Annotated in this window: 54 protein-coding genes and 4 pseudogenes (2 of these 58 cut by a window edge); 27 read left to right on the forward strand and 31 right to left on the reverse strand. The window is 67.2% G+C overall.

The annotated features are described in order from the left end of the window. Window positions 1–28: the final stretch of a mandelate racemase/muconate lactonizing enzyme family protein gene (locus DID98_RS12855; protein WP_124570819.1), read on the forward strand. The gene continues 1,190 nt to the left of window position 1, outside the view; only the last 28 of its 1,218 coding nucleotides appear in the window; the start codon falls outside the window, past its left edge; the stop codon is at window positions 26–28. Between the two features lie 15 nt (window positions 29–43). Further along, on the forward strand, window positions 44–1,711 hold the full coding sequence (locus DID98_RS12860; RefSeq protein WP_124570820.1) for a GMC family oxidoreductase: 1,668 nt from the start codon (window positions 44–46) through the stop codon (window positions 1,709–1,711). Window positions 1,712–1,835: 124 nt separating this feature from the next. Here the strand turns inward: DID98_RS12860 and DID98_RS12865 are convergent, their stop codons facing one another. Together DID98_RS12865 and DID98_RS12870 are read right to left on the reverse strand one after the other, a co-directional pair. Next, window positions 1,836–2,135: a barstar family protein gene (locus DID98_RS12865; RefSeq protein ID WP_124487042.1), complete on the reverse strand. Its 300-nt coding sequence runs from the start codon at window positions 2,133–2,135 to the stop codon at window positions 1,836–1,838. A gap of 149 nt (window positions 2,136–2,284) precedes the next feature. Continuing rightward, on the reverse strand, window positions 2,285–3,184 hold the full coding sequence (locus tag DID98_RS12870; RefSeq protein ID WP_124520853.1) for a LysR family transcriptional regulator: 900 nt from the start codon (window positions 3,182–3,184) through the stop codon (window positions 2,285–2,287). Between the two features lie 120 nt (window positions 3,185–3,304). Between DID98_RS12870 and DID98_RS12875 the strand changes: the two genes are divergently transcribed. After that, complete coding sequence (locus DID98_RS12875) at window positions 3,305–4,336, forward strand: NAD(P)H-quinone oxidoreductase (protein WP_124520855.1); 1,032 nt, start codon at window positions 3,305–3,307, stop codon at window positions 4,334–4,336. A 14-nt stretch (window positions 4,337–4,350) separates the two neighbouring features. Here the strand turns inward: DID98_RS12875 and DID98_RS12880 are convergent, their stop codons facing one another. The 3 genes from DID98_RS12880 to DID98_RS12890 all read right to left on the reverse strand — a co-directional run bounded on the left by DID98_RS12880 (window position 4,351) and on the right by DID98_RS12890 (window position 7,260). After that, window positions 4,351–5,172 (reverse strand): glycine betaine/L-proline ABC transporter ATP-binding protein, encoded by an 822-nt coding sequence (locus tag DID98_RS12880; RefSeq protein ID WP_124487045.1) that lies wholly within the window; start codon window positions 5,170–5,172, stop codon window positions 4,351–4,353. 14 nt (window positions 5,173–5,186) lie between these two features. Further along, a complete protein-coding gene (locus tag DID98_RS12885; RefSeq protein ID WP_124520857.1) occupies window positions 5,187–6,152 on the reverse strand; it encodes a proline/glycine betaine ABC transporter permease in 966 nt (321 codons plus the stop codon). 70 nt (window positions 6,153–6,222) lie between these two features. Then, complete coding sequence (locus DID98_RS12890) at window positions 6,223–7,260, reverse strand: ABC transporter substrate-binding protein (protein WP_124487046.1); 1,038 nt, start codon at window positions 7,258–7,260, stop codon at window positions 6,223–6,225. A gap of 573 nt (window positions 7,261–7,833) precedes the next feature. Between DID98_RS12890 and DID98_RS12895 the strand changes: the two genes are divergently transcribed. Both DID98_RS12895 and DID98_RS12900 read left to right on the forward strand, forming a co-directional pair. Further along, a complete protein-coding gene (locus tag DID98_RS12895) occupies window positions 7,834–8,985 on the forward strand; it encodes a porin (protein ID WP_124570821.1) in 1,152 nt (383 codons plus the stop codon). An 885-nt stretch (window positions 8,986–9,870) separates the two neighbouring features. Continuing rightward, entirely contained in the window at window positions 9,871–11,247 is a 1,377-nt protein-coding gene (locus DID98_RS12900; RefSeq protein WP_124570822.1) for an acetate kinase, read from the forward strand. A 96-nt stretch (window positions 11,248–11,343) separates the two neighbouring features. Here DID98_RS12900 and DID98_RS12905 read toward each other — a convergent pair whose 3' ends face one another. The 8 genes and pseudogenes from DID98_RS12905 to DID98_RS12940 all read right to left on the reverse strand — a co-directional run bounded on the left by DID98_RS12905 (window position 11,344) and on the right by DID98_RS12940 (window position 19,136). Further along, window positions 11,344–12,054 (reverse strand): hypothetical protein, encoded by a 711-nt coding sequence (locus DID98_RS12905; protein ID WP_124570823.1) that lies wholly within the window; start codon window positions 12,052–12,054, stop codon window positions 11,344–11,346. A gap of 8 nt (window positions 12,055–12,062) precedes the next feature. Further along, complete coding sequence (locus DID98_RS12910) at window positions 12,063–12,755, reverse strand: C39 family peptidase (RefSeq protein ID WP_124570824.1); 693 nt, start codon at window positions 12,753–12,755, stop codon at window positions 12,063–12,065. Window positions 12,756–12,758: 3 nt separating this feature from the next. Then, the gene (locus DID98_RS36235; RefSeq protein WP_124570825.1) at window positions 12,759–13,247 is read right to left on the reverse strand and encodes a hypothetical protein; all 489 of its coding nucleotides are present in this window, start codon (window positions 13,245–13,247) and stop codon (window positions 12,759–12,761) included. 230 nt (window positions 13,248–13,477) lie between these two features. Continuing rightward, window positions 13,478–14,722, reverse strand: a complete 1,245-nt coding sequence (locus DID98_RS12920) for a hypothetical protein (protein ID WP_124487052.1) — start codon at window positions 14,720–14,722, stop codon at window positions 13,478–13,480. A 712-nt stretch (window positions 14,723–15,434) separates the two neighbouring features. Further along, window positions 15,435–15,554 (reverse strand): annotated as a pseudogene (locus tag DID98_RS36240) (glycine betaine/L-proline ABC transporter ATP-binding protein); the annotation flags it as partial. A gap of 140 nt (window positions 15,555–15,694) precedes the next feature. Continuing rightward, on the reverse strand, window positions 15,695–16,285 hold the full coding sequence (locus tag DID98_RS12930) for a class I SAM-dependent methyltransferase (protein ID WP_044845405.1): 591 nt from the start codon (window positions 16,283–16,285) through the stop codon (window positions 15,695–15,697). A gap of 344 nt (window positions 16,286–16,629) precedes the next feature. Then, entirely contained in the window at window positions 16,630–18,351 is a 1,722-nt protein-coding gene (poxB, locus tag DID98_RS12935; protein WP_124529404.1) for a ubiquinone-dependent pyruvate dehydrogenase, read from the reverse strand. Window positions 18,352–18,608: 257 nt separating this feature from the next. Continuing rightward, on the reverse strand, window positions 18,609–19,136 hold the full coding sequence (locus DID98_RS12940; protein ID WP_124487053.1) for an Lrp/AsnC family transcriptional regulator: 528 nt from the start codon (window positions 19,134–19,136) through the stop codon (window positions 18,609–18,611). A 165-nt stretch (window positions 19,137–19,301) separates the two neighbouring features. On the opposite strand from DID98_RS12940, the gene mdeB reads away from it, so the two are divergent. The 3 genes from mdeB to DID98_RS12955 all read left to right on the forward strand — a co-directional run bounded on the left by mdeB (window position 19,302) and on the right by DID98_RS12955 (window position 22,790). Continuing rightward, window positions 19,302–22,034: an alpha-ketoglutarate dehydrogenase gene (gene mdeB / locus DID98_RS12945; RefSeq protein WP_124570826.1), complete on the forward strand. Its 2,733-nt coding sequence runs from the start codon at window positions 19,302–19,304 to the stop codon at window positions 22,032–22,034. 95 nt (window positions 22,035–22,129) lie between these two features. Then, window positions 22,130–22,558, forward strand: a complete 429-nt coding sequence (locus DID98_RS12950) for a hypothetical protein (RefSeq protein ID WP_260428067.1) — start codon at window positions 22,130–22,132, stop codon at window positions 22,556–22,558. Window positions 22,559–22,586: 28 nt separating this feature from the next. Further along, the gene (locus DID98_RS12955) at window positions 22,587–22,790 is read left to right on the forward strand and encodes a hypothetical protein (protein ID WP_124487056.1); all 204 of its coding nucleotides are present in this window, start codon (window positions 22,587–22,589) and stop codon (window positions 22,788–22,790) included. A gap of 41 nt (window positions 22,791–22,831) precedes the next feature. On the opposite strand, the gene DID98_RS12960 is transcribed toward DID98_RS12955, so the two are convergent. Continuing rightward, window positions 22,832–23,332 carry an Lrp/AsnC family transcriptional regulator gene (locus DID98_RS12960; RefSeq protein WP_124487057.1) on the reverse strand — a complete coding sequence of 167 codons (501 nt, stop codon included), beginning with the start codon at window positions 23,330–23,332 and terminating at the stop codon, window positions 22,832–22,834. A gap of 191 nt (window positions 23,333–23,523) precedes the next feature. On the opposite strand from DID98_RS12960, the gene DID98_RS12965 reads away from it, so the two are divergent. The 4 genes from DID98_RS12965 to atsR all read left to right on the forward strand — a co-directional run bounded on the left by DID98_RS12965 (window position 23,524) and on the right by atsR (window position 28,406). Further along, window positions 23,524–24,540, forward strand: coding sequence for a 1-aminocyclopropane-1-carboxylate deaminase (locus tag DID98_RS12965; protein ID WP_124487058.1), 1,017 nt, complete (start codon window positions 23,524–23,526; stop codon window positions 24,538–24,540). Window positions 24,541–25,152: 612 nt separating this feature from the next. After that, window positions 25,153–26,034 (forward strand): helix-turn-helix domain-containing protein, encoded by an 882-nt coding sequence (locus DID98_RS12970; protein ID WP_124487059.1) that lies wholly within the window; start codon window positions 25,153–25,155, stop codon window positions 26,032–26,034. A gap of 50 nt (window positions 26,035–26,084) precedes the next feature. Next, window positions 26,085–26,585 carry a molybdopterin-dependent oxidoreductase gene (locus DID98_RS12975; RefSeq protein WP_124487060.1) on the forward strand — a complete coding sequence of 167 codons (501 nt, stop codon included), beginning with the start codon at window positions 26,085–26,087 and terminating at the stop codon, window positions 26,583–26,585. A gap of 9 nt (window positions 26,586–26,594) precedes the next feature. Then, window positions 26,595–28,406 carry a hybrid sensor histidine kinase/response regulator AtsR gene (atsR, locus tag DID98_RS12980; protein ID WP_124570827.1) on the forward strand — a complete coding sequence of 604 codons (1,812 nt, stop codon included), beginning with the start codon at window positions 26,595–26,597 and terminating at the stop codon, window positions 28,404–28,406. 58 nt (window positions 28,407–28,464) lie between these two features. On the opposite strand, the gene DID98_RS12985 is transcribed toward atsR, so the two are convergent. Together DID98_RS12985 and DID98_RS12990 are read right to left on the reverse strand one after the other, a co-directional pair. Beyond that, on the reverse strand, window positions 28,465–28,884 hold the full coding sequence (locus DID98_RS12985; RefSeq protein WP_124520877.1) for a secondary thiamine-phosphate synthase enzyme YjbQ: 420 nt from the start codon (window positions 28,882–28,884) through the stop codon (window positions 28,465–28,467). Between the two features lie 10 nt (window positions 28,885–28,894). Beyond that, entirely contained in the window at window positions 28,895–29,221 is a 327-nt protein-coding gene (locus tag DID98_RS12990) for a thioredoxin family protein (RefSeq protein WP_047901862.1), read from the reverse strand. A 283-nt stretch (window positions 29,222–29,504) separates the two neighbouring features. Here DID98_RS12990 and DID98_RS12995 point away from each other — a divergent pair, with 283 nt between their 5' ends. From DID98_RS12995 to DID98_RS13020, 5 genes and pseudogenes are all read left to right on the forward strand, one after another. After that, on the forward strand, window positions 29,505–30,215 hold the full coding sequence (locus tag DID98_RS12995) for a flavin reductase family protein (RefSeq protein ID WP_124520879.1): 711 nt from the start codon (window positions 29,505–29,507) through the stop codon (window positions 30,213–30,215). 53 nt (window positions 30,216–30,268) lie between these two features. After that, on the forward strand, window positions 30,269–30,601 hold the full coding sequence (locus tag DID98_RS13000; protein WP_124487065.1) for a DUF2322 family protein: 333 nt from the start codon (window positions 30,269–30,271) through the stop codon (window positions 30,599–30,601). A 729-nt stretch (window positions 30,602–31,330) separates the two neighbouring features. Next, window positions 31,331–32,746 (forward strand): undecaprenyl-phosphate glucose phosphotransferase, encoded by a 1,416-nt coding sequence (locus DID98_RS13005; protein WP_124520881.1) that lies wholly within the window; start codon window positions 31,331–31,333, stop codon window positions 32,744–32,746. Between the two features lie 109 nt (window positions 32,747–32,855). Beyond that, a complete protein-coding gene (locus DID98_RS13010) occupies window positions 32,856–33,884 on the forward strand; it encodes a polysaccharide biosynthesis/export family protein (protein WP_260427831.1) in 1,029 nt (342 codons plus the stop codon). Between the two features lie 78 nt (window positions 33,885–33,962). Continuing rightward, window positions 33,963–34,469, forward strand: a pseudogene (locus DID98_RS13020) (acyltransferase family protein); the annotation flags it as partial. Window positions 34,470–34,605: 136 nt separating this feature from the next. Here the strand turns inward: DID98_RS13020 and DID98_RS36245 are convergent. From DID98_RS36245 to DID98_RS13045, 5 genes and pseudogenes are all read right to left on the reverse strand, one after another. After that, window positions 34,606–34,689: pseudogene (locus tag DID98_RS36245) on the reverse strand (ESPR-type extended signal peptide-containing protein); the annotation flags it as partial. Window positions 34,690–34,752: 63 nt separating this feature from the next. Continuing rightward, entirely contained in the window at window positions 34,753–36,309 is a 1,557-nt protein-coding gene (locus tag DID98_RS13030) for a ShlB/FhaC/HecB family hemolysin secretion/activation protein (RefSeq protein WP_260426241.1), read from the reverse strand. Window positions 36,310–36,671: 362 nt separating this feature from the next. Then, window positions 36,672–37,111: pseudogene (locus tag DID98_RS36530) on the reverse strand (YiiX/YebB-like N1pC/P60 family cysteine hydrolase); the annotation flags it as partial. A gap of 123 nt (window positions 37,112–37,234) precedes the next feature. Further along, window positions 37,235–37,804 (reverse strand): hypothetical protein, encoded by a 570-nt coding sequence (locus tag DID98_RS13040; protein WP_124520883.1) that lies wholly within the window; start codon window positions 37,802–37,804, stop codon window positions 37,235–37,237. A 218-nt stretch (window positions 37,805–38,022) separates the two neighbouring features. Then, entirely contained in the window at window positions 38,023–38,481 is a 459-nt protein-coding gene (locus DID98_RS13045) for an Lrp/AsnC family transcriptional regulator (protein WP_006486309.1), read from the reverse strand. Between the two features lie 126 nt (window positions 38,482–38,607). Here DID98_RS13045 and DID98_RS13050 point away from each other — a divergent pair, with 126 nt between their 5' ends. From DID98_RS13050 to surE, 3 genes are all read left to right on the forward strand, one after another. Beyond that, window positions 38,608–39,345, forward strand: a complete 738-nt coding sequence (locus tag DID98_RS13050) for an AzlC family ABC transporter permease (RefSeq protein ID WP_124487066.1) — start codon at window positions 38,608–38,610, stop codon at window positions 39,343–39,345. Continuing rightward, window positions 39,335–39,637, forward strand: coding sequence for an AzlD family protein (locus DID98_RS13055; RefSeq protein ID WP_162999222.1), 303 nt, complete (start codon window positions 39,335–39,337; stop codon window positions 39,635–39,637). Before DID98_RS13050 ends, DID98_RS13055 begins: the two co-directional genes overlap by 11 nt. A gap of 203 nt (window positions 39,638–39,840) precedes the next feature. Beyond that, complete coding sequence (gene surE, locus DID98_RS13060; RefSeq protein WP_124487067.1) at window positions 39,841–40,620, forward strand: 5'/3'-nucleotidase SurE; 780 nt, start codon at window positions 39,841–39,843, stop codon at window positions 40,618–40,620. 19 nt (window positions 40,621–40,639) lie between these two features. Here surE and DID98_RS13065 read toward each other — a convergent pair whose 3' ends face one another. The 5 genes from DID98_RS13065 to DID98_RS13085 form a co-directional block, all read right to left on the reverse strand. Continuing rightward, entirely contained in the window at window positions 40,640–41,461 is an 822-nt protein-coding gene (locus tag DID98_RS13065; RefSeq protein ID WP_124570828.1) for an SDR family NAD(P)-dependent oxidoreductase, read from the reverse strand. 69 nt (window positions 41,462–41,530) lie between these two features. After that, entirely contained in the window at window positions 41,531–41,998 is a 468-nt protein-coding gene (locus tag DID98_RS13070) for a cupin domain-containing protein (RefSeq protein ID WP_044845430.1), read from the reverse strand. A gap of 157 nt (window positions 41,999–42,155) precedes the next feature. Next, window positions 42,156–43,508, reverse strand: a complete 1,353-nt coding sequence (locus DID98_RS13075) for a pyridoxal-dependent decarboxylase (protein ID WP_124520889.1) — start codon at window positions 43,506–43,508, stop codon at window positions 42,156–42,158. A gap of 20 nt (window positions 43,509–43,528) precedes the next feature. Continuing rightward, the gene (locus DID98_RS13080) at window positions 43,529–43,828 is read right to left on the reverse strand and encodes a helix-turn-helix transcriptional regulator (RefSeq protein ID WP_040139054.1); all 300 of its coding nucleotides are present in this window, start codon (window positions 43,826–43,828) and stop codon (window positions 43,529–43,531) included. Window positions 43,829–44,015: 187 nt separating this feature from the next. Then, entirely contained in the window at window positions 44,016–44,903 is an 888-nt protein-coding gene (locus DID98_RS13085; RefSeq protein ID WP_124570829.1) for a LysR family transcriptional regulator, read from the reverse strand. A 128-nt stretch (window positions 44,904–45,031) separates the two neighbouring features. Here DID98_RS13085 and DID98_RS13090 point away from each other — a divergent pair, with 128 nt between their 5' ends. Continuing rightward, window positions 45,032–46,069 carry an aldo/keto reductase gene (locus DID98_RS13090; RefSeq protein ID WP_124520891.1) on the forward strand — a complete coding sequence of 346 codons (1,038 nt, stop codon included), beginning with the start codon at window positions 45,032–45,034 and terminating at the stop codon, window positions 46,067–46,069. A 182-nt stretch (window positions 46,070–46,251) separates the two neighbouring features. Here the strand turns inward: DID98_RS13090 and DID98_RS13095 are convergent, their stop codons facing one another. Then, a complete protein-coding gene (locus DID98_RS13095) occupies window positions 46,252–47,730 on the reverse strand; it encodes a PLP-dependent aminotransferase family protein (RefSeq protein WP_124570830.1) in 1,479 nt (492 codons plus the stop codon). A gap of 131 nt (window positions 47,731–47,861) precedes the next feature. On the opposite strand from DID98_RS13095, the gene DID98_RS13100 reads away from it, so the two are divergent. After that, window positions 47,862–48,338: a GNAT family N-acetyltransferase gene (locus DID98_RS13100; RefSeq protein WP_124487073.1), complete on the forward strand. Its 477-nt coding sequence runs from the start codon at window positions 47,862–47,864 to the stop codon at window positions 48,336–48,338. Window positions 48,339–48,383: 45 nt separating this feature from the next. Here DID98_RS13100 and DID98_RS13105 read toward each other — a convergent pair whose 3' ends face one another. Next, window positions 48,384–49,109, reverse strand: a complete 726-nt coding sequence (locus DID98_RS13105) for a bifunctional 2-polyprenyl-6-hydroxyphenol methylase/3-demethylubiquinol 3-O-methyltransferase UbiG (protein WP_124520895.1) — start codon at window positions 49,107–49,109, stop codon at window positions 48,384–48,386. Between the two features lie 218 nt (window positions 49,110–49,327). On the opposite strand from DID98_RS13105, the gene DID98_RS13110 reads away from it, so the two are divergent. Further along, on the forward strand, window positions 49,328–50,338 hold the full coding sequence (locus DID98_RS13110; RefSeq protein WP_124570831.1) for a hypothetical protein: 1,011 nt from the start codon (window positions 49,328–49,330) through the stop codon (window positions 50,336–50,338). 228 nt (window positions 50,339–50,566) lie between these two features. Further along, complete coding sequence (locus DID98_RS13115; RefSeq protein WP_124570832.1) at window positions 50,567–51,376, forward strand: TlpA disulfide reductase family protein; 810 nt, start codon at window positions 50,567–50,569, stop codon at window positions 51,374–51,376. Window positions 51,377–51,491: 115 nt separating this feature from the next. Here the strand turns inward: DID98_RS13115 and DID98_RS13120 are convergent, their stop codons facing one another. Together DID98_RS13120 and DID98_RS13125 are read right to left on the reverse strand one after the other, a co-directional pair. Beyond that, the gene (locus DID98_RS13120; RefSeq protein WP_044845438.1) at window positions 51,492–51,896 is read right to left on the reverse strand and encodes a hypothetical protein; all 405 of its coding nucleotides are present in this window, start codon (window positions 51,894–51,896) and stop codon (window positions 51,492–51,494) included. Between the two features lie 425 nt (window positions 51,897–52,321). Further along, window positions 52,322–52,585, reverse strand: a complete 264-nt coding sequence (locus tag DID98_RS13125) for a hypothetical protein (protein ID WP_124520901.1) — start codon at window positions 52,583–52,585, stop codon at window positions 52,322–52,324. Here DID98_RS13125 and DID98_RS13130 point away from each other — a divergent pair. The 3 genes from DID98_RS13130 to DID98_RS13140 all read left to right on the forward strand — a co-directional run bounded on the left by DID98_RS13130 (window position 52,584) and on the right by DID98_RS13140 (window position 54,838). Continuing rightward, window positions 52,584–52,973, forward strand: a complete 390-nt coding sequence (locus DID98_RS13130) for a fucose-binding lectin II (protein WP_124520903.1) — start codon at window positions 52,584–52,586, stop codon at window positions 52,971–52,973. The two genes, DID98_RS13125 and DID98_RS13130, sit on opposite strands and share 2 nt — an antisense overlap. A 127-nt stretch (window positions 52,974–53,100) precedes the next feature. Further along, window positions 53,101–53,895 (forward strand): fucose-binding lectin II, encoded by a 795-nt coding sequence (locus tag DID98_RS13135; protein WP_124520905.1) that lies wholly within the window; start codon window positions 53,101–53,103, stop codon window positions 53,893–53,895. A 202-nt stretch (window positions 53,896–54,097) separates the two neighbouring features. After that, a complete protein-coding gene (locus tag DID98_RS13140) occupies window positions 54,098–54,838 on the forward strand; it encodes a fucose-binding lectin II (protein WP_124520908.1) in 741 nt (246 codons plus the stop codon). Between the two features lie 185 nt (window positions 54,839–55,023). On the opposite strand, the gene DID98_RS13145 is transcribed toward DID98_RS13140, so the two are convergent. Continuing rightward, on the reverse strand, window positions 55,024–55,175 hold the 3' portion of the coding sequence (locus DID98_RS13145) for a M23 family metallopeptidase (RefSeq protein WP_124521004.1). The gene runs 1,219 nt beyond the window's last position; the window shows 152 of its 1,371 coding nt (coding positions 1,220–1,371); the start codon falls outside the window, past its right edge; the stop codon is at window positions 55,024–55,026.

The following is a 55,175-nucleotide window of genomic DNA, read 5'->3' on the forward strand; positions in this document are numbered from 1 at the left end:
GAAGGATCTCGCTCCCGCGAAGGGCTGAGCGCAAAGGACAGACATGAGCTACGACTACATCATCGTCGGCGCGGGCTCGGCCGGCTGCATCCTCGCGAACCGCCTGAGCGAATCGGGCCGGCACTCGGTGCTGCTGCTCGAAGCGGGCGAGCGCGACGCGTCGTTCTGGTTCAAGGTGCCCGTCGGCTTCACGAAGACCTACTACAACCGCCGCTACAACTGGATGTACTACAGCGAGCCCGAGGCGCAGCTCGCCGATCGCAAGCTGTACTGCCCGCGCGGCAAGGTGGTCGGCGGCTCGGGCTCGATCAACGCGATGGTCTACGTGCGCGGCCAGCGCAGCGACTACGACGACTGGGCGGCCGCCGGCAATCCGGGCTGGGCGTACGACGACGTGCTGCCGTACTTCCGCAAGCTCGAAACCCACGCGGCCGGTGCGACCGATCCGCAGCATCACGGCGCGACGGGGCCGATCCACATCACGTCGATGAAGGCCGACGTGCATCCGATCGTCCACGAGTTCCTGAAGGGCTGCGGCGAACTGAACCTGCCGCGCACCGACGATTTCAACGGCGCGCAGTTCGAGGGCGCGGGCATCTACGACCTGAACACGAAGCGCGGCGAACGCTGTTCAAGCAGCTTCGCGTACCTGCGTCCCGCGCTGGGCCGCGCGAACCTTACGCTGCGCTCGGGCGTGCTCGTGCGGCGCGTGACGTTCGACGGCACGCGCGCGACCGGCGTGGTCGTCGCGGGCGGGCATGGCGACGAAACGCTCGTCGCCGCGCGCGAGGTGATCCTCGCGGCCGGCGCGGTCGATACGCCGAAGCTGCTGCAACTGTCGGGCGTCGGCGATCCGGCGCTGCTCGCGCGCCGGCGCGTGCCGCTCGTGCATGCGCTGCCGGCCGTCGGCCGCAACCTGCAGGACCACCTGTGCGTGAGCTTCTACTTCAAGGCGAACCGGCCGACGCTGAACGACGAGATGGGCACCCTGCTCGGCAAGATGAAGATCGGGCTGCGCTACCTGCTGACGAAGCGCGGCCCGCTCGCGATGAGCGTGAACCAGGCGGGCGGCTTCTTCCGCGGCACGGCCGATGCGCAGGAGCCGAACATCCAGCTTTACTTCAACCCGCTGTCGTACCGGATCCCCAAGAGCGACCGCGCGAGCATCAAGCCCGAGCCTTACTCCGGATTCCTGATCGCGTTCAACCCGTGCCGGCCGACGAGCCGCGGCACGATCGAGATCGCCTCGAACCGCGCGGAAGATGCCGCCAAGATCCACATCAATGCGCTGACCACGCAGAAGGATCTCGACGAGGCCGTGCAGGGCAGCAAGGTGATTCGTGCGCTGATGCGCGCGCCGGCGCTGAAGTCGATGACCGTCGAGGAAATCTCGCCGGGGCCGCAGGTCGATTCCGACGAAGCGATGCTGCAGTATTTCCGCGAGCAGTCGGGTTCGATCTACCACCTGTGCGGCTCGTGCGCGATGGGGCCGGACGCCGCGACGTCGGTGGTCGATGCGTCGTTGCGCGTGCACGGGCTGCAGGCGCTGCGGATCGTCGATGCATCGGTGTTCCCGAACATCACGTCGGGCAACATCAACGCGCCGACGATGATGGTCGCGGAGAAAGGCGCGGATCTGGTTCTGGCGGATGCGGGGCGTGGCGACGCGGCTGCCGTGAGAGCAGGCGAACGGGAAACGGTCACGCATTAAGGCGGCTGCGTTCTCGACGATGCGGGCAGGCGCGCGCGATGCGGTTGCGTGCCGGCCCGGCGATCGGCTTCACGATGCGACTCAACTCAACTCAACTCAACTCAACGCAACGTCAACGCCACGACTACGCCCAATAGGACAATACGATCAACGGGTCGCCCCCTTCCTTCGTTGCTCGCCAGTTGATGAACGCGCTGCACTCGACGAGCGCGGCGAATATCTCCGGATTGCGATCCTTCAACGCTCCCGCATCGTCGATCCGCAGCGACACTATGCCGTGCTCGTAGCAATAGTCGCTCATGCAATCGTTCCATGCATCCATGTTCCGGCCGTAGTAACCCGGAAATCCGAATTCGCTCGCGAAGTAGTCGTGAAACTTCGCCCAATCGCCAAGCGCTTTTCCGTCCACGCTGAATCGGTTCATCGAGCCCTCTCGTTCATCGGAAAATCACTACCGCCGTTCGTTTTTCACGCCCCGAAGGCCGGTTCGCCGGCATCGAACAGGTCACACCCGCCCGGGCCGATCCCGCAGATCGTCGACACACTGCAGTGAACCGCATCTCGTACTTCAATTCACCTCCAATCCCGCGCCCCGCTCCGCACGCCCACCTCGTCGAACACCCGCACGATGTGATCGATCATCGCGCTCATCCGTGCGGTATGCCGCAAGTCCTTGTGCGTCACCATCCAGACTTCGTAAGGGCGCGCCGACGTACGCGCCGGCCACACGCGCACCAGCGCGTCGCGCTCCGCGATCGGCACCGGGAGCTCGGCGAGCCCGAGCCCGGCGCGCGCCGCCGCGCGCAACATCAGATTCGAATTCAGCCCCGACACGATCCGCCCCGCGCGCACCGGCTCGCCGACCACCGTGAGCGGGCCGCGTGCATTCAGGTGCGGCAGGAAGCACACGAGCTCATGCCCTTCGAAGCCGGTGCCGGGCACCGGTTCGCCATGCCGCTCCAGGTATTCCTCCGACGCGTACAACCCCGTCGGCCACGCGGCGAGCCGGCGCGTGAGCAGATCGGGATTGTCGGGCTTGATCGTGCGGATCGCGATGTCCGCCTCGCGCTTGGCCAGGTTCTCCACCTGCGTCGACGTGTTGAGCAGCACGCGCACGTCCGGATGCTCGTCGTGCAGGTCGCGCATCGCGCGCATCACGAATTCGAGCCCGATCGTATCGGTCGTCGTCACGCGCACGTCGCCGGCAAGACGCCGGTCGACGCCCTGGGTCTGCCGCACCAGGTCGATCGCCGATTGCTCCATCTTCTCCACGTTGCGCAGCGCGACCTCGCCCACCGCGGTCGGCACGTACCCGGCCGACGTGCGCAGGAACAGCGTCGCGCCGAGCGCGCGCTCGAGCGCCGCGAGCCGCCTGCCGACCGTCGCCTGGTCGAGCCCGACCGCCCGCGCGGCGCCGCGCAGGCTGCGTTCGCGGTGGATCGCGAGAAAAATGCGTGCGTCGTCCCAGTTCAAGCGGTTTCTCCGGTGTGATGCAAATTTGCATCTGTGGTCGTGAAAATCGCTGCGCGAATTCATCAAGGCCCAAGCCTATACTTTTTTCACCGACCACTCACCAGTCTTTTCGAGGCAAACATGTCCGATACGCTCTCCCCCGTTCCCGCCGACATGGCGGCAGTCGAAATCACGCGCCCCGGCGGCCCCGAAGTCCTGGCGACCGCACGTCGCCCCGTGCCGCGGCCGAAGGCCGACGAAGTGCTGATCCGGGTTCACGCCGCCGGCGTGAACGGCCCGGACGTGCTGCAACGCAAGGGGCACTACAACCCGCCGCCCGGCGCATCCGACATCCCGGGCCTGGAAATCGCGGGCGAAGTCGTCGCGACCGGCGCAGCCGTGCGCGGCTTCGCGCCGGGCGACCGGGTCAGCGCGCTGGTGACGGGCGGCGGCTATGCGGAATACGCGGTCGCCCATCACCTCACGACGATGAAGCTGCCGCCCGGCCTCGACATGATCGAAGCCGCGGCGCTGCCGGAAACGTTCCTGACGGTCTGGCTGAACCTGATCCAGCGCGGGCGGCTGCAGGCGGGCGAATCGGTGCTGATCCACGGCGGCGCGTCGGGCATCGGCACCACCGCGACGATGATCGCGAAGGCGATGGGCGCGTCGACCGTCATCACGACGGTCGGCTCGGAAGCGCATCGCGCCGCGAGCCTGCAGCTTGGCGCGGATCACGCGGTGCACTACCGGGAAGAAGACTTCGTCGCCGAAGTCGACAGGATCACCGCCGGCAAGGGCGTGGACGTGATCCTCGACATCATCGCGGGCGACTACGTCGCGCGCAATTACCGGGCCGCGGCGATGAACGGGCGGATCCTGCAGGTCAGCGCGCTGAACGGGCCGGCGAAGGAACTCGACGTGTGGCCGATGATGACCAAGCGCCTCACGCACATCGGTTCGACGCTGCGCTCGCGCACGCCGGAGGAGAAGGGCGCGCTCATCGCCGAACTCGAACGGCACCTGTGGCCGCACGTCGCAGCCGGCACGGTCAGGCCGCAGGTGTTCCGCACCTTCCCGCTCGACGACGCGCGCGGCGCGCACGTGCTGATCGACTCCGGTGTGCACGTCGGCAAGATCGTGCTGACGACGGCCGCGCACCGCGCGGCCTGACCGGGCACGGCGCGTCAGTTCACGCTCGTGCGCTTCTCGACGAACCGCTTCACGTAATCGTCCGCCGGACGCGACAGGATGTCGTCCGGCGTGCCGACCTGCACGAGCGTGCCGTCGCGCAGGATCGCGATCCGGTCGCCGATGCGCAGCGCCTCGTCGAGATCGTGCGTGATGAACACGATCGTCTTCGACAGCGTCGCCTGCAGTTCGAGCAGCTGATCCTGCATCTCGGTGCGGATCAGCGGATCGAGCGCGGAGAACGCCTCGTCCATCAGCAGCACGTCGGTATCGGCCGCCAGCGCGCGCGCCAGCCCGACACGCTGCCGCATCCCGCCCGACAGCTCGTCCGGATAATGATCGCCGTAGCCGTCGAGCCCGACCTTCGTCAGCCAGTTGCGCGCGGCCTCGGCCGCGTCGTGGCGCTTCTCGCCGCGCGTGCGCAGCGCATACGCGGCGTTGTCGAGCACGGTCTGGTGCGGCAGCAGCCCGAAGTTCTGGAACACCATGCTGACCTTGAAGCGGCGCAGCTCGCGCAGGCCGTGCGCGTCGAGCTTGATCACGTCGCTGCCGTCGATCACGATCTCGCCGGCCGTCGGCTCGATCAGCCGGTTGAAGTGCCGCACGAGCGTCGATTTCCCGGAACCCGACAGCCCCATGATCACGAAGATCTCGCCCGACTCGATGCCGAGGCTCACGTCGTTGAGCCCGACGTTGCAGCCCGTTTCGGCCAGCACGTCGGCCTTGCGCTTGCCCGAGCGCAGCAGGTCGAGCACGCGCGCATGCGCGGCCTGCGGCCCGAACAGCTTGTACACGTGTTTGACGTCGATGGTCGCCATGTCTGCCTCCGTTCCTATGCGCGCGACGATTGCGTCGCCTGATTCGAATCGACGCCCGCCGACTCCGCCTTGCGCGGCAGCCGGTACGGCACGCGCGACGCGCCCTTCCGTCGGCGCTGCTGTGCGAGCCGGCGGCGCGCGCGCCGCTCCTGGCCGAAGCCCTGGCTGATCCGGTCGATCACGATCGCGAGGATCACGATCGCGAGGCCGGCCTGCGTGCCCTTGCCGACGTCGAGCGTCTGAATGCCCGCGAGCACGTCCTCGCCGAGCCCGCGCGAGCCGATCATCGACGCGATCACGACCATCGACAGCGCCATCATCGTCGTCTGGTTGATGCCGGCCATGATGCTCGGCCGCGCGAGCGGCAACTGCACGTTGACGAGCAATTGCCAGCGCGTCGTGCCGAACGCACGCGCGGCTTCCGTCACGTCCGGATCGACCTGGCGGATGCCGAGATCGGTCAGGCGGATCAGCGGCGGCAGCGCGTAGATGATCGTCGCGAGGATCGCGGGCACCTTGCCGAGGCCGAACAGCATCAGCACCGGGATCAGGTACACGAAGCTCGGCAGCGTCTGCATCACGTCGAGCACGGGCAGCAGCATCCGGCGCAGCCATGCGCTGCGCGACGCGAGGATGCCGGCCGGCACGCCGATCGCAACCGACAGCACCGTCGCGACGAGCATCAGCGCGAGCGTCTGCATCAGCTTGTCCCACAGGCCGAAGCAGCCGATCGCGTAGAGCAGCAGCATGAAGAGCGCGCCGAGGCCGATGCGGCGCGTCGCGTTCCACGCGATCGCGCCGACGACCAGCAGCACGAGCCACGGCGGCGCGACGCGCAGCGCGCCTTCGAGCGGCACGAGCAGGTAGCGCAACACGAGCGCGCTGAAGTGATGGAAGCTGTCGCCGTATTGCGCGACGAACGTCTCGAGCGCGCTGTTCACCCAGTCGGCGATCGACAGGTGCAGAAAGAAGCCGTTCATGTTGATTCTCCGTCGCGCCGCGAAGGCGCGTGACGGCGGCGGCGGGCGCGGGCCCGCCGCCGCGCGCAGGTTACGCGCCCTTCAGGCTGCCGGCGATCTTCTGCGCGACGTCGGCCGGCACCCACTGCTTCCACATGTCCTGGCGGGTCTTCAGGAACTGCGTGGCCATCGCCGCGCCGTCGATCTTCCTCGTCGTCATCTCGAGGATCGTCTGGTTCAGGAAGTCCATCGGGAAACGCACCTTGCCGAATACGCCGACGAGATCGGGATTCGCATCGGCGAACGGCTTCGACACGCCGACCGTCAGCCGCGACACCATGTACGACGACGCGCACTGGTGCGTGCTGCTCTCGTCGCGCAACGTCTTCCAGCATGCTTCGTTATAGGCCGGCATCTTCAGCGCGGTGAACTTGTATTTCGCCATCAGCGCGGCCGGGCCCCAGTAATAGAACACGATCGGCGCGCCGCGCTGGTACGCGGACGCGATCGCCGCGTCGAGCGCCGCACCGGTGCCCGGGTGGAAGTTCGTGTACGACTGGTCGAGCTTCAGCACCTTCAGCAGGCGCGTGTTCACGCGCTCGCAGTCCCAGCCCGTCGGGCAGTTCAGGAAGCGGCCCTTGTCCGGTTCCTCCTCGTCGGCGAACACCTGCTTGAACTTCGGCAGATCGTCGACCGACACGAGCCCGGGCGCGACCGGCTTGATGTTGCGCGCCGGATCGCCCTTCACCACGTAGTCGGGCACGAACCAGCCTTCGGTCGTGCCGCCCGGCAGCGTGTCGCCGATCAGCTTCACGGCGCCCGACGAAACGGCCTTCGCGGTGATCTCGCTGCGGCCCGTCCACTGCTCGGCCCAGATCTGCAGGTCGTTGCGCGCGAGCGCCGTTTCGGTGGCGGCCGTGCTGCCCGGCACGACGTCCGTCTTGCAGCCGTAGCCCTTCTCCATGATCTGCCGCAGCACTTCGGTCGCGAACGACCCGCTCTCCCACGTGATGCCCGCGAAATGGACCGTCTTGCCGTCGGCGCACGCGCCGCCGGCCGCATGGGCCGCGGGCGCGGAAAGAATCGCCGCGGCGGCGAGAAGGACCGTTTTCAGTCGTCGAATCTGCATGGTGGGTCGTCTCCAAATCGAATCTGTTGTTTGTGCGTCGCGGCATGCGCGGCGACCGGCAAATCGCGAAGCCAGCCACGTCCGGTCAGGCTGCATGGTCGAGCCACCAATATGTTTAGGGAAACGAGTAATTCCGATCATTGCAATCGGCAGCGCCAATCGATCGTCGGGTGCCTCGCGTGGCCCGCCGGACGGGCCTCTCAGCCGATTCACCGGGCCCGCGCACGGCCCGGAACGGGCTGCGTCGAGCCTTGTTCGGGCACCGCTCGACCCGCATTGAAGCGCGGCGGCGCGCACACCGTTTCGACCGTCGAAACGACCCGCCGCGCCCCATTGGCGAACCCGATCCCATCCATCGAAATTACTCGCTTTCGAATCCGTTTCGGCTTGGGAAGAATGCGCGGTGTCATCGGAGGAGACACGACCCGACCCAGCCGGTCGCCGCGCCGCCGCGCATCGCGCGCTTCCGGCGCCGCGCGCGCTGCGCCGGGTCGCCCCGGATGACGGGGCGCGCCTCGCCGGACGCGCTCACGACAACCGATACAAGAAGCTGGATATCCCGGAGATCTCTCAATGAAAAAGACCCTGACGGCGCTCGCCGTAACGGCAACCTTCGCAGCCCCCGCGTTCGCGCAAAGCAGCGTCACGCTGTACGGCGTGATCGACGAAGGCCTGAACTACACGAACAACGTCGGCACCGGCCACGTCTACGAGATGGCGAGCGGCTACGCGCAAGGCAGCCGCTGGGGCCTGAAGGGCAGCGAGGATCTCGGCGGCGGCATGAAGGCGATCTTCCAGCTCGAGAACGGCTTCGACGTGAACACCGGCCGGCTCAACCAGGGCGGCCGCATGTTCGGCCGCCAGGCATACGTCGGCCTGAGCCAGACGCAGTACGGCACGCTGACGTTCGGCCGCCAGTACGACTCCGTGGTCGACTATCTCGCGCCGACCACGGCCAACGGCAACTGGGGCGGCTACCTGCTCGCGCACCCGTTCGACAACGACAACACCGACAACTCGTTCCGCCTCGACAACACGGTGAAGTACGCGAGCCCGAACTTCGGCGGCTTCCAGTTCGGCGGTGCATACAGCTTCAGCAACAGCACGAACTTCTCGGACAACCGCGCGTACAGCTTCGGTGCGCAATACCAGAACAACGGCCTGCTGATCGGCGCCGCCTACCTGCAGGCGAACCGTCCGGGCGACGGCTCGGCCGGCGCGATCACCGCGAACGACGCGAGCTACATCGCCGAGCGCATGCGCGTGTTCGGCGCGGGTATCAACTACTCGTTCGGGCCCGCGACGGTCGGCTTCGCGTACACGAACTCGAACTACAAGAACCCGACCGGCAACGGCTACCTCGGCACGCCGGACGCGATCATCGCACCGGGTGCGACCGTCAGCGCGATCAAGTACCAGAACTTCGAGGTGAACGGTTCGTACCAGATCACGCCGGCGTTCATGGTCGGCGCGCAGTACGTGTTGTCGCTCGAGAAGTACGACGCATCGACCGGCGACGCGAAGCCGAAGATCCACTCGGTCGGGCTGATGGCCGACTACAACCTGTCGAAGCGCACCGACGTGTACGTGCAGGCCGCGTACCAGCACATCGCCGGCGACAAGACGAACTCGATTCTCGACAATGCGTTCATCCCCGGCACCGACGCGCCGTCGTCGACGTCGAACCAGGTGGCCGTGCGTCTCGCGCTGCGCCACAAGTTCTGACGCAACCCGGTTCTCCGTTCTTCACGCGACACCCGCGCCGCTCGGCCCGAGGTGTCTTCGCCCGCCCGCAAGCGCCAGCCTGCCGGCGGGTTTTTTGTTTCGCGCCGCGACGACGCGAGGCAACGTGATTCGGCACAGGTCGTGCGTGCGCCCGGTCAACGCTGACACGACAACCGCCCACGATTCGCCGGTACGCTGCGTGCCACCTCGACGTCAGGCACCGCCCATGCCGCACGACGAGCGCGACGTATCGCGCGGGCATCAAGCCCGAGCCGTATTCCCGATACCTGATCGCGTTCAACCCGTGCCGGCCGACGAGCCGCGGCACGATCGCGCTCGCGTCGAATCGTTTCCCGCGCAACCGACGCGCCGCACGGATGGAAGGGAACGCGCGACTTCCGCGCGATCGCCTCTCCGGCAACGGCGGTCGCCCTCCTGCATCGCCTGATCGGAACAACGCCCGCCGGCACACGGGAAAACACTGCCATGAACCCGCCGCGCAGCCTGCGCGCACGGGCTCGAAACGTGCATTCGGTTTTGACGCAAGCCCCCGTGAAACAGGGAGAACCGTGACGTCCGTCGTCCACCGTACGCGGGCAAGGGTTTGTCTGGTTGGCTTTCGATGCCCGCCTGCACTAGCCTCGTGAGGTCTGCCCCCGCGTCGTTCGGCCGGCGGGACATGACGTCGTGCACATTGACAATCGAGTGTCGGCGCGCGGCCTCGCTGCCGAAGTTTCATTGCGTTCGATCACGCATGTCGTTGCCGCCGGAGAAACATCCTCTGGCTCGCGTGCGATGTGACGCGAGGCGATCCGGGGCAACACGCGCGCCGGCCAGCCGTCGGTGTGCACCGGGGAACCGCAGGCCCGATCGTGGAGACGCACCGTGAAGCGCATGCCATTTCGCTGCATCCATGCCATCAGCTATGCAAGCGTGCTGCTCTTTCAGGCCCAGGCGCAAGCGCAGTCGCTGGACGCCCAGTCGACGCAGGAGAACATTTCCGCGCTGCGCCAGGAAGTCGATCGCCATCTGCAGGAACTGAGTGCACTCAAGCGCAAACTGGCCGACGAGGAAGCCAATCTCTCGCGCCTGAGCCGGGCGCTGGACAACCGCGAACTCGCGGCCCGGCGTGGCGCGGGCACCGGCGATGCCGGCGGCTCCGGCGACGCGGCAACGCAGGCCGATACCGGCTCCCCGGGCGGCGCGCCCGGCGCGGCCGGCAACGCCCCCGGCAACGTGCAATCGTCGGCCGGGTCCGCCGCGCCGCCGAGCCGGCCGGTCGGCCAGGCGCCGGTGGCGGAAACCGCACCGCCGCCTGTCGCGCCGATCTTCGATCAGCCCGGCGTGCTGACGCCGAAGAACAAGTTCGTCGTCGAGCCGTCGTTCCAGTTCAGCTATTCGTCGTCGAACCGCGTCGCCCTCGTCGGCTACACGATCATCCCGGCGCTGCTGATCGGCCTGGTCGACGTGCGGGAAGTCAAGACGACCACGCTGACGGGCGCGGTCGCGGTGCGCTACGGGATCACCAACCGGATGGAAGTCGAAGTCCGCGTCCCCTATGTGTACTCGACGAACGACACGATCAGCCGCGAGATCTTCACCGGCACCGCCCAGGACAACGCGTTCAACAGCCACGGGAAGGGCCTCGGCGACGTCGAAATGACGCTGCGCTACCAGTTCAATACCGGCGGCCCCGACAAGTTCTATTACATCGGCTGGCTGCGCTTCAAGAGCGCCACCGGCAAGAGCCCGTTCGACGTCGTCACCGACTGCGTCACGCGCTGCGTCGGCAATGCCACCGGCACCGGCCTGCCGCTCGAGCAGCCGACGGGCTCCGGCTTCTACGCGATCCAGCCTGGCCTCACGTGGCTCTTTCCGTCCGACCCGGTGGTGTTCTTCGGCAACCTGAGCTATCTGCACAGCTTCAGCCGCGACAATCTCAGCCTCACGATTCGCGATGGACAGAAGGACTTCATCGGCAAGGTACAGCCCGGCGACATCTGGGGTTTCAATATCGGCATGGGCCTCGCGCTGAACGAGAAAGCGTCGGTGAGCCTCGGCTACGACCAGAGCATCGTACTGCCGACGAAACAGAACGGCCAGACGGTGCCCAGTTCGGTGCGCGTGATCCTCGGCTCACTGCTCCTCGGTTACTCGTACCGGTTGTCGCCGAAGACCACGCTGAATCTCTCGATCGGCGCCGGCCTCACACGCGACACGCCGGACGTGGTCATGACGCTGCGCGTGCCGATTGCATTCTGATCGCCAGCGTGCGCGTGCGGCGGGCCGCGCGCCGCACGCGGGCCCCGGCGCGCCAGTGCGCGTTCATCTGCCATTCATCGGTCGCTCACCGAGCCTTCATCGCCCCGGCAACACGCCGATCAACGCATTGTTCAGCGTCGACATCACGTTCAGGTTCTTGAACGTCGACAGTGTGTTGACGGTCGTGTTGATCGTCGTCACCGCCTGGATCTGCTGGTTGTTCAACGTGTTCTGGATTACCGCGCCGGTCAGCGCCGGCAGCGCGGCGGGCTGCGCGGCGTTGCCGGCGCCGACCTGGATCAGCGCGCCCGCGTTCGCGGCCGCCAGCGCCTGCGCCTGTTGCGCGGTGATATGACTGATGTCCGGGATGTTGAAGCTGGTTGTCGTGACCAGATTGCCGTTCACGAACGCGACACGCGACACGCCGAACGAAACCTTCAGACCGCTCGGCATATCGAAGCCGCCGCGCATCGCATCGAGGCGCGCGTCGCTGAGCGCGATCGCGCCGGCTGCCGGCCAGTTCCGTTCCTGCGCGCCGCCCGGCTCCACGGCCGGCGGCCCTGCCGCGCACTCCGCCATCGCGAGCGGCGCGGCACGCAGGATCGGCACCTCGCCGGCCCGCGACTCCACAGGCGCCACATCGGCGCCCGCGTTCGCGGCGGATGCCTCGACGACGCCGCTCGCCTGCGCGACCGGCGCGTCGGCCGCGGCCAGCGCGTCGTCCTGCATCGCCGCCGCACTCACGGACGTCACCCCGCCGCACACCATCACGGCGATGCCGGCGATGTTCCTGGTCTGGGATCTCATGACGGTCCTCAAAAGTCGTTCGGGCCGTGCTTCGGCATCACGACGTTGTACAGGCCGTCGCGCGCGATACCGGTGTAGAGCGGCGCGCTGGGCGCGACGCGCCAGTCACGCGGGTCGTTGAACACCGCCAGCTCGGGCCGGTTGTGAATCACGAAAATCACATGGTCTTCCCACTTCTGCTCGAAGCTCGCCAGCGACATCGGGCGCGTGCCGGTGGCAGGATCGCCGACGAGCACACGCCCGTCACGCAGCCCCTTCACGACCACGAAATGGTGATAGCCGTGCTCGGTGATCAACACGATCGCCGGCGTGTGCGTCCTGGCGAGCGTCTGCAACGGCAGCTCGAAGCCGTCCGCGACGAAGCCGTGCGCGTCGAGAAACCGCCGGATGTCGAGCAGCGAGAAGCCCTGCTGGCGAATCTTCTCCTGATTGCCGTTCTCCCACATCTGGGCGAAGGCGGTCTGCTCGGTCATCGGATAGTCGTACTGATAAGTCAGCAGCGTCGCGACGGCAGCCGACCCGCAACTGAAATCGAATTGCTGCTTGACGGTGCGCTTGAAGCGGGCCTCCTTGAGACTCGTGACGTGCATCGCATAGCCTGCGCCCGTCGGATCGACGACCGTCATCTCGTCCGCCCATGCAACCGGGACGGACAGCGCGTAAGCGAGCGCCGCGATGCATGCTGCGGCAACCGGTCTCATCGCTCAGTTCCCGAAGCGCACGTTGAGCACCGTCGCGTTCTGAATCAGCACGTTGGCGCCGGTATTCTGGATGACCGTAGGCAGGCCGCTCGCATTGGCGAACGAGCCGTCGGCGATCGAATTCGAGCCGGTCGACACGCGGTTCGCCACGTTGTCGGTCACCGCGCCGGTCAGATAGTTTTGGCCGATCAGCGCATCGCCGCCCCGATGCTCGTCGAGCTGGTCAGGCGTCATCGCGACACCGAAGCTGCCCGCTTGAGCGATCGCGGTGCCGGTCGCAGCGGGTATGGCTGCCGCAGGGGGCGCGACGGCCGCGGCCGGATCGGCGTGATCCGCGCGCGCGGCGGGTGGGGAAGCTGCGGCTGCCGGCGCAACATCGGCGGTGGCCTCCGCCGCAACGGTTCGCGCCCGGTCAGCCGTGGCATGGGCCGTCAGGCCCGGCAGCAGCGCCGCAGGCAATATCACCAGCAAAAGTGCCGTTCGGATTCGCATGGCTGTCTCCTTGGTCCCTGCGCGAGCCGGCCCGAAACCGGCGCACAGGGAGCGGAATCCGCATGACCGTCGATCGACGGAAATCAGCCCGGCCTGCGCCAGCGAGAGCGAGACGGCCGTTCGGCCATCCCGCCCTCGCCGGCGGTCCTGTCCATCGGCGATGGAACGCAAGTCGCGGGCTCGCCTGCGCCCGCGTCAATGCATCCGGCTCGCCAGGACCGGCCGGCCGGCTAACGTCCTACGGACAGGTTCGCCTGCACGGTCACAGCCTGCTGAACCAACGACGCCATGCCGCTGTTCTGGTTGGCGACCATGATGCCCGCGGCGGTCTGGCCGACGCTCGCCATCGCGTTGGACATGTTGAACGTCCCCGCGTTGACCGCATTGGCTCCGCCTGCGCCACCCGCGCCGCCGACCGCGCCGTTACCGACACCGCCGTTGCCCGTGCCGCCTGCGCCGCCCGCGCCGCCCATCGCGCCCACTGCGCCGCTACCCGCGGTTGCGCCGCCGTTGCTGGCCGTCGTCGTCGCGCCGCCGTTCGTCGCGCCGCCGCCCGTGCCCGCGCCGCCGGCACCGCCGTTGCCCGCCGTGGCCGCCGCCGCGCCGCCGGTGCCGCCCGCGGCCGCACCCGCGCCGCCGATGCCCGCGCCCGATCCGCCCGAAGCGGTCGACGTACCCGCCGACCCTGCGCCGCCTGAGCCACTGCCCGAGCCGGTGCCGGTACCCGTGCCGGTGCCGGTGCCGCTGCCGGCCGATGCCGACGCGCTTCCGCTGCCATGATTCCTGGCCCACGCGGAGCCGGGATTGGCTGTGCCGGTGCCGCCGCCCCAGCCTGTGCCGCTGCCCTTGCCGGAACCGCCTACGCCGACCGAGGCCGCGATCGCGCCGCCGCCCGTGCCGGAGCCGGAGCCGCCGCTCGCAGTGGCATTGCCGCCGCCCCCGCCGCTGGCGTCAGGCGAGCCGCCGGCTCCGCCGCCGCCGCCGTTGCCGGTGCCGGCCGTCGCGCTGCCATTGCTGGCGTTACCCGCCGTGGCGCTGCCGTTATGCGCGCTGCCGCCTTTGCCGCCGGCGCCGCCTGCACCGCCGCTTCCGCCATTACCTCCGATGCCGCCGTAGCCATACCCGTTGCCGCCCTTGCCGCCGCTTCCGCCGGCCGCGCTGCCCGAGTTGGTCGCGTTGTTGCCGATGCCCCAGACCTGGACATTGCTCACGTACCCGTCGAGTTTGCTGATCGCGACGATCTTGGTGCTGTTGTACGAATCCTGGTAGACACTCGCGCCAGGCGAAACTTCATTCGCATTGGACCCGGTGGAGCTGGTCTGGGTTGAGCTGACTGCGTTGCTGAGAGTGTTCGATCCGTCATCGGCTTTCTGACTGCATGTCGAACTGGTATCGCTGCTGCATGGATTCGCCATTGCGTAGCCGCTGCATCCCAAGGCGAGAAGCGCAGCAGACGCCAATAGAGTTTTGCGCATGAAATCCTCCTGAAGTAACGAGGAACGGCTTGGCCAACTGCACCAATCCGGAGGACAACACGCATCGGCGATGCCAATCCCGCCAGCTGCCTGACGACAGGGAGCCGGTTGGATGCTTTGCGCGACATAACCCGCCTCGCCCGATTCCGGCATGCGATTTATGTTTCAGGTCTGAAACGTGTCGATCGGCACGGGGCCGGGACACCCTCGACCCGCGGATGGATTTCTCTCTGTATTCAAACGCTTGTCCGATCTTCCGAAGAAGGTCCCTGCAAGCGCGGAATGTTTCACTTTTGAACGGCCGCGGCCGGCCCATACGGGTATGCCCGTAGCACCGGATATTCAATCCCAATCGCAAACGCAGGCCCGGCAAGGACGCCCGCCGAATTCATTCCGATGAGGCATCAAAATCCCGCATGGAGTGCCATTTAGAAATGTTTCGACTATGATTCGGCGCTTTTTCCTCGGATCCTGTCCGCGACGAGCACGGGCGCGCGCGAGTCCGGTTATCGGCCGGAACGAGGATTCCTGACGGCAAGCGCCGTGGAATGGCGACGCAAATCCCCCCGAGGTGCGCCGCACGTGACCCACGGGCTGCCTGCGGTGCAACCGCGTGCGGGTACCGGCAGGCTGCCGCTCAAAACGCAGGCGAAACGCCCCCGTGCTTCGCTGGCCCGCTCCCGCCAGATCGGTTCGCATTCCTCTGCTTCTCGACGAACCGCCGCACATCATCGTCCGCCGGACGCGACAGGATGTCGTCCGGCGTGCCGTCGCGCAGGATCGCGATCCGGTCGCCGATCCGCGATGCGTCGTCGAGATCGTGCGTGATGAAGCGGCTACGCGACGCCGCTCGACCGCTTCATCAGGCGGGTCGCATCGCGGCCTCCGGCGCGCGTGCCGGACGCCGCAACATGAGCCGTGACCGACGGCCTCCGCAGGGTCGATGAAAGGAAGCGTGTCAGGATGCGGGCATCACGCCACCTGTCCGATGGCGGCCCTGCGCATCGTGACGATGCGCGCGGGCGGAATATTTGCCCACACGATCCGGCTGGCATCGGCAACGAATGCCGGATCGCGCAGCGGGTGACGCTCGGGCACGCGCAGGTCGTAGGTGAACTGGATCATCACGCCGTCGACCGACAGCACACGCTCGCACTGCCCGACGATCGCCGTCACGTCCTCGCGCGGCAACGTGCGCAGCGGCAGGCAGGACACGATCGCGTCGACACGCGCATCGGGCGGCAGCAGCCGCTCGAGCTGCCGCGCGTCGCCCGATACGATCGAAATCCCGGGAAAGCGCCGCCGCAGGTGCTGCACGAACGCCGGCGCCCGCTCGACCACGACGAGGCGCCCCGGCGCGACGCCGCGTTCGAGCAACGCGGCGGTGATCGCACCGGTGCCGCCGCCGAGCTCGACGACGAGCCCGTCGCCGTCCGGCACCGCATCGGCCATCTCGCGCGCCAGATGCCGCGAACTCGGGCACAACGCGCCCACCGCGGCCGGGCGGCCGACCCACTCTCGCACGAACAGTGCCGAGACACGCAACGCATTCGGCCAGATCATCGGCCAACCTTGCGCGGTTGCGCCATCAGCTTCGGCGTGCCAATGACTGCCTGTAACAGGGCTACGACGCCACGGGGCTCATTCACGTGCATCCTCCTGAACAAATCGGTCCGCCACGCACGCGCGGCGCTCCATCGATTCTAGGAAATGCAAACTTAAGGCGACGTGAAGATTGTCCCTGATTGCGCCACCATTGCCGGCCGTGCAATCGACGGCTTCCCGCTCGGCGGTCGACGCGCCGCCGAAGCTGCGCGGGATACCGTGCGCCGACGATCGTGACCTGCCGCAGGGCCGTCTCGATCGCCGACGGTTCGCCGCTCGACGGTTCGCGCCGCCCCGCCGCCTCACCGCAGATTGGTCCGCGCCAGCTCGACGATCTCGTCGCCGCGCCCGCTGAGGATCGCGCGCAGCATGAACAGGCTGAAGCCCTTCGCATGCGCGAACTCGATCTTCGGCGGCATCGCCAGTTCGTACTTCGACGTCACGACGTCGACGACCGCCGGCCCGTCGTGCGCGAATGCGGTGCGCAGCGCGTGCTCGACGTTCTCCGAATGCTCGACGCGCACGCTGAAGATCCCCGCGCCCTTCGCGATCGCCGCGAAGTCGGTCGGGCTCAGGTCGACGTTCGTGTCGAGATAGCCGGCCGCCTTCAGCTCCATCGACACGAAGCCGAGCAGGCTGTTGTTGTAGACGACGATCTTGATCGGCAGGTCGAGCTGGCGCGCGGTCAGAAGATCGCCGAGCAGCATCGACAGCCCGCCGTCGCCCGACAGCGACACGACCTGCCGCCCAGGGTGCGCGCCCTGCGCGCCGAGCGCCTGCGGCATCGCGTTCGCCATCGAGCCGTGATTGAACGAACCGTGCAGCTGGCGCTTGCCGTTCATCGTCAGGTAGCGCGCGGCCCAAAGCGTCGGCGTGCCGACGTCGGCCGTGAAGATTGCGTCGTCGGCCGCGACTTCGTCGACGATCTTCGTCAGGTATTGCGGATGGATCGCGCGGCCCGGCGGCTCGGCCACCGCGAGATCGTCGAGGCCCTTGCGCGCGGCCGCGTAGTGCTTCAGCGCGTTCTCGAGGAAGCGCCGCTGCGTCTTGCGCGTGAGGCGCGGCAGCAGCGCGGCGATCGTTTCCTTCACGGTGCCGACGAGCCCGAGCGCGAGCGGCGCGCGATGGCCGAGCTGCGAGCCCTTCCAGTCGATCTGCGCGACCTTCGCATTCGTCGGATAGAACGGCCGGTACGGGAAGTCCGTGCCGAGCATCAGCAGCGTGTCGCACGATTCCATCGCGTGATAGCCGGAGCTGAAGCCGATCAGCCCGGTCATCCCGACGTCGAACGGGTTGTCCCATTCGACGAACGGCTTGCCGCGCAGCGCATGCACGACCGGCGCGCCGAGCGTGTCGGCCAGCGCGACCACTTCGTCGTGCGCGCCCTGCGTGCCGCTGCCGCACAGCAGCGTGACCGCGTCCGACCCATTGAGCAGCGCCGCGAGCCGGTCGAGATCGGCGTCCGCCGGCAGGATCGACGGCGGCGCCGAGTCGCTCCACGCGGGCGCTTCTTCCGGGCCGTCGCCGAGCGCGATGTCGCCCGGCAGCACGATCACCGCGACGCCGCGCTCCTCGATCGCGGTGCGCATCGCGCGCGCGAGCACGCGCGGGAACTGCGACGCGTTCGTCACGAGTTCCGCGAAATGGCTGCATTCGCGGAACAGGTCCTGCGGATGGGTTTCCTGGAAGTAGCCGAGGCCGATCTCGGTCGACGGAATGTGCGCGGCGATCGCGAGCACCGGCTGGTGATTGCGGTGGCAGTCGTACAGCCCGTTGATCAGGTGCAGGTTGCCGGGGCCGCAGCTGCCCGCGCACACCGCGAGCCGTCCGGTCGACGCCGCATCCGCGCCCGCGGCGAACGCCGCGCTTTCCTCGTGCCGCGTATGCATCCAGCGGATCGAGCCGATCTGGCCCAGGCTGAACGACAGGCCGTTCAGGCTGTCTCCCGTCACGCCCCAGATGCGCTCGACGCCCGCTGCCGCCAGCGTCTTCGCCAGGTATTCCGCCATCGTCTGTCTAGCCATCATGCCCTCGCTCGTTGATCGGTCGTCACACGATTGAATCGGCTCCGGCAGCCGCCTTCGCCGCTGACCGAACGAGCATACGCGATCGTGTCGCGCGGCGTCGTGAAGACGCGGGCGCCCCGCGCGGCAAGGCGCAGCGACGCGCAGCGACCGGATCTGCGGCAGTCCGCCCCTTTCGACGGCGTCGGGCAATCGTCGGCGCGTTGTCGCCGTTTCGTATGAAGCCTGAAACCGGACGGGGCACCGGCGCCCCGCGCTCAGCCCCAGTCGGACGCCGACTCGTCGGGATCGACGAGCGTCAGCCCGGCCGCCGGCAGCGGCAGCGCGGTCTTGTAGCGCACCTGCTTCAGCGCGAAGCTCGACCGGATGTTCGACACGCCGGGAATCGTCGTCAGCCGCTCGATGATGAAGCGCTCGAGCGTGCGCATGTCGGGCATCACGACGCGCAGCAGATAGTCGGCGTCGCCCGACATCAGGTAACACTCCATCACCTCGGGCCGCTGCGAGATCGCCTCCTCGAAACGCTGCAGCGCATCCTCGACCTGCTTCTCGAGACTGACCTGGATGAACACGTTGATCCGCAGCCCGAGCGGCTCGGGATCGAGCAGCGTGACCTGCTGGCGGAACAACCCGAGCTTCTCCAGCGCGCGCACGCGGTTGAAGCACGGCGTGGCGGACAGGTTCACCGCGCGCGCGAGTTCCGCGTTCGTGATGCGCGCGTTCTGCTGCAGCTGGTTCAGGATGCCGATGTCGATGCGGTCGAGCCGACGCGGGTTTGCGCTCATGGTCGAAATATTCCGGAAGAGTGGCCACAACCGGAATATTTACACTATCCGTGAGCGAAATCCCAATGAAATCAGACGCATATTTTGCGGATCGGCGGGTAGCATGATCCGACCGATTGCCACTGATTGCGCGCCGCTCCGAACCGGCGCGCGGGGAGACCTGCGATGACGGACCTGTCGAACGGAATCGACGCCACACGGCGCGCGGGCGCGGCTCACGCCGACGCCGACCCGGAAGAAACCGCCGAATGGCTGGAAGCGCTCGACGCCGTCGTCGCGCACGTCGGCAAGGAACGCGCGCAGTACCTGCTCGGCCGGCTCGCCGCGCATGCGCACACCCGCGGGCTCGCGGCGCCGCGCGGCCCCGTCACGCCGTACCTGAACACGATCGCCGCGCACGAGCAGCCGCCGTATCCGGGCGACGCCGAGCTCGAGGAACGGCTGTCCGCCGCGCTGCGCTGGAACGCGCTCGCGATGGTCGTGCGCGCGAACCGCGCATACGGCGAACTCGGCGGCCACATCGCGAGCTACGCGTCGGCGTCGGACCTGTTCGAAGTCGGCTTCAACCATTTCTTCCGAGCGGCGCCGGCCGACGCAGGCGATGAAAGCGGCCCGAACGGCGACCTCGTGTACTTCCAGCCGCATTCGTCGCCGGGCGTGTATGCGCGCGCCTATCTCGAAGGCTTCCTCACCGAAGATCACCTGAAGCACTACCGCCGTGAAATCGCCGGGCCCGGGCTGTGTTCGTATCCGCATCCGTGGCTGATGCCGGATTTCTGGCAGTTCCCGACCGGCTCGATGGGCATCGGCCCGATCAACGCGATCTACCAGGCGCGCTTCATGCGCTACCTGCAGCATCGCGCGCTCGCGAACACCGCCGGCCGCACCGTGTGGGGCTTCTTCGGCGACGGCGAGATGGACGAGCCCGAATCGCTCGGCGCGCTGTCGCTCGCCGCGCGCGAAGGGCTCGACAACCTCGTGTTCGTGATCAACTGCAACCTGCAGCGGCTCGACGGCCCGGTGCGCGGCAACGGCCGCGTGATCGACGAGCTCGAAGCGCTGTTCGCCGGCGCCGGCTGGAACACGATCAAGGTGCTGTGGGGCTCCGACTGGGATCCGCTGTTCGCGCGCGATCACGCGGGCGCCCTCGCGCGCGCGTTCGCCGACACCGTCGACGGCCAGTTCCAGACCTTCTCCGCGAACGACGGCGCGTACAACCGCGCGCGCTTCTTCAGCGGCGACCCCGCGCTCGAAGCGCTGGCCGCGCAGCTCACCGACGCGGAAATCGACCGCCTGCGCCGCGGCGGCCACGATGCGCGCAAGCTGCACGCCGCGTATGCGCGCGCGCTCGCCCATCGCGGCCAGCCGACCGTGATCCTCGCGAAGACGATGAAGGGTTATGGAATGGGCACGGCCGGCCAGGGGCGGATGACCACTCACCAGCAGAAGAAGCTCGACGTCGACGACCTGAAGGCGTTCCGCGACCGTTTCCGGTTGCCGCTGTCGGACCACGACGTCGAGCAGTTGAAGTTTTACAAACCAGCGGAAGACAGCCCGGAAATGCGTTACCTGCATGCCCGCCGGGCTGCCCTGGGAGGCTATCTGCCCAGAAGGCGGATGGCGGCATCGAAGGGGCTGACCGTCCCTTCGATGCCGGCCTGGGGTGCGTTCGCGCTGGAGGCGGCCGGCCGCGAGATGTCGACGACGATGGCGCTCGTGCGCATGCTCGCCGCGTTGATCAAGGATCGCGACATCGGTCCGCGCGTGGTGCCGATCGTGGCCGACGAGGCGCGCACGTTCGGCATGGCGAGCCTGTTCCGGCAGGTCGGCATCTACTCGCCGCTCGGACAGCGCTACGAACCGGAGGATCTCGGCTCGATGCTCTGCTACCGCGAGGACACGCGCGGCCAGATCCTCGAGGAAGGGATTTCGGAAGCCGGCGCGGTGTCGTCGTGGATCGCCGCCGCGACCGCGTACAGTGTGCACGACCTGCCGATGCTGCCGTTCTACATCTACTACTCGATGTTCGGTTTCCAGCGGATCGGCGACCTGATCTGGGCCGCCGCCGACCAGCGCTCGCGCGGCTTCCTCGTCGGCGCGACGTCCGGGCGCACGACGCTCGGCGGCGAAGGGTTGCAGCATCAGGACGGCAGCAGCCATCTCACGGCGTCGACGATTCCGAACTGCCGCGCTTACGACCCGGCGTTCGCGTACGAAGTCGCGACGATCATCGATGCCGGCATGCGCGAGATGGTCGAACAGCAGCGTGACGTGTTCTATTACGTGACCGTCATGAACGAGAACTATGCGCAGCCGTCGATGCCCGACGACGATCCGGCCGCACGACGCGAAGGCATCCTGAAGGGCATGCATCGGCTGCCGTCCGCAGTGAACGCGACGGCGCGCGTGCAGTTGTTCGGCGCGGGCGCGATTCTCGGCGAAGTGCTCGCCGCGCAGCGGATGCTGAAGGACGACTGGAATATCGATGCAGCCGTGTGGAGCGTCACGAGTTTCAGCGAATTGCAGCGCGACGGGATGGAAGCCGAACGGCTGTCGCGGCTCGGCGACGGATCGGCATCGTCGTATGTCACGCGGATGCTAGAAGGAACGCATGGCCCGGTAATCGCCGCGACCGATTACGTGCGTGCGGTGCCCGAACTGATCCGCGCGTACGTGCCGCGCCGCTACGTGACGCTCGGCACCGACGGGTTCGGCCGCAGCGACACGCGCGACGCGCTGCGCGCGTTCTTCGAAGTCGATCGCGCGAGCATCGTGCTCGCCGCGCTGAAGGCGCTGGCTGATGACGGGGAACTCGATGCGGCGGCGCTGGATACTGCGCGCGAACGGCTCGGCAAGACGGTGCGGCAGCAGCCGGGCGCGGCGCCGTGGCAACGCTGAGCGCGCCATGTAGCGCCCATTTTCGAGATGGCGGGCGAAGACGAATAGGTAGAATAAGTCCATTCGTCAGGAGAATTGCCCGTGCCAACACCGAGATGTTCGAGCTTTTCCGAAGCGTTTCAAGCAAACATGACCGCGCTGCATATGCCCGTTCCCACAACGCTGTTTGCGACCCTGCAAACCGCGGTGGCGAGTGTCAGCACGATGATGGGCGCGCTCAAGACACTAGGTCCGGATGCGACGGTCGCGGAATTGTTTGGTTTGGCGCGACCACGAAACTCGAAGTAGCAACCGTCGTTGGGGCGATCCTCGCCAGCGTCTATCTGGGCGCGGTCATTGGTAGCCTGATGGTCGCGACAGATGCTGCATCGGCATGCGGCATCGGCAAACGGGGAACCGACCTGTCCTTGGCGGTTGCGCAATGGGGCGCGCGCCATCGCCTTGCGGTTCATCCATTGATCATGGCGCAAATCCTGCGGCATCCTGAAGTTCTCGCGCCCGGCCGCATAGCTATCTCGGGTTGAAGGCAAACACTGCAATCCGGAGTACACGATGAAGTGGATTGTGGATCATTTGCTCCTCATCGTCACGGCGCTGATTTGCACCGCCGTAGGATGGACCATCATCGCCGCGACCGGCGAATGGTTTCCCACCCTGATGATAGTGATCGCGTTCGCAACGTTGTGGGGCGATAACGCACGACTGCGAAAGCTACTCGAGCAAAACGGCATCGACCCCAGACAGCGCAAGCGATAGGAGTCGAAGCGAAGTGAGTACGCCATCCACATCCCGCTGCACTAAACCGGCAGCGCATGCGTCGACAAAATCTCCTTGAGCACCATGAACGAGCGCACCTGCCGGACGCCGGGCAGGTACAGCAGCTGTTCGGCGTGCAAGCGATTGAAGCTCTCGTTGTCGCGCGTGCGGACCAGCATGAAGTAGTCGAATTCGCCGGTCACCACGTGGCACTCGACGCACCCTGACACCTTCTGCGCGGCCTTCTCGAATTCGGCGAACGCCTCCGGCGTCGAACGATCGAGCACGAAGCCGATCACGACCAGCATCCCGGCACCGAGCGGCTTCGGATCGAGCAACGCGACGATGCCGCGGATCAACCCCATCTCCTTCAGCCTCTCGACGCGCCGCAGGCATGCCGGCGCGCTCAGCTTCACCTTCGCGGCGAGGCTCACGTTCGAGATCGACGCGTCCTGCTGCAGCTGCCGCAGGATCGCGCGGTCGATGCGATCGAGCGCCGGCGCGGCATCGGCGGGGGCGGCGCTGCTGCGATCTAATTTCATTGCGTCTCCGATCGATTCTGCGAACCAAAATTATATGCCTCTGCTTTTCTACATCGATAACGTAGGCGTTCATCATTTATTTCGCAAGCTCATTTCCCGGCGTCCTGCCTATCATCTTTGCATCGGGACACGGCGCACCGGCCGCACGCGACCGATCCGATTTCCTGCCCACCGTCTTTCGGAGACTGTCGATGAACCTGCAACGTTTCCCCCGTTATCCGCTCACGTTCGGCCCGACGCCGATCCAGCCGCTCAAGCGCCTGAGCGCGCATCTCGGCGGCAAGGTCGAGCTGTACGCGAAGCGCGAGGACTGCAACAGCGGCCTCGCGTTCGGCGGCAACAAGACGCGCAAGCTCGAATACCTGATCCCCGACGCGCTTGCGCAAGGCGCCGACACGCTCGTGTCGATCGGCGGCGTGCAGTCGAACCAGACACGCCAGGTCGCGGCCGTCGCCGCGCATCTCGGGATGAAGTGCGTGCTCGTGCAGGAACATTGGGTCAACTACGAGGATCCGGTGTACGACCGCGTCGGAAACATCCAGCTGTCACGAATGATGGGCGCCGATGTGCGGCTCGTCGCCGACGGTTTCGACATCGGCATTCGCCGCAGCTGGGAAGAAGCGATGGAGAGCGTGCGGCAGGCGGGCGGCAAGCCGTATCCGATTCCGGCCGGGTGTTCCGAGCATCCGCTCGGCGGACTCGGGTTCGTCGGCTTCGCGGAAGAAGTGCGCGAGCAGGAAGCACAGCTTGGCTTCAAGTTCGATTACATCGTGGTCTGCTCGGTCACGGGCAGCACGCAGGCGGGGATGGTCGTCGGCTTCGCGGCCGACGGGCGCGCGGATCGCGTGATCGGCATCGATGCGTCGGCGAAGCCGGAGCAGACGCGCGAACAGATCACGCGCATCGCGCGGCATACGGCCGAACTGGTCGGCCTGGGGCGCGATATCGAAGAGAAGGACGTCGTGCTCGACACGCGCTATGCCGGGCCGGAATACGGACTGCCGAACGATGGCACGCTGGACGCGATTCGTCTGTGTGCGCGACTGGAAGGCGTGCTGACCGATCCCGTCTATGAAGGGAAATCGATGCACGGAATGATCGACAAGGTGCGGCGCGGGGAATTCGAGCCAGGGTCGAAGGTGCTGTATGCGCACCTTGGCGGGGTACCGGCATTGAGCGCGTATAGCGGGATTTTTCGGGAAGGCTGATCTGGCGACGCAGCAGACCGGCGAGGCCTGCGTGAGGTCGGCACTGCCTCGCGGGTGGGCCGCCTCCTGTCGATTCCCACTGGAAAGCCGCCTCGATCCGAGCGGAATCGCGACCGACCGGTACGTGAAGGTCGACGACTGCGTCTGGTCCTTCACGTGGATCCACGACATCGTGCTGCCAATGACGGACAGCCCCTGCGCGCAGCGGCCGACAGCAGCAGCCGCGGCGCCGGCAAACGGCGAACCGTTTCCACTTTCCTCATGTTTTATTTGCGCCGCACTGCTTCGCGCTATCCCGCCCGCGCGGGCGCGTACCCGGCTTGCGCGCGGCGAGGCGAATACAATTCACCCACGCCGACACGCAGTCCAAGGCTCTCTCAGGCTCTCTGTGGCTCTCTTCGAATCGTTCAGTCACGCGCTGGCTGCCGCGTTTCGCCGGGCCGAATGTGTCGACACCGGCCCCCAAACCTGACGCGACAAACAATAGTGACGCGGTGAGCAATAATAATGGAGAAAAATGGCATGTCAAGGTGATTCGCATTTTCAAAGTTTGCGTATTGCGTCACTTTTGAATATGCTCTTCGTCGCTCAAACCCAGGAGACCCCATCGAGATGCCCAATAGCGAGCAGGCCAACGTCGATCTCATCACCGCCACCAAGGTGCACGATCTGCTGACGCGCAACGGCATTCCGCCGCGCAGTCACAACACCACGATCGCGAACGTGCTCGGCCTCAGTTTCTCGGTCGTCACGCGCAAGATGAAAGGCCTGATCCCGTGGAACCTGTCGCAGTTGCAGGACATCGCGACGCACTTCGGCGTGCCGCCCGCGATCCTGCTCGACGACAAGGGCACGCAACCGGCCGCCGCCGAGATGATCGATGCGACGCTCGTGATCGAGTCGCGCCGCTTTCGCTGCCGTGCGGCGATCTCGGCGAAGGCCAGCAGCCAGATCGACACGGATTTCGTCGCGCTGCAGTGGCAGGGAGAATGGATCGTCACCGAACGCCAGCACGCGCGCGAAGGCCGCCTCTATCCGGTCGACGTGATCGAACTGCGCTCGAGCCAGCCGACCGTCTACGCGGCGCGGATCGCGGTGGTCGACGATTCGCAGGACGTCGCCGAAACCGTATGCGAATACTTCCTCGAAAAAGGCGTGAACGCGATTCCGTACTACGACGGCGCGTCGTTCCGCAAGGCGCTGGAGCTCGAGGATTTCGACGCCTACATCCTCGACTGGATGCTCGGCGACGAGACCGCGGCCGAGCTCGTGCGCGGCATCCGGTCGAGCGAAAACGGCGGCGCGCCGATCTTCCTGCTGACCGGCAAGATCTCCACCGGCGAGGCGAGCGAGGACGAAATCGCGCACATCGTGTCGCACTACAACGCGCGCTGCGAGGAGAAGCCGGTGCGCCTGCCGATCCTGTTCGCCGAAGTCGCCCGCGAACTGAAGCTCACGCAGCCGGCGCCGGCCGCGGTCGCCGCCGCGAATTGAGAGCCCCCCCGAAAACCCATCACCACGCGCACACGAACGAAGGGACCGACATGCGAATTTCGACCATCTGGATCAAGAGCCTGCTCACCGCCGGCCTGCTCGGCATCGCCGCCGCGAGCTGGGCCGCGTCGTTCACGTTCACCGTCGACGGCAAGATCGGCCGCAGCAACCAGCCCGGCAAGACGGTGTTCGTCTTTACCGAGCAGGCGCTGATGGCGCTGCCGCAGCACACGATCGTCACGTCGACGAGCTGGACGCCGAAGGCGACCTTCACCGGCCCGCGCCTGTCCGACGTGCTGAAGACCGTCGACGCGCACGGCACGCAGATCGAGTTCCGCTGCATCGACGAATACACGTTCACGATCCCCGTGTCCGATGCCGACAAGTACGGCGTGATCCTCGCGCGCACGATGAACGGCAAGGTGCTCGGCAACGACAACTACGGCCCGCTGTGGATCATGTATCCGCGCGACCAGTACCCCGACGAGCTGAAGACGCCGCTCGGCGAAGCCAAGTTCGCGTGGCAGATCATCGGCCTGACCGTGAAGTAAGCGCGCGGCATGATGCGCGGGCGGTGGAAGAACAGAAAAATCATCCTGGTCCTGGGATCGCTGTGGATCCTGGGATTCGCCGCGTGGGCATTCCTGCTGTGGGACCTGCTCGCGACGTCGGTCAACGAGGGTGTGCTCGAGGGGCCGCGCGAAGGCGTGTTCTGGACCGCCGCGCAATACCGGAACGCGTATGCGCGCTTCGACCGGCAACTGATCCTCTACTCGACGCACGTGGACGACGACTTCGACCACGTTCAGATGCAGCTCGACAGCCTGTCGGTGTCGTTCGGGTTCCTGCAGCGGCCGTCCGAAGTGTCCGAATACTGGCTGCGCATCCCGCGCGCGCGTGCCGAAATCGCGGTGCTCGGCGCATTCATGGCGCGCCTGAAGCACGACGTGCCGCTGCTGCGCGATGCGCGGAACGATGCGCCACACGTGATCGACGACGTCAACGCGTACTGGCCGAAGGTCAACGGCCTCGCGAACTACTTCCGCGCGATCGAGATGGCGCAGCGCGACTTCACGTTCCATCAGCTGAAGGAAAAGCAGCGGGCGATCCTGTCGCTCGGCATCATCCTCGGCGTGATCCTGTGCGCGCTGTTCCTGCTGCTGTTCTATACGATGCGCACGCGCGACGACCTGCTCGAACGACAGGACGCGGCGCTCGATGCGGAGCGCAAGGCATCCGATCGCGCGTTCGAGATGATCGAGGCGAAGAACGCGTTCCTCGGGATGGTCAGCCATGAACTGCGCACCCCGCTGCAGGCGATCTGCGGATCGATCGAGATCCTGCTCGCGCGGCCGCAATCCGACGCGAACCTGAAGACGATCCGGCGGCTGCAAAATTCCGCGTCGTCGCTCGAAGCGCTGGTCAAGGACCTGACCGACTACATCAAGCTGCGCTCGACCAAGCGCCTCGCCGAAACCGAAACCGTCGACATGGCGTCGCTGCTCGCCGAGGTGCTCGATCCGCTGCGCGAGAAGATCGCGGCCAAGCGGATCGCCGTCGCACAGCGCGTCGAGCCTCGCGACCTCGCGATCCGCTCCGATCGCAAGCTGTTGCGTCAGGTGTTGTCGAACCTGATCGAGAATTCGGTGAAATACACCGTCGACGGATCGATCGACGTATCGGTCATGCTCGTCGACGCACCGGCCGGCCGGCAACTGAAACTCGTCGTGCGGGACACGGGCGCCGGCATCGCAAAGCAGCATCTGTCGAAGATCTTCGAGCCGTTCTATCGCGCGAACGACGCGGTCGGCCTGCATGTGGACGGCATCGGGATGGGGCTCGCCGTCGTGCGCGAGATCGTGACGACGCTGCGCGGCCACGTGGACGTGCGCAGCGTCGTCGGCGAGGGCAGCGAGTTCGTCGTGACGCTGCCTGCCGAGGTGCCGGATGCCGGCGAAACGGCCGGCGACGCGCCGGCGTGGCCGGCCGCCGCCACGCACCGCAACCGCCGCGCGCTCGTGGTCGACGACAACGACAACGCGCGCGAAACGCTCGGCGCGATGCTGTCGGCGCTCGGCCTCGACGCCGATCTGTGCGGCACCGGCCAGGAAGGCGTCGCCCGTTTCGGCGACACGCATTACGACCTCGTCGTGCTCGATCTCGAGTTGCCCGACCTGAGCGGCTTCGAAGTCGCGCACCGCATCCGGATGGTCGCGCAACCGGACGACGACGGAAAGTTTCCGTCCATTGTCGGTGTCAGCGCATATGAATCGGCCGCGCTGCGCGAGAACCAGCGGGTGTTCGACGAATTCCTGCCGAAGCCTGTTCACCTGCGCGAACTTGGCGCGCTCGTCGAGAAGCTGCTCGGCTGAGCGTGGCCGCGACGCGTGACGGGCGGACCCTCTGACCGCCCGTGGCGCGGTTCCGCGCCTACTCGCCGATCAGATGCAGCACGATATCGCGACGATGCGGGGCGCGACGATGCTCGAACAGATAGATTCCCTGCCAGGTGCCGAGCACCATGCGTCCGTGCTCGACCGGGATCGACAGCTGCACCTGCGTGAGTGCCGTACGCAAATGGGCGGGCATGTCGTCGGCGCCTTCGGTGTCGTGCTCGTAACGCGTGTCGTCCTCGGGCGCGAGCGTCGCGAAGTAGCGTTCGAGATCGCGCTGCACCGACGGATCCGCGTTCTCCTGGATCAGCAGCGAGGCGGACGTATGGCGGCAGAACACGGTGAGCAGGCCGGTGCGAATCGACTGCTGGTCGACGAACGCGCGCACCTGCGGCGTGAATTCGACGAGGCCGCTGCCGCGCGTGTCGACGGCGATGTGCGTGATGGCCTGTTGCATGGCGATGCCTTCAGGCCAGCGCGGCGAAGCCGTCGGCTTCGATCTGCTGTGCATCGGCGGGGCGCACGACGCGTGCGACCTCGACGCCGTCGCGCAGGAACACCAGGGTCGGCCACAGCTTCACGCGGAACGAACGGCCGAGCGGGCGGCCCGGGCCGTCCTCGATCTTCAGGTGGCGCACGGCGGGGTGTGCCGCGAACGACGCCACGATCGCGGGTTGCGCGCCCGCGCAGATCCCGCACCAGTTCGCGCCGAATTCGATGACCGTCGCGCCGGCGAGTGCGTCGACTTCCGCGCGCGTGGGCGCTTCTTCGGAATAGCGTTGCGGGGTGTGCATCGGTGCCCTCATGTGCAATTCTGGAACGTGATCGCGCCGGGTCGGCGGGTGCGATCGGCGATGTCCTACTGTAGCGGAAAAGCCGGCGCGATGCCGGCGCGCGGACGCGCAAACCCGCCGTCGCAATGGCCGACGCCTGCCGTGCGCCGCCTGCGCATGACGCGCAATTCCCGTTCCTCCGTCGCGCCGCCCCTCCGGATGACACGACAAGAATCGGAGCGCCGCGCGGCCGCGACGGGATCAGCATGCGGACTGACCCGCCAACGAAACGAAGGCCCCGACCATGAACGCTCCGCATCGCGTCACCGAACCGAACATCCTCTATTTCGGCACGCCCGTCGTGCTGGTCAGCACGCTGAACGAGGACGGCACAGCAAATCTTGCGCCGATCTCGTCCGCGTTCTGGCTCGGCTGGCGCGGCGTGATCGGCATCGCCGCCAGCTCGCAGACCACCCGCAACCTGCTGCGCACCGGCGAATGCGTGCTGAACCTGCCGTCGCCGGCGCAGGCGCACGCGGTCGACCGGATCGCGCGCACGACAGGCACCTGTCCGGTGCCCGACGGAAAGCGGGCCAAGGGTTATGTTTACGAACCCGACAAGTTCGGCACGGCCGGGCTTACCGAGGCGGCATCGCAAACCGTGTCGCCGCCGCGCGCGCTCGAATGCCCGGTTCACCTGGAATCGGTCGTCGCGGCCGCGCACGGCCTCGCAGACGAAACACCCGACCTGCGCGGCAAGATCACGCTGTTCGAGCTGCGCATCCAGCGCGTGCACGTGCATCCCGACCTGCTGATGGATGGCCATCCGGACCGCATCGATCCCGACAAATGGTCGCCGCTGATCATGAGCTTCCAGAAGTTCTATGGACTCGCGCCGCATCAGGTGCACGCGTCGCGGCTCGCCGAGATTCCCGAGCACGCGTATCGCAGCCCCGACATCGAGCGCTCGCGCGACGCGGCCGCGCCGGCCGGTACGCCACGGCCGATCGGATAAGATACGGCCGGCCACCCTCATTGGCCCATGACCGAACCGACGGAGTGTTTTCAGTGATTCAAGCTACCCCAGTATTCAAGGACAACCTCGCGCAATTGCCGGCCATCGACGGCATCGCACGCATCGATCTCGTCGGCGCGAACGGCGACGTGGTCGCCACCATCGAGAACCAGCCCGGCAAACAGGGTTCGCTCGCCGTGTACCACTACCTGAAGCAGGCATTCGGCACGCTTGACGCGAAGGCTGCCGAGCATGGCTTGGCCGTGTTCGCCGAGCACACCGCCGATGCGCGCAACCGCCCCGGCGCACACCCGAACGTCGATCGCCTGCTCGCGATCGTCGCCGGCGGCGAAGCGCTGCGCATCGACGTCGTCGCGAAGGGCTGAGCGACGGCCGGGGCAATGATGCCGCGCGTCGATGCGCGGCACGCACATGCATCTCGCCAATGGGCGCAGGCGTATGCACGCACCTGCCGTGATACCCGTGCCCGCATTCAACGCGATCGATGACGGCCTCGCCCCCCGTCATTTTCACGATTTGATGTCCTGATTCAAACCCTCCTCCGCGAAAATCACCGGCCATCTCGACGGCAAATCACGTCGTCCGTCATTCGAAGACGCCGAAGCGCTCGCGACACATCCCACCGCCCGCCAAGCATGTAGGCCCATCGCGGCACCACATATCGTCCATGCATCGAGCATGCCGGCATGCTCGCGCAAACACGGCGCCGACAACCCGTGCGATCGATGCCCGGTCGTTCGCAACACACGCATCGCGAAAACTCCCTCGCATCGCATTAGTACGTGTATCAATTGATGACGACCGCATTTAATACTCGTCCCATTTAAATCGCATCCCAGGTTACCCAAAATTGCCATGGGTTGAGTCGAATCCAACGCATCGCCCTCCCCGGCACGGACCCGTCCGTATCAAAAATCCGGCCAATGCGATGCACGCGATCGACCTCTAAGGCAGGCAGCGTCCCTTCCCCTCGTCAACCACTCCCGTGAAACGGAAGCAACGGCACCGCCCGGATTTATCCCGGCGCGGTACGGCTCGTTGCGTCCTGCGCGAGGCGACGGACGCCGCATCGAATACATCGGTAGCGAAGGTATATGCATACGGCACTCGAACAGCAACGCGCCGCCGCTCCGTCGGCGATCCATGGGTTCCTCACGCGCATCGTCGACATCACGCTGATCGCGCTCGGCGCCGCGGCGGCAGCCTGGTTTTCTCCCGGCGACGGCATCGATCCGTCCGACAACGTGGCGATCGTCGCGAGCACGGCAGTGTTCGCGATGATCCTGTTCCCGGCGTTCGGCGTGGCGCGCATACCGCGCGATCGCGCGACCGGTCGCATCGTATTCCTTACCGTCTCGGCATGGCTGCTCGCGCTCGCCGGATCGGCAATCGTCATGTTCGCGATGCGCGGCGCGTTGCCGGTGCCGCCGAGCGGATTCCTGCTCTGGGCGGCGGCAAGCGGCATCGCACTCGTCGCGTTTCGGCTCGCCGTATGCGCGACAGTCGAACGGATCGTCCACGTGGGCGAACGCACCAGGCCAGTCGCGATCGTCGGCGGCGGTGCACATTGCGTCGCCGTGCTCGAACGGATCGCGCAATCGCCGTCGGCGCGCTATCGCGCGGCAGCCGTGCTCGATCCGGACCGCTCCGCACAACCCGGCGCGAACGGCATCGAAGCCTTTTCGACGCTCGACGCGTTCGCCGCGCACGTGCGGGCGCATGCGATTCCGGAAGTCTGGATCGCGCTGCCGATCACTGAAACCAGCGCCATCGTTCGCGTGCTCGATACATTCCGGCACGACCTCGTCGACGTCCGCCTCGTACCCGACGTCAGCCAGCTCGCGATGTTCGACGGCGCGATGGTCGATCTGGTGGGTGCGCCGGCGATCAACCTGGTCGCCTCTCCGCTGTCGCCCCGCGCGCTGCTTCAGAAAGCGATTTTCGATCGGTTGTTTGCGGCGGCGGTGCTGGTCGGCACGGCGCCGCTGCTGCTCGCGATCGCGCTGGCCGTCCGGCTGTCTTCGCCCGGCCCCGTGCTGTTCCGCCAGTTGCGCAAGGGCGCGAACGGCAAGGCGTTCGCGATCTACAAGTTCCGCACGATGCACATGCATGCCGACGCGGACGGCGGCGTGCGGCAAGCGACGCCCAACGATCCACGCGTGACCCGCATCGGCGCGTTCCTGCGCCGCACGAGCCTCGATGAAATGCCGCAGTTCATCAACGTGCTGCGCGGCGAGATGTCCGTCGTCGGCCCGCGTCCGCACGCGCTCGAACACGACGACCTGTATCACACGATCGTCGACGGCTACATCCATCGCTATCGCGTCAAGCCCGGCATCACCGGCTGGGCGCAAATCAACGGCCTGCGCGGCGAAACCGACCGCATCGAGAAGATGCAGCGCCGCGTGGAAGCCGATCTTCATTACCTGCGCAACTGGTCGTTCGCACTCGACATGCGCATCGTCGCCGCGACGATCACGTCCGGCTGGACACATCACAACGCGTACTGATCACGCGCGGGGCGCCGCCGCACGGCGCCCATCCCTGGAGAAAGCCATGCCTATGGAATCCGCCGCAAACGTGCGGCCCGGAGCCGCGCGCCCGCGCGGCGCCCGCCTGTTGCCGATCCTGTCGATCGCGACGCTCAGCGTCGCGCTGTCCGCCTGCGCGCTCGCCCCCGGCATGCGCATGGCCGAATCGCCCCCGTCTTCCGCGGCGGATGCCCGGCCCGATGGTGAAACGCCGCATTACGAGATCCGGAAAATCGGCCCCGACCTGATTCGCCAACTGAAGGCGCAGGCGGCACGGCAACAGGCCGCGCAGGCCGATCTGCTGACGGCGTCGCCCGGCGCTTACCGGATCGGCCCGGGCGACGTGCTGCAGATCACCGTATGGGATCACCCCGAGCTGGCGGCCGCGCAAGGCGCGGCAGCGCCGAACGCGCCGCACGCCGCCGATCCCGTCACCGGTTTCGTCGTCGACCAGAACGGCGATCTTGCATTCCCGTTCGCCGGCCGGGTTCACGTCGCGGGCCTCACCGCCGACGCCGCGCGCACGCGCGTCGCCGATGCGCTCGCGCGCGCCTACCGCAATCCGCAGGTCACGCTGCGCGTCGCGTCGTTCCGTTCGAAGCAGGTCTATATCGACGGCGAAGTCCGCGCGCCAGGCAACCAGCCTGTCAACGACGTGCCGATGACGCTCTATGAAGCGCTCGGCCGCGCAGGCGGCCTGAATCCGGCCGCCGATCAGAGCCGGATGACGCTCGTGCGCGACGGCGTAACGCATCCGCTCGACCTGACGCAGTTGCTGCGCCAGGGCCGCAACCCGGCCGACATCGTGCTCGCCGCTGCGGCTGAATCTGCCGATGCTGTTCTCGCCCGGGCCGAAGGAAATCGCCATGCAGGGGTTTGTGTGGATCGCGCTGGCCGCCGCGTGGCGGCGCGCGCCCGGCGACGGCCTGTTGGCCCGCGACGTGCTCGCGTCGCTCGTCATCGGGCATGTCGCCGTGTCGATGCTGTTCGAGCCCGATCTCGGCAGCTACACGCGCCATTTGTCGAGCGTGTCGCTGCTGTGCGCGATGCAGTTCGTCGGTTTCGCGCGCCCGGTACGCCGGGCAGGTCGGTCGGTGTCCGTGCCGGGCGCCGATAGCGGCGCCGCAAGCGGTGTCGAAGCGCACGTGCCTCCGTCCGCCATCTCGCCTTCGCGGCGCACGGTTCGGAGGTACATGTGATCGCAAACATCCGGCGCCAGCCGATCTACCTGAACATCCAGTCCGCACGGGCGCTCGCCGCGCTCGCGGTGGTCGCCTATCACTTGCACGTGCTGCCGTCCGGGCAGGCCGGCGTCGACGTCTTCTTCGTGATCAGCGGCTTCATCATGTCGTGCGTCGCGCCGCACGAGGGGCGCGACTTTCTCGTCAAGCGCCTGATCCGGATCGTGCCGCTCTACTGGGTGACGACGCTCGGCATCTACGCGATCGCGCTGCTGCGTCCTCACTGGCTGAACACGACGACGGCGGCGCCCGACTATCTCGTCAAGTCGCTGCTGTTCATCCCGTACGTAAAGGAAAACGGCCATTGGGGGCCGCTGAATCTCAACGGCTGGACGCTTGAGTACGAGATGCTGTTCTATCTCGTCGTCGCGGCCGCGCTCGGCTGCGTGCGTGCACGTCATGCGACCGTGTTTGCCGCGCTGACGCTTGCGTTGCTGTGCGCATGCGTGGCCGTTTTCGACCCACGCGGCGCGACCGTCGTCGGCCATCTCGGTCAGCCATTCGTGCTGGAGTTCGGTCTTGGCGTCGTGGCGCACCCGACGCCACCAGCCCCAGCAGCGACACGCCCGCCGCGAGCAGACGCTTGCCGCCGCTCGACTTGCCGCGACGGCGCGCCGTTTCCCCGACCGCGCACCAACCACCCTGCGCTTCGCTCCATACCAATGAATAGGCCCTGTTCATTTTGGTATCCTCTTTAATTTGTTGTGGAAGCCCCGCCTTTCTGGACGGACCGATCACGCCTGCTCAGAAATACTGAGCGGCCTGAACCCATACGCTCGGCGCGGGGGTCGGCGAACCGAACGCCGCGCCGAGCGGCCACGCGGCCGTCAGCGTCACCTGGCGCTTCGCGCCGTACCAGCTCGCGCCAATGCCACCGGCCTGCATGTTCTGCATGTTTCGTTCGTGCGTCCACGGGTGCTTGTTGTCCTGCACGCGCCCGGCATCGACGAATGTGCTGACCTGCCACCCCGGCGCGACGAGATAACGCAACTCCGCGCTGGCCTGCCAGCCCTGGTCGCCGCTGCCGGCACCGAGCGCATACGCGCGCACGCCGTACGGGCCGCCAAGACTGAACTTCTCCGATTCATCGAGGTTGTGCGATGCAAGCTGCGCGCTGAATTGCGTGTACAACTCGAACCGGCGCCCCAGCGCCTGCACACGCAGCGCGCTCACATTCAGCTTGGCAAAACTTCCGATCGACTTCTTCCACGTATCCGCCCCGAACGGATCGTTGTTGCGCAGCCGTCCGATGCCGAACATCACCGAGAACCCGTTGCGGCCGCCGCCCAGCAAGCCGTCCTGACTATTGCCGCTGACGCCGAAGGTCCACAGGCCGACGTTCTTGTCGCGCCGGACGTCGAATATGCCGTAGTCGTCGCGCAGGTTCTTGTTTTCGTACTGGATCTGCGCGGTGACGCTCAGGTTGCGCGCGCGCACGAGTGGCTGCGTCACGTACGCGGTTTGCACGCTCGCGCGGCCTTGAGATTCGAGATCGGAAAAAGCGCCGCCGAGCCGGTAGCGCAGCGACGAATACGCGACGCCGACCCGCGTCGACGCGGGCCCGACCGGTACCTGGTAGGCGGCACGGTAGTAGCGCTGCAACCCGTTGCTGAGGAGCCCACGCACGCTCAGGCGATCGCCGAGCCGCAGCGGTGAATTGACGTCGACACTGGCGCCGAGACGGTAGCGCCCGAGCGCTACGTCGCCGAAGTTGTCGAATTCGAGCGATCCGGACGCGAGCGGCCCTTTGTCGGCGTCGACGACGAGATCAGTGGTGCCGGGCATTTCGCCCGGACGCAACGTGCCACGCGCACTGACGCCGGCCAGGTCGTCGAGCAGCAACAGGCGGCGCTCGAGATCGGGCCCGCGTACGACATCGCCCGGACGCAGCGCCGAGAGCGGCTGGCGCAGCGCGACGCCGAACACGCGCGAATGGTTCTGGATCTTGATTTCGCCGTAGCGCCCTTCGGCGATCTCGATACGCACGACGCCGTCGTCGATGTCCTGGCGAGGCAGGTATGCACGTGCAAGCACGTAGCCATGGCGGCGATAGTACGCGGTGATGCGCCCCGCAGCGCGTTGCAGTTCCGCGAAACTCAACGTGCCGCCAGCCAGATCGGCGACGAGCGGCAGCAGTTTGTCGCTGGCGAACACGGTATTGCCGTCGAGCGCGAACGCGCGAACGAACACGCGCGGCCCGGACTCCGGCGCGCTCTCGGCGGCCTCTTGAGACGGCGGTACCGTCAGCTCGGGCGTGGTTTCCGCCGGCAGATCCGGACGCGGCGCCTCGATGTCGCGCATCGCGCGACCCGCGTCCGGGACTTGCGCATGTGCCGACCCGAACAGGCCCGCAGCACCGCCGCAGATCAGGGCAACGCACAATGCGTGACGGGCCCTCGGCGCCACGCTTGCTCCACGCGACACGACATACAAACAGGCGCCGGGTGACCGCGTCGCCTCAACGTTACCGATTTCGACGCGACGACGGCCGACGACTTGCATAGGATCTACTCGCATGGAACACATTCGGACCTCGCCGGCGAGGCACTCGCCAGCTTTAACTCAAGCGCCGAATGCTACAGACAGACATTTCGCATGTATTTAGATCACGTACGAAAATTCGTGACCGAATTGTTAATTGCGGGTGCAACTGCACGATGCGTGATCCGGGTCGCGTCACGCACGACTTCCCGCACGAGACGCGAGCAGAACTGCCGGCGTGACGCGAGATTGAAACCCGTGTCATAGAGCACGCCGATCCGGCGCATTGCCACGTCGACGAGGCCGTGCCGCCGCGCGGCGTCGGGCGGCTGCTTCAATCGCGCGATCACGCACGCGCCGCGATCCGAGCGTGCGAGAAACCGCGACATCGTCGTCACGCGCGACAGCGGAAACGTGCTTTCCGCGACGAGCGGCTCGCCGCCGCGCTCGCGACTTCGAGAAACGGCCGCACCGTCACGCGGATGAAGACGATGTCGCCGATCTCGGGTTCGACCGGCAACGGCATCGTGTCCGGCTCGACCGTACCGACAGCGAAAAGATGGCGCCAGCGTATGCCCTGCCGGCGCACCATGAGCAGCTGAGAACCCGTGTCGATCGACATGCGAACCTCACTCGAGCGGGATGACCGCGAGCATGTCAGCCGCGGCCACATCGCGCATCGGGGAATCGCTCCGCGCCCCGCGGGAGCGAATTCCGGTACTGGCGCGCGGCGCGCGCGCAATCGTCAGCGATTCGCGCCCAGCGCCACGCGCAGCCGCTCCATCAGCCGTGTGTAGTGCCGCACCACATCGGCCTTGTCCGCCACGTTCGCGGTCGAGAACCGCTCGGACCACGCCGCCTTCCATTCATACGTGCCGTGCACGCTGCGGTCGCCGTCCGGCGCGTGGATCAGCGAACGGATCCGAGCGTCGCGGCCCGGCCCCGTATGCATCTCGAACAATGCGTGGATGAACGTGTGATACGCGTCGTACACGTCGTCGTCGAACAGGTAGCGGTAGATGTGAAACGTGCGGTCGAGTTCGCGCTTCGCGCGGATCACGTCGTCAGGGGAGATGTCCTTCCAGTAGCCGATCCACGTGTAGAAGCACAGCAGCGCATTGAGCTGTGGCGCGACCGTGTCGTACAGCGTGAGCCGCTTCTCGATCAGCCGCTGGTTGGTCCACTGCACGAGCTCGAGCCGCTTCAGCCGGCGCGCGACGAGCCAGCCCAGGCACGCGACCGACAACGGCGTCAGCACGCCGAGCACGAGCTTGACGATTTCCAGCGAATTCCACGGATTGTTGAATGGCTGCATGAATGGCTCGACAAGAAAGACGCACCGCCCGGCGGATCGCATCGCGCACGGCGCGCGTGTTCGTCGATTGCCTCGCGGTTGACCGTTAGTTGCTTGCGCATCGAAGCCGCACCGTGATGCAGCCGGTGCGCGGCGATGCGGCTCGTCCCGCCAGTGTATCGGCCGAATGTCACCGACCGGTGACGATTTGCCGAATCGTCGTCATGCAACCGCCCGCGTTACGTCGGCAGCGCCGACGTGAGCTTGACCTTCTGCATCGGAATGTCGGTCTTGACGCTCAGCACGCCCGGGATGCGCGTCAGGTATTCCATCTGGAAGCGCCGGTAGTCGTCGATGTCGGCGGCCACCACGCGCAGCAGGAAATCGCAGTCGCCGGCCATCAGGTGGCATTCGACCACTTCCGGCATCTGCTGGACAGCCTCGGCGAAGCGGTTCACGGATTCCGCGTCCTGCCCCTTCAGCCACACGCGAGTGAAGATCGTCAGCCCCTTGCCGACCTTCGCCGGGTTCAGCACGGCCACGTACTTCTCGATCACGCCCGCTTCCTCGAGCAGCCGCACGCGCCGCAGGCACGGCGACGGCGACAGCCCGACCTCGTGCGCGAGTTCCACGTTCTGCATGCGGCCGTCACGCTGCAGCGCGCTCAGGATCCGCCGGTCGATAGCATCCAGCTTCATTGGCATCAAATTCCAAAAAAATCGCAAATCACTCGTTCGATGCCAAATTCTCAGGAATATTGGTCCGCAACGCAACCCAATTCGAGTCAAAAAAGCAGACAATCCTACTCCCCCGAAGGAGGAGTAATGAGCAGTAGCGTTTCAACGTCGTCCGGGCTTCGCGACAAGCCCGCCTATGTCGCCGAGATGGGCCGCGGATTGCGCGCGGCGCTGCCCGTCATGCTGGGTTTCGTGCCGTTCGCGCTGGTGCTCGGCGCACAGGCCGCGCAAAAAGGGCTGAGCCTGCTCGAGGTCCCGATGATGACGGGCCTGAACTTCGGCGGCGGCTCCGAATTCGCGGCGATCCATCTGTGGACGTCGCCACCGCATATCGCGCTGATCGTCGCGATGTCGTTCCTCGTGAATTCGCGCCACATCCTGATGGGTGCCGCGTTCGCGCCATACATCCGGCGCCTGCCGCGCCGCCGCGCGTTCGCGGCGCTGTTCTTCATGTGCGACGAAAGCTGGGCGATGTCGCTCGCCGACGCGCGCTCGCGCTCGGCCTCGCACATCAGTGTCCCCTATTACGCGGGCATCTGTTCCGGGCTGTACCTGACGTGGATCTCGATGACGACGCTCGGCGCGGCGGTCGGCCCGACGATCGGCAACGTCGAGCAGTACGGCTTCGACATGGCATTTACGGCCGTGTTTCTGGTGCTGCTGCGCGGAATGTGGAAGGGCATGCGAGCGGGCCGCCCGTGGTTCGTGAGCCTTGTCGTCGCAGCCGGCACGCACCTGGCCGTGCCCGGCGCGTGGTACGTCGCGGCCGGGGCGTGCGCGGGGCTGATCGCCGCGCTGCTGTGGGAGCCGCGCGATGCTGCCTGATTTCGCGACGGTCGCGACCATCGTGCTGATGGCGTCGACCACCTACCTGTCGCGCGTGCTCGGCTACGTGCTGCTGCGCAACCGCACGCTGAGCCCGCGAATGGCATCGGTGATGGAAAACGTGCCGGGGTGCGTGCTGATCTCGGTAATCGCGCCGGCCTTCGTGTCGACGCGCCCGGCCGACCTGCTCGCGCTCGCCGTCACGCTGATCGCGGCGACCCGCCTGTCGATCCTGCCGACCGTGATCGTCGGCGTCGTGTCGGCCGGCCTGCTGCGGCATCTGCTCGGGTAATCGGATCACGCGGGCGGCACATCGAACCGGAAGACGGGCGCGCGATGCGCCCGTTTTCGTGTCCGCGTGCGGGGTGCGGTGCGCTGAGGTGCGCTGAGGTGCGGCATGACACGACACAACATGCGCCGCGACGGGATGCTAGCCTTGCGGGTGTACCCGCGATGCCTTTCCCCTCTCATTACCTACCTGCGAGGATCGTCCCGATGCAAGAAACCCGCCCGCTGTTCGACCGCGTCCTGCTCACCAACGACGACGGATTCGACGCCCCCGGCCTTGAAGTGCTCGAACAGGTCGCCACGCAACTGGCGCGCGAAGTCTGGATCGTCGCGCCGGCGGAGGACCAGAGCGGCACGTCGCATTCGCTGAGCCTGCACGAACCGCTGCGCGTGCATCGCAAGGGCGAGCGCCGTTTTGCCGTGCGCGGCACGCCGGGCGATTGCGTCGCGATCGCGGTCAGCCACCTGATGAAGGACGCGCGGCCCGACTTCGTGCTGTCCGGCGTCAATCGCGGCGCGAACCTCGGCACCGAAACGGTGTTCTCCGGCACGGTCGGCGCCGCGATGACGAGCATGCTGGTCGGCGTGCCGGCGATCGCGCTGAGCCAGGCGTTCGTCGACCGCAACGCGGTGCCGTGGCATACGGCGCTCACGCACGCACCGGACGTGATTCGCCGGCTCGTCGCGGCCGGCTGGGACAGCGACGCCTGCCTCAACGTGAATTTCCCGGCGCGGCCGGCCGACGACGTGCGCGGCCTGAAGGTGACGAACCAGGGCGCCGGCACGCTGCAAGGCGTCGACATCGTGTCGGGGCGCGATCCGCGCGACATCGAATACCACTGGCTGAAACTGGCGCGCGCACCGCGCGACGACGATGCGGATTCGGAAACGGCCGCGCTCGGCGAAGGCTATATCGCGGTCACGCCGCTGAAGTTCGAACGCACGCACGATCAGGCGCTCGCGCGGCTGCGGTCGAACCTCGGCTGACCTGGAGAGCCTTTACCGGTCACGTCAGGTTCATTCCCCCGTCGAGCATCACGATCTCGCCCGTCACATAATCGGACGCGACGAGCATCGCAACCGTCTGCGCGACGTCGTCCGGCGTCGCCGCACGGCGCATCGGCGCGCGCTCGCGCCAGAGCTGCTGCGCGTCGGTCCAGTCCGCGGTCAGCGGCGTATCGACGAGCCCCGGCGCCACCGCATTGACGCGAATCGCCGGCGCGAGCGTACGCGCCAGCAAGCGAGTCGTGTGATTCAGCGCGGCCTTCGCCGCCGCATAGGGAATCGACGCCCCCTTCGGCCGCACGCCGGCGTGCGAACTGACGTTGACGATGCACCCGGCACGCCCGCCCGACGCCGCCTCGAGCAGCGCGGGCTGCGCTTCGGCGACGAGCCGAAACGGCGCGATCACGTTGATCTCGTGCATCTCGCGCCACACGTCGGGCGTCGCGGCGGCGAGATCGTCGTGCGGAATCACGCGGCTGACGCCCGCATTGTTGACCAGCACGTCGAGGCGGCCATGCACCGCCAGCGCGTCGCGAATCAACCGCACGCGTTGCGCGTCGTCGGCGAGATCGGCCTGCACGTAGGTCGCGCCGAGTTCGCGCGCCATCGCACGACCGGTGTCGGCGGAACTGCGTGAATGGAGGATCACCGCGTAGCCGTCCGCCGCCAGGCGTCGCGCGATGGCCGCGCCGATTCCCGACGTCGATCCGGTGACGAGCGCGACAGGCCGATGCACGCGCGACGCGCGCGGCTCGGCGACGGTTTCGGTTTCAGGTTCCGTTTCGGAGGTCGGGGCGTTGATCGGCGGATGCGGCGCGTCCATGGCGTGGAATCCTGTCAGTGGCGTTCCCGCATCATAAGCATGACGACGGCCGATGCGGATGCGTGCCGTCTACGGCCGTTTCGGCAGGTCGACGAAATCCTCGAGCTCGCCGGCGATGTAAAGCCGCTTGCCGATTCTCGGGTATTCGCAGACGTCGTGTTCGAGGCGCTGGCCGAGGATGAACAATTCCAGCGGCACCTCGCCGGTGTTCTGCAACGTGTGTGCGTCGCCGCCGCGCGGAAAACCGAGGAAATCGCCCGGCCCGATTTCGCACGTGCGTTCGCCGATCGTGACCGAGCCGGTGCCGGACAGCACGTACACGCATTCTTCCTCGTACAGGTGGCGGTGATACTCGGCCGATTCGTGCCCGGGCATCAGGGTGAGCAGGTGCGCGCCGATCTGCGTGAGGCCGGTCAGGTCGCTGAGCTGTCGTTTGAGGCGAACGGCATTGGGATTGAGCGAATGCACCGCGCGCGTCGGTTCCATCTTCGCGATGTCGGCGGCTTTCAGCAGCTCCCGGGGAGGTGTCGTGGACATGGGGATCTCGTCGGCGTGAATGCTGCGGTTGAGCGCGCCGCCCGGGCCGGCACGGCGCGCATGCCGCGTTATTGTCCGACATTTTCACGCAGACGAGCTGCACATCTCCAGATACGGATAGCCGGCGGCGGCACGCGCGCGACGCATTCGCCGCCGCTCAACCCACATGCACGCCGCGCAGCGTCGTCAGCAACGCGACGAGACGGTCGACGTGCTCGTCCTCCGTGCGCCACGACGACACGCTGATCCGGAACGCCGGCCGCCCCTGCCATACGGTCTGCCCGAACCATACGTCGCCCGAATCCTGCGCGGCCTGAAGGATCGCGATCGTCTCGTCGTCGGTGCCGGCGCGCACGAGCACCTGGTTCAGCACGACACGGTTCAGCACGTCGTAGCCGGCCGCGCGCAGGCCGTCCGCGACGCGCTGGGCCTGTGCGCAATGCCGCTCGACCATCGTCGCCACGCCGGCGCGGCCGAGCGCACGCAGCGCGGCCCACACCGGAATGCCGCGCGCACGCCGCGAGAATTCGAGGTTCAGGTTCTTCTGCGCATCCTGCGCGCCGCTCAGGTAGACGGCATCGCTGTTCATCGCGGTCGCGAGCGCGGCCGCGTCGCGGCAGATCACCATCGCGCCGTCGTACGGCGTGTTGAGCCACTTGTGGCCGTCGGTGGTCCAGCTGTCCGCGCCGTCGATGCCGTCGGTCAGCGCGCGCTTCGACGACGCGCGCGCCCACAGCCCGAACGCGCCGTCCACGTGCACCCAGGCACCGGCGGCCTTCGCGCGCGGAATCAGCGCCGCGAACGGATCGAATTCGCCGGTGTTCACTTCGCCGGCCTGCACGCAGAGGATCGTCATGTCGTCGAGCGGCGGCAATTGCGCGGGGTCGATGCGGCCGTGCGCGTCGACCGGCGCGACGATCAGGCGCTTCATCCCGAAGCCGAGCACGCGCAGCGCCTTCTTCACGGTGATGTGCGCGAGCTCCGAGAGCACGACCTTCACCTCGGGTGCGCCGATCAGGCCGTCCGCGTCGACGTCCCAGCCCTTGCGCGCGAGCAGCGCACGCCGCGCGGCCACCAGCGCGACCAGCGTGCAGGCCGTCGCGCTCGTGCCAAAGCCGACCGCGCTGCCTTCCGGCAGCCCGAGCACGTCGACGACCCAGCGCGCGGCCTGCCGCTCGATCGTCGCGGCCACCGGCGAATTCGCGAACGACGACGCGCACTGGTCCCACGCGAGCATCAGCCGCTCGGCGGCTGCTGCGGCCGGCAGCGTCGCGCCGATCACGAAGCCGAAGTAGTTCGGGCCGTTCGATGCGACGGTCGCGGGCGTGCCCTTGTCGTCGAGCAGGCGCAGCACGTCGTCGGCCGGGCGGCCCGCATCGGGCAGCGGCTCGTCGAAGGCCGCAAGACCCGCGAGCGCCGCGGCGTCGGGATAGGCGCGCCGTTCGTCGGTCGCGGCGAGATACGCGTGCGCGCGCCGGTCGGCATCGGCCAGCAGGGCGAGTTCATCCATGTCGATTGCCTCTGTGAAGATCAGAGTTGCAGGAGGTCGCGGCCCAACCGATGCAGCGCATCGTCGATCCGCTTGTAGTACGTGAACTTGCCGACGCGCGTCGCCCGCACGAGCCCGGCATCCGCGAGGATCCGCATGTGGCGCGTGGTCGTCGCCGGCGCGATGCCGAGCTTCTCGGTGATGTACGTGCAGCACACGCCGAGCTCGTCGAAGTCGCCGTGGGGCTGCGGCGGGAAATGCTTGCGCGGCTGCTTGAGCCAGCGCATCACGGCCAGACGGCTTTCGTTGGCCAGTGCGCTGATGCGGGTGACGTCGTCCATGGTTCCGGTCTCGTTTGACGTTTTGAATATTAGCTAAATGACGAAACGTGGACAACCCGCTTCGCGGGCGATCTTGCGTTCGCTGTCGCGGGGGAAGCGGCCCCGTTCCGCTACTACGCCGCATTTGGCGTCATCGCGTCGGACGCTGACGCGCGAACGCATCGGCCGCGGCGCGATCCGGTTGCGCTCACCCCGCCGCCAACGCCTGCGCCAGCCGTTCGATCAGCGCCCGCACGCGCCGCGGCTGCACCGCACCGCCCGGGTAGACGATCTGCAGGTCGACCTCGCCCGGCGAGAACTCGCGAAGGATCTCGACCAGCGCGCCGGACGCCAGATCCTGCTCGACGTCGAGCAGCGACTTCAGCGCAATCCCGTGCCCCGCGACGCACCACGCGCGCACGAGCGCGCCGTCGTTGGCGACGCGCCGGCCACGCACCGTCACGCGCTTCGGTTCGTCGTCGATACGGAACGGCCACTCGGCATACAGCTCCTGGCCGAAGCGCATCACGATGCAGTCGTGCGCGGCAAGCTCGGCCGGATGCCGCGGCGTGCCGTGCGCGGCGAGATACGCAGGCGCGGCGCACACCACGCGGCGCGAGCGGCCGAGCGAGCGGCCGCGCAGCGCGCTGTCCGCGAGCTGGCCGCGACGGATCGCGAAGTCGAGCCCCTGCCCGACGAGATCGACGTAGCCGTCGCCGAGATGCAGGTCGACCGTGACGCCCGGGTGCTCGGCCAGGAACGCGTCGACCACCGGCACGACGCGCGCCTGCCCGAGATCGGCCGGCGCGCTCAGCCGCACGGGCCCCGACAGCGTCTGCGCGCCGAGCCGCACGCGGCTTTCGAGTTCGTCGGCCTCGGCGAGCAGGCGCCGCGCGCCCGCGACCAGCGTGCGGCCCTCGTCGGTCAGGCTGATCGCGCGGGTCGTGCGCGTGAGCAGCGCCGCGCCGTAGTGGCGCTCGAGCGCCGTCAGCCGCTCGGAAACCGTGGCAGGCGACAGGCCGACCTCGCGGCCGGCCGCGGCCAGCCCGCCCTTCTCCACGATGCGCAGGAACAGCGCGAGGTTGTCGAGCAGCATTCTTCGCTTCCTCCGAAGGATATTTTCGAAGTCTGCCCAATTATCCGGATGAACCGCAAGCGCTAGAGTGAACGCTCACCTTGCCGACGCCCGCTCGCGCCGGCCTCGACGACGAAAGGACACCCGCCATGGAATACCGCACGCTCGGCCGCTCCGGCCTCAAGGTTCCCGCGCTGAGCTTCGGCGCAGGCACGTTCGGCGGCACCGGCCCGTTGTTCGGCGCCTGGGGCAACACGGACGTCGACGAAGCGCGCCGCCTGGTCGACATCTGCCTCGAAGCCGGCGTCAACCTGTTCGACACCGCCGACGTGTACTCGGACGGCGCATCCGAGCGCGTGCTCGGCGCCGCGATCCACGGCCGGCGCGACCAGGTGCTGATCTCGACCAAGACGGGCCTGCCGACCGGCGATGGCCCGAACGACGCCGGCACGTCGCGCGCACGGCTGATCCGCGCGGTCGACGACGCGCTGCGCCGCCTCGATACCGACTACATCGATCTGCTGCAGCTCCATGCGTTCGACGCGGCCACGCCGGTCGAGGAAGTGATGTCGACGCTGGACGACCTCGTGCGTGCGGGCAAGCTGCGCTACATCGGCGTGTCGAATTTCGCGGGCTGGCAGATCATGAAATCGCTCGCGCTAGCCGACCGGCACGGCTGGTCGCGCTACGTCGCGAACCAGGTCTACTACTCGCTCGTCGGCCGCGACTACGAGTGGGACCTGATGCCGCTCGGCGCGGACCAGGGCCTCGGCGCGCTGGTGTGGAGCCCGCTCGGCTGGGGCCGGCTCACCGGCAAGATCCGCCGCCACGCGCCGCTGCCCGAACGCAGCCGCCTGCACGATACGGCCGGCTTCGGGCCGCCGGTCGACGACGAACGGCTGTACGACGTGGTCGACGCGCTCGACGCGATCGCCGAGGAAACCGGCAGGACCGTGCCGCAGATCGCGCTGAACTGGCTGCTGCAACGCCCGACCGTGTCGTCGGTGATCATCGGCGCGCGCAACGAGGAACAGTTGCGCCAGAACCTCGGTGCGCTCGGCTGGTCGCTGACCGATGCGCAAGTCGCGAAGCTCGATGCGGCGAGTGCGATCGAAGCGCCGTATCCGTACTTCCCGTATCGCCGGCAGGACGCGTTCGCGCGGCTCAATCCGCCGATGCGCGGGTAGGCGGAGCAGCGGACCGTCGCGCTCCGATGCAATGATGCAACGACGTGGCGACGTGGCGACATAGCGACATAGCGACATAGCGACGTAGCGGCGTGGAGACACAGCGTCGTAACGGCGTAACGGCCTAGCGACATAGCGGCGTAACGGCATAACGACGTAGCGACGACACGGCGCGACGGCCGTCACCGCGCGGCCAGCACACAGTCGATCATCTCGCCGATCCGCCGCGCGAGCCCGTCCATCCGCTCGGCCGGCACGCCGCCGTAGCCGAGCACGAGCCCGTTGTAACCCGCCGCGGTGCCCGGCAGGCAGAACGACGACAGCGGCCGCAGGATCAGCCCGTGCGCCTGCGCGACGCGGCTCAGTTCCGTGTCGGCCACCGGCACGTCGAGCCGCGCGGACAGATGCATGCCGCCCGCGCCGCCCGACACCGTCAGCCGCGTATTCAGCCGCCGCGCCAGTGCGTCGTGCAGTGCGTCGCGCCGCTCGGCATACACGCGGCGCATGCGCCGCAGATGGCGCGTGAAATGCCCGGCGTCGATGAAATCCGCGAGCGCGCGCTGCTCGACGGCGCGGCCCTGCAGCATCAGTGCGCCCGCCGCGTCGCGCAGCGGCTGCGCAAGCGCGGGCGGCACGACCATGAAGCCGAGCCGCAACGCCGGAAACATCACCTTGCTGAAGGTACCGAGGTAGATCACCGGCGCGTCGTCGGCGAGCCCCTGCACGGCCGCGTGCGGCGTGCCGTGGTGACGGAACTCGCTGTCGTAGTCGTCCTCGACGATCCATGCGCCGGCAGCGCGCGCCTGCGCGACGAGCGCGAGCCGCCGTTCGAGGCTCATCACCGCGCCGAGCGGATATTGGTGCGACGGCGTGATGTAGACGAGCTTCGGCGGACGATCGCGCCAGTCGTCCGGATGCGGCGCGAGCCCCTGCGCATCGACGCCGATCGGCTCGACGCGCAGGTCGGCCGCGAGAAACGCGTTGCGCGCGCCGTGGTAGCCGGGGTTCTCGATCCATGCGACGTCGCTCGCGTCGGCCAGCGCGCGGGCGCACAGGTCGAGCGCGCCCTGCGTGCCGTCGGTGACGATCACCTGCGCGGCGTCGCAGCGCACACCGCGCGACGCGCGCAGATAGCCGGCGATCGCGTCGCGCAGCACCGCGTCGCCTTCCGCGGACTGATAGCCGAGCTGCGCCGGCCCCGCCGAGCGCCATGCGCGCTCGACGCAGCGCCGCCACTGCTCGAGCGGGAACGCGTCGACGGCCGGCACGCCCGGCATGAACGGCAGTGATTCGTCGAGGCCGCTCGTCGCGCGCTCGGCCTGCGCGACGCGCCGCGACAGCGCCGCCGTAGCGCCGGCGGGCGCCGCGGCGGCGACCTGCGACCCGCGCAATCCCATCCGGGCGACCACCGTGCCCTGCCGCGTGCCGGTCACGAACCCTTCCGATGCGAGCCGCTCGTACGCGTACAGCACCGAATTGCGTGCGATGCCGAGCTCGTCGGCCAGCGTGCGCGATGCGGCAAGCCGCGTGCCCTCGGCGATCCGGCCGCTCAGGATCGCGTCGCGCAGGCACGCGTACAGCCGCTGCTGCTGCGACATCCGCGTGGCCGCGTGCGGCCCCGCTTCGCGCTCGAAGGTCGACAGCAGCAACGCGTAATCCATCGTGGCTCCAGATTGTGTGGATGTCATGGGTCTACACATGGTGCCACGAACTTTCTATCGTAGATGTCTGCGCGCGTTTCCGGCCGTGCCGGCAACGCTTCATTCCATCCATCCTCGAGAGGTTCGCGACCATGAACGCTACCGACACCGGCCTGACCGTGCGCCCCGTGCGCGAAGACGATTTCGACGACTGGCTGCCGCTGTGGGACGGCTACAACCGCTTCTACGGCCGCTTCGGCGATACCGCGCTGCCGCGCGAGATCACGCAGCTCACGTGGTCGCGCTTCTTCGACGGCTACGAGCCCGTGCATGCGCGTGTCGCGGAACGCGACGGCCGGCTCGTCGGGCTCGTGCATTTCCTGTATCACCGGAGCACGACGCTGGCCGGGCCGACCTGCTATCTGCAGGATCTCTTCACGCTCGAGCGCGAACGCGGCAAGGGCGTGGGCCGCGCATTGATCGAAGCCGTGTACGACGCCGCGCAGGCGCAGCGCGCCGAACGCGTGTACTGGCAGACGCACGAGACGAATCGCACGGCGATGCGGCTCTACGACACCGTCGCGGAAAAAACCGGATTCGTGATCTACCGGAAGGTCTTGCCGCGCTGATCATGCGGCGTGCCGCAGGCCGCACGCCGCGCGGCCGCGACGGTTTCAATCCAGCGGCCGCGCCTTGATCCACAGGAACAGCGGCACGCGCGACCACTGCTTCAGCGTGTCCGTGTCGGCGCGATCGGGCAGCGGCTCGCGCAGCGACACGATCGCGAAGCCGGCCGCCTCCAGCGCATCCATGTAGGCCCGGAGCGGCAGCGACCAGCCCGCGAAGTGCATCGACAGCCCGTCGCGCGTTTCCACGCCCTCGAAATGCTCGCTGCCGAAATACGTGCCTTCGAGCACGAACGGCGCGTCGGGCTGCGGCCCCGCGAAACGGCCGCGATCGCGGAACGGATGCACGAGCGACACGAACAGCAGCCCGCCCGGCTTCAGCACGCGACGTGCCTCGCGCAACGCGGCCGCCATGTCGTCGAGGTCCATCAGCACGTTGTATGCCATCACGATGTCGAAGCTGGCCGGATCGAACGGCAGCGAGGCGGCATCGGCGAGTGCGTAGCGGTGCGCCGAGTCGGCGCGACGCGCGGCGTCGAGCATCGCGGGCACCGCGTCGCTCGCGGTCACGTCGTAGCCGAGCGCCTTCAGCTCGCGGCTCACGCGTCCCTCGCCGCAGCCGATCTCCAGTGCGCGGCCGGTGCCGCGGCCGAGGTAGGCTGCCAGCCCGTCGCGATACTTCCAGAACGCATCGTGGCCCGGCCTGCCGGCCCAGTCGATCCATTGGTCGGCAACGTGAGTCCAGTGTTCCGTGATGGTTTTGCTGTCGGTCATGTTCGCTCCCGATCGGTGTTCGTCGTGCGGGCCCAGGATGCGCATGGTAAGCCGAAGCGGCGGTGCGCGTGAGCGCGTCGCGCGGCTCGAGGCCGCCGCGGCCGGTTTCCGTTTCCGGCGGCGGCGTTCTACAGTTGTTACGACGGACGACATGCGCCGCCGGACATCGTTCGCGTTCGGCGCGCGTGCCGATACACCCCCGATTCCGAGGAACGTCCATGCCGAGTATCGTCGCCGGCCCCGCCGATCTGCCGCCGAGCCCCGTCGCCGCCGAAACGCGGATGGTGCACGACGTCGCCACGCTGCAGCCGTCGGACTATCGTTCGGCCGACGGGTCATCGTGGGTCATCGCCACCCTCACGCCGGCCCCGGACAGCGGCGAAAACGTGACCGGCAATACCTACTTCGATACCGCGAAACGGCAAACCGTCGCAGTGCCCGACGCGCGTCGGCGTTACGCGAACCGCGGCACCTGGCAGGTCGTCGCGAGTTCCAGCCCGTCGGTGCCCGCCACCGGCCGCTACGACTGGCTCACGCTCGCATGGCTGCCGATCAACGGGCGGCCGCTGCCGCAAACGCCCGAGCATCTGTATTCGCCGTTCATTCGCGGCGGCACGATCGTCTATCGGTGGAATCCGGCCGCGCAAGGCGGCGAGCAGTTCGGCAACGTGCGGATGATCTTTCCGGCGTGGCAACAGCAGGTCGCGGACGTGCTGCGCGCCGCGCCCGGCGACGTCGCGCAAGCGGCGGCGGCGCCCGCATCGGCGCTCGATCGCGTGCAGCAGGACGGCAATCCGATGGCCGCCGTGCTCGACTTCGCCGCCGCGCTGCATGAGGAACCGGCCGACCGGATCGCTGCGCACCTGCCGGCATTGCTGCGCGCGAGCGACCTGCACGAAGTGTCGGCGATCGTGTTTCAGTGCATCGCCGCATCGCGAGAAGCGGACCGGCCGCGCTTCGTCGAGGCGATCAACGGGTCCGTCACCTCGATCGACGACGGCGCGCGCCTGCTCGCCATCGCCTACGGCGCATTCGCGGCCGGCAGGGCGAAGCCGCGTCCGTTCAGTGACGCCGAACAGGCCGCGCGCATCAACGATGTGTTCGCGGCCTTGAAGCACCGGACGTCGGCACTCGGCGTGCCGGCCGGACAGGGTTCGCCGTGGTACGAATTCTTTACCGCGTACCGGCTTGGCGGTGCGCCTTCCGGCTCGAGCGGAAGCAGGCAGTAATTACCTGGCCTGCGCGAACGTCGGCGGCCTGATGCGTCGCAAGACTTCGACGAAAACGACGTCGTCCTGAATGCCGGCGCCCGGCATGCGATTCGCACGCGTCGGGCGGTGCATGGCGCGCGCTCGCCAAGGGAACCCGTGTGCGTCCCGTAGGGTCGAAACGTCACATGACCGTCGACGGCATCGCGTTCGCCGGTCGATCCACGATCCCCGCACCCTCTTCTCCCCATGTTGAGCATCGGTCCCTTCTCGATCCGCGTCGTCGCGGTAGCCGCCGCCGCGCTGCTGGCGTGGCTCGTAGCCCGCTTCATCCAGCGCCGCCCTCCCGACGGACATCACAAGAGCGCGTCGAGCCTGATCCTCGACGTGCTGCTGCTCGGGCTGGTCGCCGCGCGTATCGGCTATGTCGCGCAATGGTGGCGCGACTACGCGACGACGCCGCGCGCCATCGTCGCGCTCGGTGACGGCGGCTTCGACTGGCGCATCGGCGTCGCCGCCGCGCTCGCGTTCGCCGTCTGGCGGCTGCGTCGCCTGCCCGCGCTGCGCAAACCCGTGGCGGCCGGCATCGTCGCGGGCCTCGCCGCGTGGGGCATCGCGCAAGGCACGCTGGCGACACTGCAGCGCACCGCGCCGCCGTTCGCCGCGCTGCGGCTCGAAGCGCTCGATGCGACGCCCGTCCTGCCGCAACGCTTTGCAGGCAAGCCGGTCGTGGTGAACCTGTGGGCGACGTGGTGCGCGCCGTGCCGGCGCGAGATGCCGCTCCTCGAACAGGCGCAACGCGATCATCCGGGCATTACGGTGCTGATGCTCAACCAGGGGGAAAACGCGCAGGCCGTGCGCGCGTTCCTCGAACAGCAGGGGCTGCGCTTCGACAACGTGCTGCTCGATCCGTGGTTGCATGCGATGCATGCGTACGGATCGCGCGGGCTGCCCACGACGCTGTTCTTCGATGCGAAAGGCGAACTCGTCGAATCGCACATGGGCGAGCTCACCGCCGCGCGATTGAAGGATGCGGTAGCGCAGCGTTTCGGTCAGTGATGCCTTCGGCAGCCTGCTCGACGCCACGATCGATCGTCGATGGCAGCGCGCGTTCCCGCAGCCGCGACCGATTCGACCGCCGACACGCCGGCACTTCGACTACCATCGGCGACGCTCACGGCCTCGACAACACCATCACCCGCCCCGACACGCGCTGAAGCTTCAGCCACCCCGTGTCGGCGGTAAACCTGAGCTGCTGCAACGGGAAATCGAATCCCGCCTTCTGCGCGGCGCTGACCACCGCATCGGCGATCCAGCGAATCAGTTCCTTTCCTTCGTCGGTCGTCTGGTGACCGTTCTGGACACCATAGAAATAGCGGTTCCCTGCGTTGACTTCGTTCTGCAACTGCATCCAGTGCCCCGGGAGGCCGGGCAGGGTCCTGAACAGGTCGGCCACGCGCTGCGTCGTCAGGCCGCGCGCCCACAACGCGCCGTTCACGGCGGGCCGCGCCAGGTTGTGACGGTCTGCGTCCTGTGCCTGTCCCTTGATCTCGCCTTTCAGACTATCGGGTTTCGTCATCGCACTGTCCTCGTGAGGGCCCGGTAACGGGCCGATTGAATGAATAATGCCGCCGAATAGCGAGCGCACGCGCGTCTTGCACGATACCGCTAATCTCAAAATTGATCGCCTGTCAGGTATATCAGGCCGGCGCCCGGCAATATCGCGCGCAAAAATCATCCTCGTCCGATAGGCGTCGCGACAGCAGGCCGATATGCTTCGTCGGGTGCGGTGCCGGTGAAATGCCCTGTTCAAGTTCGGAGTGAGCCGGTCATCGAGCTTCATCGGCGCCGCACCCCGCTTCGTTGCGAGCCGGCTTCGGCGCGGGCGCTCGATGGTGGCCGGTGGGCGCGGCCACGACAGGGAAAGACGATGTTGAAACAACACGCTGCCATATGCGAACGCCGAGCGTCTGCGCCGAAGCCGGATCCCTCCCGCCATTCCCTTCATTCCCGCCTGCACACCCCGCCATTATTCAAAAAAGCGTGACACGCATCGATATAATTTCCGAGATATATCGAACGGCACTCCATTGAATATTCACCATTAAATCGAACTGTTTCGGTTTCCGATTTTCTGAACAATTCCCATTCCCGGTCGAATATTTTTTCATTTATTTTTCGCCATGCTGACTGAACCGTGTTTGAAACTGCAAGCGTTTGCGAGACACGGTGAAGTGCCTTATCCATCGACTTCCAGGAGGAAAGCATGGCCGAAACTCAAACGTCCTCGAATCGCGCCGGCGAGTTTTCGATTCCGCCGAACACCGACTTCCGCGCGATTTTCTTCGCGAATGCTGCCGAGCAGCAGCACATCAAGCTCTTCATCGGCGACAGCACGGAACCGGCCGCTTATCACAAGCTGACCACGCGCGACGGCCCGCGCGAAGCCACGCTGAATTCGGGCAACGGCAAGCTGCGCTTCGAAGTGACGGTAAACGGCAAGACGTCGGCCACCGATGCGCGCCTCGCGCCGATCAGCGGCAAGAAATCGGACGGTTCGCCGTTCACGGTCAACTTCGGGATCGTCGTGTCGGAAGACGGTCACGACAGCGACTACAACGACGGCATCGTCGTGCTGCAGTGGCCGATCGGCTGACCTGACGCACGATCGGCGGCCGCGCCGTGCCGGCCCACCGTCGTCTGGCCGGCCAGCGGTTCGCGCCCATCAAGCGGGCCCTCACGCAGCACCCCAATCCAGAACAGCGTTATCACAGGAGACTTCCATGCCGCTTCTTTCGGCTTCGATCAACAGCGCACCCGTCGTCACGTCCGAGACGTACGTCGACATCCCCGGCCTGCATATCGACATCGCCAAGGCAGAGATTCGCGACGGGAAACTGCAGGTCATCCTCAACGTGCCGACGCCGTACGCGACCGGCAACAATTTCCCCGGCATCTATTTCGCGATCGCGACCGACAAAGGCGTCGTCGCGGACGGCTGCTTCACCTATTCCTCGAAGGTGCCCGAAAGCACTGGGCGCATGCCGTTCACGCTCGTCGCGACGATCGACGTCGGCAGCGGCGTCACGTTCGTGAAAGGGCAGTGGAAAAGCGTGCGCGGCAGCGCGATGCATATCGATTCGTACGCGAGCATTTCCGCGATCGGTGACACGGCCGCGCAATCGTCGTCGCAAGGCGGCGGGAATCAGGGCACCGAAACCGGCGGCGGCGAACGCGACGGCACGTTCAACCTGCCGCCGAACATCAAGTTCGGCGTGACCGCACTCACCAACGCGGCGAACGACCAGACGATCGACATCTACATCGACGACAACCCGAAACCGGCCGCCACGTTCAAGGGCGCGGGCGTGCAGGACCAGAACCTCGGCACGAAAGTGCTCGACTCCGGCAAGGGGCGCGTACGCGTGATCGTGACGGCGAACGGCAAGCCGTCGCGCATCGGCTCGCGGCAAATCGATCTCTTCAAGAAGTCGTACTTCGGAATCGTCGGCTCGGAAGACGGCACCGACGACGACTACAACGACGGCATCGTGTTCCTGAACTGGCCGCTGGGCTGAACCCGGCGATGCGCGGCGCGGCAACGCGTGCGCGCCGCCGTCGAAGCCGCAATGGCGACGGGGCCAACCGCCCCGGCCACCCGTTGTGAAGCGATTCATTCGAGCAGTCATTTGCAGTCCCACGCCGCGCTCCGCGCGAGACGACGGCGAGATCCGCTCACCGGCCGCGCGATGCGAGACATTCCATCAAGACGAGGAAGACATGTCACAACCGTTTACCCATGACGATCTCTACGCCCTGCTGCAACTTGCCGGCAACGATGCAACCGCCGTGCAATCGAACGGCGACCAGGCCGTGCTCGACCGGATGCGTCAGTTCATGACCGCGCAGCTCGTGGAGAAGCTGCCGCAATACGATGTGTTCGTCGACATCGCGACCATCCCGTACAGCTTCGATGTCGGCAGCTGGCAGAACAAGGTGAAGGCCGATGCGGCCGGGCAGGTGATCGCCTGCACGGTGACGTGGGCCGGCGCACCCGGCGTGCTGCCCGGCGCGGCGGCGAAGTTCGGCGTCGGTGCGGTGGTCAATTACTTCTCGAAGGCGACGCCGCAACCGCAACCCACGCAGCCGGACACCACGACGACCGGCGGCGGCGAACGTGACGGCATCTTCAACCTGCCGCCGAACATTGCATTCGGCGTGACGGCGCTCGTCAATTCGTCCGCGCAGCAGACGATCGAAGTCTTCGTCGACGACAACCCGAAACCGGCCGCAACGTTCCAGGGCGCCGGCACGCAGGACGCGAACCTGAACACGCAGGTCGTGAACTCGGGCAAGGGGAAGGTGCGCGTGGTCGTGACGGCGAACGGCAAGCCGTCGAAGATCGGTTCGCGCCAGGTCGACATCTTCAAGAAGACCTATTTCGGGCTGGTCGGCTCTGAAGACGGTACGGACGGCGACTACAACGACGGCATCGCGATCCTGAACTGGCCGCTGGGTTGACGGGCTGACCGTCAAACGGAAGGCAAGCGCCGGGCGCTGACTGGCCCGGCGCTTGCCTTTATTGCTCCCGATGCCCGCCGGGAGCATCGCACACGGGCATGACAAACACCGGATGGATAGCCTGAAACATGACGTGGTCGCGCCTGCACACGGTACGCCGGGCGAGCACGCGCGACGTCGCGACATCAGCCGTCACGCCGGGCGCCACGCTGCGACATCGCGAGCGGCGACGTCAAGCTGGCCGCGGCCAACTGCGTGCGCGCGGCGTAGGCCACGCGGTTGAACGCGACACGCTGCTCACCCTTCAGTTTCGCTGCCTTCGCCGCCTGCACGAGGC

This window comes from Burkholderia sp. Bp8984, assembly GCF_003853755.1.
Lineage (GTDB): Bacteria > Pseudomonadota > Gammaproteobacteria > Burkholderiales > Burkholderiaceae > Burkholderia.

Excerpts from the sequence above, each read along its gene's own strand:
- DID98_RS12955 (WP_124487056.1), top strand. The coding sequence starts at position 22,587 with ATGAAGTGGATTGTGGATCATTTGCTCCTCATCGTCACGGCGCTGATT.
- DID98_RS13135 (WP_124520905.1), top strand. The coding sequence starts at position 53,101 with ATGCCGCTTCTTTCGGCTTCGATCAACAGCGCACCCGTCGTCACGTCC.
- DID98_RS13140 (WP_124520908.1), top strand. The coding sequence starts at position 54,098 with ATGTCACAACCGTTTACCCATGACGATCTCTACGCCCTGCTGCAACTT.
- DID98_RS13105 (WP_124520895.1), bottom strand. The coding sequence starts at position 49,109 with ATGACCGACAGCAAAACCATCACGGAACACTGGACTCACGTTGCCGAC.
- DID98_RS12990 (WP_047901862.1), bottom strand. The coding sequence starts at position 29,221 with ATGCACACCCCGCAACGCTATTCCGAAGAAGCGCCCACGCGCGCGGAA.
- DID98_RS13095 (WP_124570830.1), bottom strand. The coding sequence starts at position 47,730 with ATGGATTACGCGTTGCTGCTGTCGACCTTCGAGCGCGAAGCGGGGCCG.
- DID98_RS12875 (WP_124520855.1), top strand. The coding sequence starts at position 3,305 with ATGTCCGATACGCTCTCCCCCGTTCCCGCCGACATGGCGGCAGTCGAA.
- DID98_RS13055 (WP_162999222.1), top strand. The coding sequence starts at position 39,335 with ATGCTGCCTGATTTCGCGACGGTCGCGACCATCGTGCTGATGGCGTCG.
- DID98_RS13075 (WP_124520889.1), bottom strand. The coding sequence starts at position 43,508 with ATGGATGAACTCGCCCTGCTGGCCGATGCCGACCGGCGCGCGCACGCG.
- DID98_RS13090 (WP_124520891.1), top strand. The coding sequence starts at position 45,032 with ATGGAATACCGCACGCTCGGCCGCTCCGGCCTCAAGGTTCCCGCGCTG.
- DID98_RS13130 (WP_124520903.1), top strand. The coding sequence starts at position 52,584 with ATGGCCGAAACTCAAACGTCCTCGAATCGCGCCGGCGAGTTTTCGATT.
- DID98_RS12890 (WP_124487046.1), bottom strand. The coding sequence starts at position 7,260 with ATGCAGATTCGACGACTGAAAACGGTCCTTCTCGCCGCCGCGGCGATT.
- DID98_RS12865 (WP_124487042.1), bottom strand. The coding sequence starts at position 2,135 with ATGAACCGATTCAGCGTGGACGGAAAAGCGCTTGGCGATTGGGCGAAG.
- DID98_RS13100 (WP_124487073.1), top strand. The coding sequence starts at position 47,862 with ATGAACGCTACCGACACCGGCCTGACCGTGCGCCCCGTGCGCGAAGAC.
- DID98_RS13085 (WP_124570829.1), bottom strand. The coding sequence starts at position 44,903 with ATGCTGCTCGACAACCTCGCGCTGTTCCTGCGCATCGTGGAGAAGGGC.
- DID98_RS12905 (WP_124570823.1), bottom strand. The coding sequence starts at position 12,054 with ATGAGATCCCAGACCAGGAACATCGCCGGCATCGCCGTGATGGTGTGC.
- DID98_RS13065 (WP_124570828.1), bottom strand. The coding sequence starts at position 41,461 with ATGGACGCGCCGCATCCGCCGATCAACGCCCCGACCTCCGAAACGGAA.
- DID98_RS13110 (WP_124570831.1), top strand. The coding sequence starts at position 49,328 with ATGCCGAGTATCGTCGCCGGCCCCGCCGATCTGCCGCCGAGCCCCGTC.
- DID98_RS12940 (WP_124487053.1), bottom strand. The coding sequence starts at position 19,136 with ATGAGCGCAAACCCGCGTCGGCTCGACCGCATCGACATCGGCATCCTG.
- DID98_RS12985 (WP_124520877.1), bottom strand. The coding sequence starts at position 28,884 with ATGCAACAGGCCATCACGCACATCGCCGTCGACACGCGCGGCAGCGGC.
- DID98_RS13030 (WP_260426241.1), bottom strand. The coding sequence starts at position 36,309 with ATGCGCGACATCGAGGCGCCGCGTCCGGATCTGCCGGCGGAAACCACG.
- DID98_RS12885 (WP_124520857.1), bottom strand. The coding sequence starts at position 6,152 with ATGAACGGCTTCTTTCTGCACCTGTCGATCGCCGACTGGGTGAACAGC.
- DID98_RS13125 (WP_124520901.1), bottom strand. The coding sequence starts at position 52,585 with ATGCTTTCCTCCTGGAAGTCGATGGATAAGGCACTTCACCGTGTCTCG.
- DID98_RS12860 (WP_124570820.1), top strand. The coding sequence starts at position 44 with ATGAGCTACGACTACATCATCGTCGGCGCGGGCTCGGCCGGCTGCATC.
- DID98_RS12995 (WP_124520879.1), top strand. The coding sequence starts at position 29,505 with ATGAACGCTCCGCATCGCGTCACCGAACCGAACATCCTCTATTTCGGC.
- poxB (WP_124529404.1), bottom strand. The coding sequence starts at position 18,351 with ATGGCTAGACAGACGATGGCGGAATACCTGGCGAAGACGCTGGCGGCA.
- DID98_RS13050 (WP_124487066.1), top strand. The coding sequence starts at position 38,608 with ATGAGCAGTAGCGTTTCAACGTCGTCCGGGCTTCGCGACAAGCCCGCC.
- atsR (WP_124570827.1), top strand. The coding sequence starts at position 26,595 with ATGATGCGCGGGCGGTGGAAGAACAGAAAAATCATCCTGGTCCTGGGA.
- surE (WP_124487067.1), top strand. The coding sequence starts at position 39,841 with ATGCAAGAAACCCGCCCGCTGTTCGACCGCGTCCTGCTCACCAACGAC.
- DID98_RS12920 (WP_124487052.1), bottom strand. The coding sequence starts at position 14,722 with ATGCGCAAAACTCTATTGGCGTCTGCTGCGCTTCTCGCCTTGGGATGC.
- DID98_RS12950 (WP_260428067.1), top strand. The coding sequence starts at position 22,130 with ATGTTCGAGCTTTTCCGAAGCGTTTCAAGCAAACATGACCGCGCTGCA.
- DID98_RS12895 (WP_124570821.1), top strand. The coding sequence starts at position 7,834 with ATGAAAAAGACCCTGACGGCGCTCGCCGTAACGGCAACCTTCGCAGCC.
- DID98_RS12930 (WP_044845405.1), bottom strand. The coding sequence starts at position 16,285 with ATGATCTGGCCGAATGCGTTGCGTGTCTCGGCACTGTTCGTGCGAGAG.
- DID98_RS13070 (WP_044845430.1), bottom strand. The coding sequence starts at position 41,998 with ATGTCCACGACACCTCCCCGGGAGCTGCTGAAAGCCGCCGACATCGCG.
- mdeB (WP_124570826.1), top strand. The coding sequence starts at position 19,302 with ATGACGGACCTGTCGAACGGAATCGACGCCACACGGCGCGCGGGCGCG.
- DID98_RS12975 (WP_124487060.1), top strand. The coding sequence starts at position 26,085 with ATGCGAATTTCGACCATCTGGATCAAGAGCCTGCTCACCGCCGGCCTG.
- DID98_RS12960 (WP_124487057.1), bottom strand. The coding sequence starts at position 23,332 with ATGAAATTAGATCGCAGCAGCGCCGCCCCCGCCGATGCCGCGCCGGCG.
- DID98_RS12970 (WP_124487059.1), top strand. The coding sequence starts at position 25,153 with ATGCCCAATAGCGAGCAGGCCAACGTCGATCTCATCACCGCCACCAAG.
- DID98_RS13080 (WP_040139054.1), bottom strand. The coding sequence starts at position 43,828 with ATGGACGACGTCACCCGCATCAGCGCACTGGCCAACGAAAGCCGTCTG.
- DID98_RS13045 (WP_006486309.1), bottom strand. The coding sequence starts at position 38,481 with ATGAAGCTGGATGCTATCGACCGGCGGATCCTGAGCGCGCTGCAGCGT.
- DID98_RS12880 (WP_124487045.1), bottom strand. The coding sequence starts at position 5,172 with ATGGCGACCATCGACGTCAAACACGTGTACAAGCTGTTCGGGCCGCAG.
- DID98_RS13120 (WP_044845438.1), bottom strand. The coding sequence starts at position 51,896 with ATGACGAAACCCGATAGTCTGAAAGGCGAGATCAAGGGACAGGCACAG.
- DID98_RS12910 (WP_124570824.1), bottom strand. The coding sequence starts at position 12,755 with ATGAGACCGGTTGCCGCAGCATGCATCGCGGCGCTCGCTTACGCGCTG.
- DID98_RS12965 (WP_124487058.1), top strand. The coding sequence starts at position 23,524 with ATGAACCTGCAACGTTTCCCCCGTTATCCGCTCACGTTCGGCCCGACG.
- DID98_RS13005 (WP_124520881.1), top strand. The coding sequence starts at position 31,331 with ATGCATACGGCACTCGAACAGCAACGCGCCGCCGCTCCGTCGGCGATC.
- DID98_RS36235 (WP_124570825.1), bottom strand. The coding sequence starts at position 13,247 with ATGCGAATCCGAACGGCACTTTTGCTGGTGATATTGCCTGCGGCGCTG.
- DID98_RS13040 (WP_124520883.1), bottom strand. The coding sequence starts at position 37,804 with ATGCAGCCATTCAACAATCCGTGGAATTCGCTGGAAATCGTCAAGCTC.
- DID98_RS13115 (WP_124570832.1), top strand. The coding sequence starts at position 50,567 with ATGTTGAGCATCGGTCCCTTCTCGATCCGCGTCGTCGCGGTAGCCGCC.